Origin of the sequence: Gilliamella sp. B14448G11, from assembly GCF_016101765.1 — a bacterium.
Classification (GTDB): Bacteria; Pseudomonadota; Gammaproteobacteria; order Enterobacterales; family Orbaceae; genus Gilliamella; species Gilliamella apicola_N.
This window is the reverse complement of record NZ_JACFPX010000006.1, coordinates 1-57,671: the sequence shown is the minus strand read 5'-3', so window position 1 is coordinate 57,671 and position 57,671 is coordinate 1. Positions and strand designations below refer to the sequence as shown.

Below are 57,671 nucleotides of genomic sequence, written 5' to 3'. Positions count from 1 at the left end.
ATCAGCTATTACTGGTTTATTTAATTATGCTTGCAAACTGTACCGACAAGAAACCATTGAGCACTACATCACTATTTATCAAACTATTTTAGAACAGTTTGCTCAAATGTGTGAGTCAGAACAATCGTTAACTGAAATGCGTTTAGTCGATGCGGCTACTTTCAATAAACTGATCTTTGATAAAAATAAACCGTTTCAATCTTATGCAAGAGACAAGTCTATTGCAGAACTGTTTGAAGAAAAAGTCCAGCAAGTACCTGATCATATTGCAGTCATTTTCCAAAATACTGAACTAACTTATCAACAAATTAATGAGCAGGCCAATCAGTTAGCGCGTTACTTGAAAGAACACTTTGATATAAAACCTAACGATTTGATTGGTCTTTATCTTGATCGTTCACAATATATCTTGATCTGCTACTTAGCTATTTTGAAAGCTGGTGGAGCTTATGTTCCAATGGATCCTAATGCTCCAGATACACGTAACGAATTCATAATGCAAGATGCTCAAGTTAAAGCCGTTCTTACAACCGAAAATCATTGTGAGAAGGTAACTAATTTAGCCCCTAATGTATCCATACTCGCTGTTGATCAAGCTGATTTTGTCGATAATCTAAAACATTATGCGAAAGATAATCTTTTAATTAAAGTGAAACCACATGATTTAGTTTATGTTATCTATACGAGTGGAACAACGGGCAATCCAAAAGGAACGCTGATTGAACATCAAAATCTTAATAACTTTATTGTTAATGCTAATTATGTCAAAATCAACTCTAACGATCGTTTACTAAGCATCTCTGGTTATCAATTTGACGGTTCTGTTTACGATCTCTACACCCCTTTACTTAATGGTGTGACACTGGTTATTGTTGAAAAAGAGACATTTTTAGATTTAGAGCAGTTTAACAAGTTAATTGGTGATAAAAAAATCACTAATTTCTGTTGTACAACCACCTTCTTCAATGCATTAGTCGATAATGAAGTTGCTAATTTAAAATTATTAAATTACATATTCGTTGGTGGTGAAGCTTTATCCGCATATCATGTTAATAAGTGCCATCAACTTTATCCGCATGTCAATGTGGTTAATGCTTATGGCCCAACTGAAACCACTGTATTTACTGTTTCTTATTTAACTAACTTAGCACAAGAACCATTTACTTACAGTGTACCAATCGGTAAAGCATTGACAAATGTATCGCTGTATATTTTAGATGAACAACGTCGTCCTGTACCTGAGGGGGCAATTGGTGAACTTTATGTAGGTGGTGATGGTGTTGGTCGTGGTTATTTACATAAACCTGAACTGACAGATAAAGTATTTATCCAAAATCCATTCCAAACTGTTGTCGAAAAGGCGCAAAATTATAATGCGCGAATCTATAAAACTGGCGATTTAGTGCGTTATTTAGCGGATGGCAATATTGATTATATTGGTCGTAATGATTTCCAAGTTAAAATTCGAGGATTTAGAATTGAACTTGCAGAAATTGAAACTTGTTTAGTCAACCATCCTGATATTCAGCAAGCTGCAGTACTAGCTTTGAAAAATAGTGCTGGTGCTAAATATATTGCTGCTTATTATGTGGCTAAACAATCATTGAGCCAAGAACAACTCGTTGGTTATTTACAACAATCTCTTCCTGAATATATGATTCCGGCTGCCTTTGTTCATCTTGACGCTATGCCAATGAACATGAATGGTAAATTGGATCGTAAAGCGTTGCCAACACCACAACTTCTTGATGAGCAAAACTATGTCGGTCCAACAAATGAAACAGAGGCTATTTTCTGTCAAACCTTTGCAAATATACTTGGTTTACAAGCCAATGAAATCAGTATTCATGATGATTTCTTCAAACTCGGTGGGGACAGTATTAGCAGTATTCAACTTACCAACCGAATTAAACAGGCTCTTAATTATTATCTATCAATTAAAGATATTTTTAATTTAAGAACGGTAGAAGCTTTAAGCGATCATGTGATTAATAATCGTCATGAAGCAAAAATCAGTGTGGAAACCGAACAAGGTATTTTAACAGGAACTCTTGAAATTTCTCCTATTCAACAGTGGTTCTTTAAAGAAGTTGCAGTTGACCGATTCCCAGACTATCACCATTGGAATCAAGCATTCTTGCTTAAAGTTCCAATGCTTGACGTTGATTTACTCAAACTAAGTGTACAAAAATTGCTTGAATATCATGATATGTTACGAGTTAATTATCATGATTCAGTGGCAACTTATCAATCACTGCCTGAGAGATTGCCATTTTCTACTCAAAATATCTCTGGTTGGTCACAAGATAAGATTCACCAATTATTGACCAATTGGCAAAGTCATTTTACCTTTAATCAAGGGGCATTATGTCATTTTGGTTATTTAACTGGTTTTGATGATAATTTTGCTCGTATCCATGTTGCTGCGCATCATTTAAATATTGATGCAGTAAGTTGGCGTATCATTAAAGATGATCTAGAAGCGATTTATCAGTATTTAAGCCAACAATCATCTGTTGATGCCAATATCAATGTGAAAGATATTCTAGGTGAAAAAGGTAGTAGTTATCGTCAATGGGTCAATAAACAACAGCAATATCCAACGCTCATTGCTAATGAGCAAGAACCTGCTTATTGGCAAACTATATTGGCTGATATTAATCAGTATCATAATCATCTTGATCAACATCGTGTTGATACGCTATATCAAGCCAAAATGCAGCTGTCTAAGACGCAAACATCTCGTTTACTTAGTCAGGTTAATAAGGTATATGGAACTGAAATTAACGATATTTTATTAACAGCACTCGCACAAGCGTTAAAATTGGTATTCAGTGGTAATGATCATTATATTTTATTAGAAGGTCATGGACGAGAAGATCTTTACACTGAAATGGATATTAATAACACGGTTGGTTGGTTTACCAGTATGTATCCAGTTAAACTAATGGTGAATAACCATAATGTTATTAATAATGTTGCCATGATTAAAGATACCTTAAGACAAATACCTAACCATGGTGTAGGTTATGGCTATTTGGTAGGTTATATTACACAAGCTTTACCAGCGATTAGCTTCAACTATTTAGGTCAATTTGATAGTACTGAAAAAGCTAATAAATGGCGATTTAGTGATGAAGATAGCGGTTTAGCAATGTCTTCTAATAATCGCATGACTGACTTTTTATCCGTTAATGGTGGTATTTTGGATGATCAATTACAATTTGCTATTACAGGATACGTCAATAATGTACACGGTGAAGCTTTAGTTACGTCCTTTACTCAACAGCTTAATGAGCTCATTGATCAATTAGTACTGATTGAACGTAGTTATTTGACACAATCTGATATTAATAACGTGATCTCTCCAATACTGCTTAATTCATTACAGAGTGATAAAGAAATAGAAGCAATTTATCCTGCAAATAGTTTACAGCAAGGGTTTATATATCATGCTGTTTCGCAGGGAGATTCAGATAATGCTTATCGAATTCAGATGATTTGGGATTATCACAATTCACTGAATATTGATTTGCTTGAACAAGCATGGCATCTTACACAGCAAAAATTCCCATCATTACGATTACGTTTCTCATGGGAGGAAGAACTGGTACAGATTATTGATAAACAATCTGATTTTGCTTGGCAATTTGTTGATCTTAGCAATCAAACTCAAGATCAACAACAAGTCAGTATGAATAAATTGATTAAACAAGATGAACAAATCGGTTATGATTTAATGAAAGGCCAACTATTTAGAGTGACCTTAATTAAATGTTCTGATGAGAATTACCGATGTTTATTTAATAATCATCATGCTATTTTAGATGGTTGGAGTTTACCTGTCTTACTAAATGATGTGCATCAAAATTATTTAGCTCTATTACATCAAAAAGAGATTACTATCCAAGAAGATAGCAGTTATTTAGCTGCACAATCTTACTTACAAAGTAAAACCAATGAGACAGCATCATTCTGGAAACAATACCTTAATGTTGAACTTGAACCTGAAAATCTAGAGAGCTTACTTAAAGCGGATTTAAGACATATTAACTTAGCTGACCAAAAATACGTTGAAGATCCACAAGAAATTTCGATAGAGATTGGTTCCCAACAATGTGAACAATTAAAATCATTATGTAAAAACAATGAGTTTACATTGAATGCTTTGGTTCAATATTGTTGGCATCAACAATTAAGCATTTTTGGTAATAGCAAAACTACCGTTGTTGGTATGACGGTATCGGGTCGTAATTTACCAATTGACGGTATAGAAAATTCTATCGGGCTTTATATTAACACATTACCTGTAATTTTAGAGCATAGTGATGGTAGCGTCATTGAAACCATCAAAATGTTACAATCACACATTAATAATGTGAATAATAACAGTAATATTAATCTGATTGAATTACAAAAATCGGGTACACGTCTATTTAATTCATTATTTGTATTTGAAAATTACCCATTATCAGAAAGCGAAGAAGATGAATTAAAAATTGTGTTCCAAGGCGGTCATGAAAAACTTGACTATCCTCTCGGAATTGTGGTCTTCGAGGCTGCTGGTAAGCTATCGATTAAAATCAAATATGCTGGAGAACTCTTTAATGACTTAGCTATTAAACGTGTATTGAAAGGAATAGAATTAACCTTAACACATTTAGCTAAAAATCCAGCTATAGAGGCATCTAAGCTTAACTTATTAACTGAGCAAGAGTATGACCAATTAATTGTTAACCAACAAAAGAACATTGTTTCATTTGAACATCATAAACTCGCGAGCCAATTGTTTGAAGAGCAAGTTCAGAAAACACCTGACTCTATTGCAGTTGTTTATGAGGGAATAAATTTAACTTATCAAAGTTTGAATGAACAAGCGAATCAACTGGCAAATTATTTACGATCACAATTATCAATTCAACCTGATGATTTAATTGCGTTATATTTAGATAAATCGCAATATATGATAGTAAGTATTTTAGCTGTGCTCAAAGCTGGGGCTGCTTATGTGCCAATTAGTCCAAGCACACCAGCAGAACGAGTAGAGTTAATTCTTAATGATACTAAAGCGAAAGGTGTGATAACTCATGCTCATTATGCTAAAGAATTAACTCAATTAAAAACTCAATTGCAACCAGAAGTTATTGCTGTTGATGATCCATCAATGGGTAACAAACTTTCACAGTTTGATAAACACAATGTGGTTACTTCAACACAAGCCCATCATTTGGCGTATGTTATTTATACGAGTGGTACCACTGGACTACCAAAAGGTGTGATGATTGAACACCATGGAATAGCTAATTTAGCAACAGTTCAGCAAGACGTTCTAGATCTACAACCATGTCATCATGAACAAGATCAGAAAAAAGTTCTGTGGTATTCAAATTATATTTTTGATGCGCATGCTTTCGAAATATATAACGCCTTACTTAATGGTCATCAGTTGCACATTCTGTCAGAAGATAAACGATTAGACTTTATAGCATTATCAAAATATACCCAAGATCAACACATTGATTTTGCCTTTATCCCACCAGCTTTACTTGATCAAGATGAGCTGCTTTCAGTCCCTGTTTTAACAGTGGGTGGGGAAGCTGTTAATGCTAAATTAGTGAATCGTTATTGTCAGCAGGGTATCAAGTTAATTAATGTTTATGGACCAAGTGAAACGACTGTCTGGGCTATGGCTCATCGTTATAGTAAAGATGACCTAAATACAGATTTGGGACAAGCCATTAAAAACGTTACTTTGTATGTTCTTGATGAATATTTGCGTCCTGTGCCTCCAGGTGTTATTGGTGAATTATATATCGGTGGTGCGGGTGTCGGTCGTGGTTATCTAAATAACCCTGAATTGACAAATCAGTCATTTATCGCAAATCCATTCCAAACCAGTGAAGAAAAAGCGCAAAATTATAATGCTCGAATTTATAAAACGGGCGATCTGGTTCGTTATTTACCAAACGGTCATATTGAATATATTGGTCGTAATGATTTTCAGGTTAAAATACGCGGTTTCAGAATTGAATTAGGTGAGATTGAAACAAGATTAATCAGTCATCCTCAAATTAAGCAGGTACTTGTTGTGGCGCTGACTAATAATCAAGGTAATAAATATCTTGCTGCTTATTATGTATCTGATACAGCCATTGATCAGAATGAATTAACCGGCTATTTAGAACAAACATTACCTGAGTATATGGTTCCAGCAGCCTTTGTTCATCTAATGGTTATGCCTGTTAATGTGAATGGCAAAATTGATCGTAAAGCATTGCCAATGCCTAATTTTGTTATGCAAGAAAGTTATGTTGCTCCTAGTACAGAGACTGAACAACAGTTAGTTGCAGATATTGCTGAACTATTAGGGATGGATATCGACTCAATTAGTGTGGCCGATGACTTCTTTAGATTAGGTGGTAACAGTATTTTAGCTATTAAATTGTCAAGTAAAATAGCTAAAACTTTCGAACGTGATGTGCGTGTGGGTGATATTTTTACCTATCGTACCATTCAGGATATTGCGAAATTTATTGACAGTAATCACCAAAAACGTCAATCAATTACCAAACAACAGGTGGCTAATGAACAAGAACAGAGATTATCCTTTGCGCAGGAACGTTTATGGTTTATTGATTGTTATGAAGGAGGTAGCAACGCCTACAATATACCATTAGTATTTAAACTTCTGCCAGAGACTAATATCTCGTTTGTTGAGCAAGCGTTACAAGAAATTGTTCAGCGCCATGAAGTATTGCGTTCATTAATTAAAAATACCACAGATGGTGTTGCCTACCAACAAGTGATAAGTTTGCAACAACAACCGTTAGCAATCGAAAATCATTATTGTGATAGCCAAGCTGAATTAGATAAAGCGATTCATAATCATGTATACAAAGTATTCATGTTATCTCATGAGTTACCGATCTCGATTTGTCGCTATCAATTAGCTCAAGAGAATTATATGAGTATTGTGATCCACCATATTGCATTTGATGGTTGGTCAATTGATCTGTTCATTAATGAGTTCAGACAGTTATATCAATACTATGAAGCTTTATCTTTAGGTGATAGTAATCAAGCGGTTGCACTTAACTTACCACCTGTTGAAGTGCAATATAAAGACTTTGCTTTATGGCAACGGCAGTATTTGCAAGGTGATATTTTGAATCAGCAATTGCGGTTCTGGCAAGATCAACTAGCTGATTTTGAACCGCTTAATTTGCCTACTGACTATGTTCGTCCGCAGCAAATTGATTATACGGGTCAAAATGTCATGTTTGAACTTGATTATGATGTCAGCCAACAAATACGTTCATTAGCAAAAGAACTCAATGTTAGTGTTTATTCAGTGCTACTCAGTGGTTTCTATTTACTACTTAGTTCATTTAGCAATCAAAAAGATATTGTCATTGGTTCACCAATTGCTGGAAGACATTATCAGGGTACAGAAAATACCATTGGCTTCTTTGTTAATACATTAGCATTAAGAAAATGTATTGAACCAAGTGACAGCCTAAAAATGTTCATTTTGCAGACCAGTGAATTAATTACGCAAGCTCAACAATATCAAGATCTACCATTTGAGCGCTTAGTTGATGCGTTATCGATTGAAAAAGATACCTCAAGGCATCCTATTTTCCAAGTAATGTTTGGCGTACAGTCATTTGGTGAAGATGGGAAAGAGGATAATTTATTGCAACGTTATTATAATGACAATGCAAGTTATCAAGCGGCTAAGTTTGATATGACTGTGATGCTTGATGATTCTAAACCAGCGATAACGGGCTTGTTCAATTATGCTACTAAACTCTATAAGTCGCAGACGATTGAACACTATATCACTATTTATGAATCAATCTTGCAGCAATTTACTAAGATGTATCAACAGCAACAAACTCTGACAGACTTACGTTTGATTGATAACTTAACTTATCAAAAAGTGATCTTTGATTGGAATAAGACGCGTTGCGATTATCCAACCGATGTGACAATGCATCAATTGTTTGAAAGACAAGTATTAAAAACACCAAATAATCTAGCTTTAGTTTATGAAAATGATCGCTTGACCTATCAAGAGCTTAATGAACAAGCTAATCAGCTAGCATATTATTTGCGTGAAAACTTTAATATTCAGCCTGATGATTTGGTAGCGATCTGTCTTGAACGTTGTAAATATATGTTGGTAAGTATCTTAGCTATCTTGAAGGCAGGAGGGGCCTATGTACCAATGGATCCTAACATGCCTGAAGATCGTCTCAGTTATATGATAGAAGATACCAAAGCTAAGGTTGTATTAACGACTAACTTAAGTTACGAAAAGATCAATTCTTTAGTTTCTAAGGATCAAGTTGCATTGAACTTGCAATCTTCACAAACGATTGATTGCTTGAGTAAATATCCAACAACTAATCCAACGCCATTAGCACAACCTAAAAACTTAGCTTACGTGATTTATACCAGTGGTACGACCGGTAAGCCAAAAGGTGTAATGTTAGAGCACCAAGGTGCGGTAAACCGTATTATTTGGATGAATAACGAATATCCGATTACTGAAAAGGATCATATTTTACAAAAAACAAACTATACCTTTGATGTGTCGGTGTGGGAGCTATTTTGGGCGAATTGGTATGGTGCTTGTATTGTGTTTGCTCATTCAGAACTTTATAAAGATAATGTCTATCTTGCAGAGTTGATTGAAGCTGAACAAATCACTGTATTACATTTTGTACCATCTATGTTAGTTGCATTTGTGGAAACATTAGAAGCGCAACCTAATTTGGTTCCAAAAGTTCAGGGATTAAAATATCTGTTCTGTAGTGGTGAAGCACTTAATCTTTATGAAGTGAAAAAATGCCAAGTGTTGATGCCAAACTGTGAGGTACATAATCTTTATGGACCAACAGAAGCAACCATTGATGTACTTTATTATGATTGTAATAATCCGAATATTTCACAAGTATTAATCGGTAAACCTATTGCTAATACTTCTGCTTATGTTCTTAATGAATTATTACAGCCAGTGCCTATTGGCGGAATAGGTGAGTTGTATGTCGGTGGTGATAATGTCGCTAGAGGTTATCTAAATAACATTCCATTATCAAATGAACGTTTTATTGCTAACCCGTTCCAAACGGAAGCAGAAAAAGCACAAGATTACAACGGTCGAATTTATAAAACTGGCGATCTTGTTCGTTCTTTAGCTGATGGTAATATTGAGTATTTAGGTCGTAATGACTTCCAAGTTAAAATTCGCGGATTCAGAATTGAACTTGGTGAAATTGAAGCTCGGTTAACCCAGTATAATGGAATCAAACATAGCATTGTTATCGCTTATGAACAGGCTTCGGGCAGTAAGTATTTGGTTGCTTATTATCTTGCTAATGAGGAGATTGATAGCCAATTATTACAAGCTCATTTAAATGAAACTTTACCGGGATATATGATTCCGTCAGCATTTATATATTTAACTGAATTACCAATTACTTCAAATGGTAAGTTAAATCGTCGAGCTCTACCAAAACCAGAGCTTACCGATAAGGTTGAATATGTCGCGCCAGAAAATGATGCTGAAAGAACATTATGTGAAGTCCTTGCTAATATCCTTAAAATTCCTGCTGAAGAAATTAGTATGCAAGATAGTTTCTTCCGATTAGGTGGTAATAGTATCTTGGCTATGATGCTTAATAACCGAATTAATGATGCGTTTAAAGTTAAAATGCGTTTAGTTGATATTTTAGGTGTCAACACAATTCGGGAATTAGCGAAAAAAATCTCAACGGCTAAACAGCAGTTTAATCCTATTGTGGAATTAAGAGTTGATCATGAAAAACCACAAATTTTTATGATTCACCCTGGATTAGGCGGTTGTGATGTTTATCAATCATTAGCGAATAAGTTATCCTCAAAATACAGCTGTTTTGGTGTAGATTCTTATAATTTATATCATGACAAACCTATTGAGGATCTCAATGTATTAGCGCAATATTATCTGGATCATATCAGTAAAGTTGCAACAAAAGATCAGCCAATCAAATTACTTGGTTGGTCTTTAGGTGGCAACATTGCGTTACAAATCGCAGTACTACTTGAGCAGCAAGGAATCGAAAAGATTGAAGTTTATCTATTGGACACTTGGCTATTAAAAGAGCAGGATTTAGAACAATATAATCATCCAGTAAACATTACTCATGCTATGGATCGATTAAATCTACCTGCCCATGTACGCGATCAGATTGAGGTTTATGCAAAAATTGATAACAAGCTCGTTATACAGCCAATATCTGCTCAATTGAAACAGACTCAAGTTGTGTTGTTTAAAGCTGAACAGATTGAACAAGGTGGAGATTTAGCTGAAAAATATGTATTAAATAATATTGATACTTATTTGCAGGATAATTCTCAATTAAAATTAGTTAAGTTAGATTGTGATCACTACACAATTTTATCTCATGAACAAGAGATCTTAGCTCAAATTTTATAACCTTAATATAAACTATCCCCTTAAAATAAAGTTTATTTTAAGGGGATGCTTTTTAGGTAAAGATAATGAACTTCATTTATTTAGCGAATATCAATAACCTATCGTGGTCTGTTTTACAAGATCAAAAAAAAATACTTAGCCACTCCGCGCAGTTAGATATCGAGAAATTCAGATTTGAGCAAGATAAATGCCGCAGTTTAGTTGGCAAAATGCTGTTGCTCTATTCTTTACAATGTCATGAACAATTTCAACAATCCCACTTACCCATCATGGATTATGGTCTTTATCGAAAGCCATTTATTCGTTCAATAAAAGGGCATTTCAATATTTCACATTCTCATGATTGGGTTGCTTGTGTATACAGTAGTAACGGTGAAGTTGGCATTGATATTGAACATGTTAAACCCATCAATATTATTGATTATCAGGATGTTATGACAGAAAATGAGTACCAAAGAGCACTTAATCATCCAAATTTTGACTTCTTTCAATTATGGACATTAAAAGAAGCAATTATGAAAGCTCAAGGGCAGGGATTCTATCTCTCACCATCTTCGTTTGAGTTACCTTTCCCCTTTTATAATGATGAGATTGTGGAAATTAACCACACACGATGGTTTGTTTATAGTCAAAGCTTTGCCAATGAATATAAGTTGTCTTTGGCTTCTTTATATCCAATCGTTGAAAATGTGCAAGTGATTCCATTGCAACTCGATCAATTTTGGCAGTAATTAATTATTGAAGTGACACTTAAATATAAAATAGATAAAATAACAAAAATTATACATTTATAAAATAACAATTAGAGTAAATCGGAATGGCAAAGCAAATTAAAGTAATAAAATGTCCAAATTGCGGCAGTATAGAAAAAACGGAAATAAAACCTGAACATTATCGTTGTGAAAATTGTAATACCGAATATTTTTTAGATAGTGATGATATAAATGTAAATGTTAAATATCATAATCAGAATAGTACACAAACAAATTATCTTGATGAAGCTAACATTAAATCAATTATTATTATTGTTGCATGTATCGTTGTTGCTATCGTTTTCGGTAGTTTGATTTCAATATTCTTCAAATCAAAATCCTATTCGAATAATTCATATTCAAATCCTCCTGTAACTCAAACAACAAAATCAACAAATAGTGATACAACCTTACCTGCTGAGACAAAAAATAGTGTCAAAGAAGTTAATTATCATTATTGTTCATTAACGGCAGTTGAGAACAAACCTTTCATTATTAGCATTGCTCAACGCAAATACAGCCAATCAAGCCAAAGTAAATACTTTTTTGTTGTTCATGATTTGCTTGCTAATAAAATTATTCAAGAAAGTGAAATTGCAGATTTAAAATTGGATAATTTTGGGAACGTAAAATGGGATTCCTATGATTTTACTCAAGATAAAACTTATCTAACAGCAGGAAAACGATCCGCTTTCCTACTTGATAAAAAGAAACTTACTTTGACGGAAGTAACCTCATCATTATTAGAAAATTACCCTCAATACAATACGGGTATCGCATCGATTAATATTACCACTGCTCAAAGTACAAGAGGTGCTCGTGTTTTCCATATACTTACTGATGATGGGCAAAAAATTTATTATTTTCCAATTCAGGACAAAGCTTATGTCGATAATAACGATTTTTACATGGCACTTAAGAACTTTGATCAAGTAAATGATAGCAGTGAACATACGGCTTTTAGCTTTGCTCAACGATATGATAAAGATTTTAAATTAATTAAATTCACCTATGTCAGCCCTGATGGCAAAAGTTATTATACCTTTACTTCAGCTGATGTAGGCGATGAAAGAACAGATGGTTCTGGTAAATTCACTGATGAGGCAAGTGCTTATAACATTGATAATACTTTTTATCGAAATTCTAAATATCGATTAGTTTCTCATCAAAATTTAACGCCGAACAGATTATATTTTAGCCCTGAAATTGTTTATTTTGACGATACTTCATTAATCATAAAAACTAAAGCGAGTGCGAGCCCTGATTCACATTACAATTACCAAAGACTTGATACAAACACAGGCAAAGTATTGTGGACACTATCGGAAGATAAGATTAGGATTAAAGAGGTCACTCATTTAAATGATAATTTTATTGCTAAACAAAACTGTGATAAATATGCAATTATTAGTTCCGATGGAACGATTTCAAAAGAAATAACATTAACTCAAGAAAAATAAAATATAAGGTAATCTAAATGGCTTTAGGCAATTTTTTTAAAAGACAATTAAAAACAGTCATAGAATGGACAAACCAAGAGCCGGATGTCTTATTCTATGAGTTTCCAACCCCAACAAGCGAAATAAAAAATGCCAGTAAACTCATTATTAATCCTGGGCAAGGTTGTATTTTAGTTTACAAAGGCGAAGTAATTGATGTAATTATCAAATCGGGGATTTACGAACTTTCAACATCAAACCATCCATTTATTACGAACTTGGTGAAAATATTACAGAGTTTTGAAAGTGAAAATAAACTGCATGTTTACTTTTTCCGATTAGCTAGCTTAGTTGATCAGAAATGGGGAACGGCAACACCAATTAAGTATGTTGATAGTGTATATCAATTTCCAATTGAGCTTGGTGCTTATGGTACCTATTCGATCAAAATTGAGCATGCTGGGCTGTTTTTCAAAGAAATTGTTGGAACCAACTCAATTTATACAGCAAAAGATCTTAATAAGTTGATGATGTCACGTATTATACCTACCATCTCATCACAGTTAGCGACTGAAAGTTATTCATATCAGAATATAGATTCTCAGTTAATTATGTTATCTCAACAAATTAAAGATAATCTCCAAGTTCCTTTTACTAAATTAGGTCTTGTTTTGGATGATTTTCAAGTTGAAGCAACATCGTTTAATCAAGAAACATTGGATCGAATCAATAGAATTGCCGATTCAAGAACTGACGCACTAGCGGCTAAAGAAGTTGGCTTGAATTATGTTGAACATGAAAAACTTAAAGCTCTACGTGATGCTGCACAAAATGAAGGTGGACTTGCTGGAGCTGGTTTACAAATCGGTGCGGGTGTGGAGTTAGCTAAATCGTTTGATCTAAACAATACTAATACGGCTTCGACAGCGAATAATACAGCAAATAGTAATGAAGAAATCATCAAGCAATTAAAACAATTGAAAGAGCTAGCGGATGCTAGGATTTTAACGCAAGAGGAGTTTAATGCGAAAAAAGCTCAATTGCTTGAAAAGATTTAAAAAATGATGTAACAGTAAATTTATAAGTTTGTTGATAATTGTTTATTTTACCGAAACAGATATAAGTTAAAATTAAGAATAGTTGTGATTATTCATTTAAACTTAATCAATATCAAGAAATTGCTCAATTCATCAATATGTTATTGAGCAATTTTTTTCTAGCCAATTAGTTATCTATTATATCGAAATATTCGAATTCACACTTGCCGTTGGTTGGTTGTTTTGCTTGAGTTGAGGCAAAAATACCAACTTTGGCACCCACCCATTTCCCTTTACCTGCGGCAAAATTACGCGTTATTTTTATCCATTGATTATCTTGTTTGGCATAATAAAATTGGCAAATCCCATTGAGTCCAACATCAACCTTAAATTGGCAAACAGATGAACTGAGTTGAGTAATTTCTTCCAGATATTCATCAACGATACCTGAATCTTTCATCCACCCGTAACGATAGCACAAAATATATTTGTCATGGTTAAAGTTAATGGTCAGTGCCGCATAACGTTCACCATAGATAATTAAATCTTCCCCAATTTTAAACCGCATTATTTACGAAAGTTTCTATCCTAATTATGATTTTCAATACTTTTTTGTCTAACTAGTAAATCTTTTGGGATTTTTTCCATCATTTTGTCATTTCATTTATAAAAATTAACCACCGAAGTAACAAGTAAGAAAAATTATCATCAAAAATAGTAATAAATAGAAAATAATAGATTTGTGGAACAAGAGAAGTGGGCAAAGTAGATCTATTAGCTAATTAGATTACTATCATTTGATACTAATTATTCTTAGCTAATCGAGTATTTATGTAATGATTAAATAAATAATATCTAATCATTACAGTAAATTTATCACTATTGACTATAATAAATAGGATATGCCGACAAAATAAATATCGTCATTTCTGAAATATTTGAATTATTCAATAAATTATTTTTTACCAATATGTTATGCATTGAGCTAAATTGCATTTAATTTATCATTTATACAATGATTGCTTTTACTTTGTTTAGATTATTCAACTAAATTCTTTGCTTATGACGCCATAGCCATTTGCCACTGATTAATCGTTGATAGAAGAATAAACTTCTAATAATCCAATCTAAAAACATACCAAACCAAACACCAAAAACACCAAAGCCGAGGTATACACCAAAAATATAGCCCACTACAATTCGGCACATCCACATACTGCCAATGGCTACCCACATGGTGTAGCTGGCATCTTTTGCACCTTTAAAACCATAAGGCAAGACAAAAGAAGATGCCCAAAATGGGGTGAATAAAGCATTTAACCAAAGTAAATGTTTAGATATTTGAATAACCTCTTGATTATCGGTATACATTGAGCTTAATAGACCCGCAAATGGGACGGATAGAAACGCCAAAAAACACAATAATATATTGGTCAAATGGAAGATAAATTTCAGTTGTCTGGTCGGTTGATAGGTTTGTCCCATTCCAAGTCGTTTACCGACTATAATGGTCGATGTCGATCCCAGTGTTCCTCCTGGTAAATTCAGTAATCCAGCAATCGAAAAGGCAATGAAATTAGCTGCTATGGTTGAGGTTCCCATACCGGCTACAAAAGTTTGAGTCAATAATTTGCCAATATTAAACATCACGGATTCAACACTTGCTGGGATACCAATGCTCAGAATATCAATAAGAATTTTCGCATTGAACGAGTGAAAATAGCTTCTAAATGGTATAAATAGTGCTCGACTCGGTTTGATCGTTAATACGATTAATATAAATATCATACCGCAGTAACGTGATGCCGTTAAACCAATGCCTGCACCAATAAAACCTAAACCCTCCCAATTAAATACACCATAAATCAATACGTAACTTATTGATAAATTCAATATATTCATAATGATGTTTAAATACATTGGTAGTTTAGTATTACCTGCACCTCTTAATGCACCACAACCCACTAAGATAAAAGCTAATGCAGGATAACCTAATACAGTTAATTTAAGAAAGGTTAAAGTAAGTTCTTTGACTTTTGGTTCAGCTTTTCCAGCGATGATTTCAACAATCCAATAGCCTGAAAATTCTACAAAAACAAAAAGTAAAAGTGAGATTATTATCAGTAAAGTGATGGATTGTCGTGCCGCTGAAACTGCTTTTTTTCGATTGTGACGCCCTAAACTGAAAGCAACTACAACGGACGTTCCTAGTGCGACAGCCATAAAAAAGGACATAATAATCATATTAAAGCTTTCCGCCATACCGACGGCAGCCATTTCAGCATTACCAATCCAACTTACAAGAAAAGTACTGAAAATTCCCATCAATATGACCGATAGGTTTTCAATAAAAATTGGCATGGCTAAGGGGAAAATCTCACGCCAAAGCAAAACATTGTTTGAATGTCTTTTTTGGTATAATTGTGATTTTTTTAAGCGATCAACTAATTGAACATTCAATTTAAAGCCTAAATTTGTCCATAAAATTTTGCAGATATTATAACTCTTTTATTTCATAAAAATGAACTTATGTTTCAAAAATAAACTTTATTAATATAATACTGTTAACTAAAAAATTGATCATCTAAAGTCATCGCGAAATTTGATGTATCATTAAAAAATGGACAATAAAAAGGCTATTGATAAAATAAATTGATTCAGCCCTGAAACAATAGTCAGTATTATCTTATCGTGGTTAAATTTTAGTATTAATTAAACCATATAAAAAAATTTGTCAAAAAGTTTGAGGAGAAGCATATGTTTCAGTATAAAAATTCACATACTTTTCTTGAATGGTGATTTATATAACTATATTATAGCGAGCTTTAAAGACTTTGATCACCAAAATAATAAATGAGTCCTTATGTTAATTAATGCTAAAGATATTCTCGAAAAATTAAACCCACATAATAAAATCAATTATGACTCGGTACTTAAAGAAGTCATTGCCGATTGGCAATCTGGAACTATTCGCCCTAAATTATTAATTCATAGCTGCTGTGCCCCTTGTAGCACATATGTTTTGGAGTATTTGGCACAGTATGCAGATATTACTATCTATTTTGCTAATTCAAATATTCATCCTCGTGTTGAGTATGAATACCGGAGTGTCGTACAGCAAAAATTTATTGCTGATTTTAATGAAAAGACGGGCAACAATGTTCAGTTTTTAGAAGCACCTTATCAACCCGCTGAATTTATTAAACAAGTTGAACATCTGCGTGATGCTCCGGAAGGCGGTGAACGTTGCCATCTCTGTTATAAAATGCGTTTGGATTTAGCTGCAATCAAAGCTCAAGAATTGGGATTTGATTATTTTGCCAGTGCGTTAACACTCAGTCCTAAAAAGAACAGTCAAAAAATTAATCAACTTGGTTTTGAAATTCAAGAAATTTTTTCAGTTAATTATCTACCTTCTGATTTTAAAAAAAATAATGGTTATAAGCGTTCAATAGAACTTTGCAAAGAGTATGATGTATACAGGCAGTGCTATTGTGGTTGTATTTTTGCAGCTAAAGCCCAAGGTGTCGATTTAAAAAATGTGATAGCTATTGCTAAACAAGGATTAGAAAAACAAGCTTAATTTTTCAATAACTGATATAACTATACTGAAACGTAGCCTTAACCTGAAACTTTTTGACAAAACTGACATTTTTACAGAATAAAAATACTAAACAAGCATAGTAAATAGTTAAAGTATTTAGCTATAATATTGTTACTATAAATAAAATTTATAGTGAAGCGCGGCTGTTTGATTTTACAATATGTGAGTTTATTATGACAAAAAAGTATAGATTAGGATTGGATGTTGGTTCTACAACTGCAAAATGTGTTGTGCTTGATGAGCATGATAATTTTGTTTACACCAATTATGTACGTCATAATACCCATATTGTAACAACAGTGCTTGAATTACTGAATGAAATCAAACAAAAGCTGGGTAATGATATTCATTTATCGGTAAAAGTAACGGGTTCTGCTGGAATGGGTATTTCAGAGAAAGCCGATATTGCTTTTATACAAGAGGTTGTAGCCGCTTCTGAAGTGGTGCAGCGCAAATATCCGGAAGTGCGAACTTTAATCGATATTGGCGGTGAAGATAGCAAAATGATTTTCTTCTTTCCTGATCGTTCACCTGATATTCGCATGAATGGCAGTTGTGCAGGGGGTACAGGGGCATTTATTGATCAGATGGCAACTTTGCTTAATATTCCAATTCAACAATTTGATCAACTTGCTCAAAATCATACCCAAATTTTTCCTATTGCTTCCCGCTGTGGCGTATTTGCCAAAACCGATGTTCAAAATCTAATCAGCCGCAATGTTTCCAAAGAAAATATTGCCTATTCTGTTTTACATGCTGTTTGTATTCAGCTCGTTAATACTTTAGCGCGCGGCTATGATATTGTGCCGAAAGTTATGTTAATTGGTGGGCCGTTTTCCTTTATTCCAACCTTAGGCAAGGCGACTTTAGAGACATTAAAATTAGCAGAAGATCAAATCGTTAAAACTGACCATCCGACATTATTATCCGCATGGGGAGCTGCAATTCATCTTATTGAGCGAACCGAGCTTTCACTTGATGATTTTATTAATCGATTAAATTCCTCAACTAAAATCATAGCTAATCAATCTTTTCGATTAAAACCATTATTTAATGAATCATTATCTTTTAATGATTGGAAAAAACAGCGTAAATATATTCAAATTCCACGTTTAAATTTAGCCGATTACCAAAAAGAATACGCTTTTTTAGGCATTGATAGTGGTTCAACAACGACTAAAATTACACTCATCAGTGAAGATAACGAGCTTCTTTTTACTCATTATGCTCCTAATAATGGTCACTCTATTAGTGCTTTAATTAAAGGGTTAACCCTATTAAAAGATGAAATTGTTGCATCAGGTAAACAAATTGTCATTGCTCGCACTGGCGTAACAGGATATGGCGAAGAACTTTTAAAAGCTGCTTTTGCATTTGATGATGGATTGGTTGAAACCATGGCGCATTTCGCTGCCGCTAAACATATTGATCCAAACGTAAGTTTTGTTATGGATATTGGCGGACAGGATATGAAAGCGATCTTTATCGCTAATGGAGTTGTCAATCATATTGAGCTTAATGAAGCATGTTCATCAGGTTGTGGATCTTTTATTGAAACTTTTGCTAAATCACTTAATTCCAATACGATCGATTTTGCTGACGCGGCTTGCAATTCGTCCAATCCCTGTGATTTAGGGACACGTTGCACCGTTTTTATGAACTCTAAAGTAAAACAAGCTTTGCGTGAAAATGCGACCATGGGGGACATTTCAGCCGGACTGGCCTTTTCGGTCATTAAAAATGCCATTCATAAAGTGCTTAAACTCCATGATATGCGTAAGTTAGGTAATAATATCGTGGTACAAGGTGGGACTTTTAAAAACCCAGCGGTATTTAGAGCATTAGAACAATTAACAGGAGCACAAATTACCAGTTCTAATATTCCTGAATTAATGGGCGCCTATGGAAGTGCATTAGTTGCAAAAAATCATTACCAACAAAAGCCCGTTTTATCCCAGTTCATAGGGTTAGACCAGCTTCATAAAGCTGAAGATAACAAAGCCAAACCTTCACGTTGTAAAGGGTGTGAAAATAAATGCGATATTATGATTTATCGTTTTGCAAATGGGCAACGTTATTATTCAGGAAATAAATGTGAAAGATTCTTAAGTAATAATCAATACAAAGACAACAGTTCATTTAATATGCTCGATTACAAAAACGAACTGTTATTTGAACGTGCTAACACCCCTAATCCGAATGCTGAAATCAATATTGGTATTCCACGAGTATTAGGTCAGTATGAGAATTTTCCTTTTTGGCACACATTATTAACGCAAAGTGGCATTAATGTCATACTTTCGCCTTATTCCACTCAGGCTATTTACGAAAAGGGTGCGGGTACGGTAATGTCTGATAGTATCTGCTTCCCTGCCAAATTAGTGCATGGGCATATTATGGAACTTATTGAGCAGAAAGTAGATCGTATCTTTATGCCAATGGTTATGTTTGAGTCTGCTCAATTTGATAATTCGGTTAATAATTACAATTGCCCTATTGTAAGTAGTTATGCTGAAGTTGTGCACAGTGCGATTAATCCCGAAAATAAATATAATGTGCCCCTTGATTATCCGGTTATCAACTTTACTGATATCCAATTACTGAAAAAAGGTTGTATTAATTATTTAACATCCCTAGGAATCACGAAAAAAGTGGCGGAAAATGCCTTTTCCCATGCGTTGATCGCTCAGTCAGAATATAAAAAATCGCTCTATAATAAAGCGATTGAAATAGTGAACAATGCTAAGCAAACAGGTCGTTATGTGTTTATTTTAGGGGGACGACCTTATCATAGTGACAGTTTAATTAACCATAAAACTCCTGAAATTTTAAACGCACTAGGTTGTGATGTAATTACTGAAGATTCGGTATTAGGTGCCATTAATCAATTATCTCCAGAATTGCAAATTTGTTCACAGTGGAGTTATCCAAATCGTTTATATGCTGCAGCTTCTTTTGTTGCTGAGCAACCTAATAATGTGCAATTTGTTCAACTTAACTCATTCGGGTGTGGTCCTGATGCAATTGTTACTGACGAATGTAAAGCAATATTAGAATCTAAAGGCAAAACTTGCACGGTAATTCGTGTTGATGAAATCACTGCGACAGGATCGGTCAGATTACGATTACGCTCTATTATTGAATCGATGCGCATGAATCAACAGCAACCATTAATAAAAGTGGAGCGTAAAAAAACGGCTATTTTTAGTAAACAAGATAAGAAACGTCGAACAATTTTAGCGCCGTTCATTTCTGATTTTTATTCACCTTTATTACCGCCTATTTTTGCTTTATCGGGTTATAAACTCGAAACTTTGCCTAAACCAGATAAAAGTTCAGTTGAGTGGGGACTAAAATATTGTAATAACGAAATTTGTTATCCTGCGACCATTATTGTGGGTGATATTGTTAAGGCATTACGTTCTGGAAAATACAATCGTGAAGAGGTCGCAGTAGGCATTACGCAAACAGGTGGGCAGTGCAGGGCAAGTAGCTATTTATCATTAATTAAAAAAGCGATGATCAGTAATGGTTTTGATGATATTCCAATTATTTCACTTAGTACGGGTAATATGAGTCAAGATGAACAACCTGGATTTAAAATTAATTGGCTCAAAACATTACCTATTAGCTTTTTTTCTATATTGTTTGCTGATTCACTATCCAAAATGTACTATGCCATAGCGCCAAGGGCAAAAGTAAAACAACAAGCGAATCAACTTAAAGAACTCTATACTCGAAAATTACAACAACTGATTAATCAAAAGAAAGGGGCGCGCTCAATATTTGCGCTATTAGCCGATGCAGTTAAACATTTTAATCAAATTGAAGTTATAAATAATAAAGATTGTCCTCAAATCGGTATTGTTGGAGAAATCTACGTCAAGTATAACAACTTTGGTAATCAACATAGTGTTGAATGGTTAATAGATCAGGGTATCGAGCCAGTTATTCCACCTATGATTGAATTTTTTGCACAATGTTTTGTCAACCATGATAGTAATGTGGATAATCATTTAGTATCAAAAACCTATCATTCTTATTTAATGTATTTTTTTGAAAAAATAGCACAACGTTATATCGATAAAACTAATAAAATTTTATCGACTTTCAAATATTATCAACCGTTCCATAATATTCGCGATATTTCTAAGAAAGCTAAGCAGATCCTTAATTTATCCAATCAATTTGGTGAGGGATGGTTGATACCAGCTGGCATCATGACTTTTGCTGAATATGGAATTAACAATGTTATTAGCTTGCAACCATTTGGTTGTATTGCTAATCATGTGGTATCAAAAGGTGTTGAAAAGCGTATGCGTGATCTTAATCCTAAACTCAATTTATTGTATTTAGATTTTGACGATGGCGCAGGTGAAGTAAATGTGCTTAACCGTTTGCACTTTATGGTAAGTTCATTAAAGTATTCACAGCTACAACGAATTGTGTAATAAAAACTATAGGGTTAGTTTATTTTACTTTATTAAATTAACTAAACTGTAGGTTAATTTTTTAGGATCGATTGTGATATCAATTTACCAATTAAAACCCAAATTCCAATCACTACTGCGCCCGTATGTGAATAGGCTCTACAATGCCAATATAACGGCTAATCAAGTGACAGTTTCAGCTTGCTTGGGATCAATTTTTGTATCTTTTATTGTCGGTTTGCTTTCATCTTATCAATGGATTTTTTGCGTCATTCCCATTTGGATGTTGATTCGTATGGCTCTTAATGCCATTGATGGTATGTTGGCACGTGAATTTAATCAAAAAACGCATTTAGGAGCTTATTTAAATGAAATTGGAGATGTTATTTCCGATAGTGCGTTATTATTGGTTTTTACACAACTCGATAATGTTAGTAACTATTTAGTTATATTGGTTATTTTGCTCTCTTTTTTAACGGAATATACGGGTGTTTTAGGTGTGATGATTGGCGCGTCAAGGCGCTATGATGGCCCTATGGGCAAAAGTGATCGTGCTTTTGTCTTTGGGATAATTAGTTTAGGCATTGGAATTTATCAATTACCGTTAGATTGGATTGATCCATTGTTATGGATCGTTAATTTTTTACTAATATACACTGTGATTAATCGGATTCGAAAAGGTCTGCAAGAAACACAAAAATGAAAAAAGGAAATAATATGCGTGATCAACAACAAAAAACTTTTATAAGTCACGATGGCTGTCAATTATTTTATCGTTATTGGCCAGCAGTTGATAGCAGTGATGGACTTTCTTCAAAAGCGATTGTGCTTTTTCATCGCGGTCATGAACATTCAGGTCGTGTTGCTCATCTTGCTGATGAATTGAATCTACCCGATTATCAGATCTTTGCTTGGGATGCGAGAGGTAATGGTCAATCAGAAGGTGAGCGAGGTGATGCGCCTAATTTTGCAACGTTAATTAAAGATGCTAACTGCTTTATTGAACATATTTTGCAAGAATACCATTTAAAACATCAAGATATTGCCGTTATTGCCCAAAGTGTTGGGGCAGTGATTGCTTCTGCATGGGTACACGACTATGTGCCTAATATTCGTGCGTTGGTGTTGGGGTCTCCTGCATTTAATGTCAAGCTTTATGTACCATTCGCTGTACCTGGATTGAAATTACTATACAACTTAAAAGGTAATTTTTTTGTTAATAGTTACGTTAAATCTAATTTATTAACTCATGATGCTGAGCGAGCGAATTCATTTACCCAAGATCCGTTAATTACTAGACCAATATCAGTTAGATTACTTTTAGATCTTTATACCGTATCTGACCGAATTGTTAAAGATGCTAATGCCATTACCGTTCCGACCCAATTACTTGTTTCGGGATCAGATTATGTGGTAAAACGTAAACCACAAAAAAGATTCTATGAAAATTTGGGTACCCAGCAAAAAGAATTTCATATTTTACCAAAATTTTATCATGATACTTTTGGTGAAAAAGATCGCCAAATCGCTATCGACAGGGCAAGACGATTTATTATTGGCTGTTTTGAAAACACTCCTAGTGTGCCATCACTCGTTAATGCTGATCTTGTTGGTTATACAAGGCAAGAGAAAGACACTTTAGTAATGCCGCCAACAGGCTTGATTAAACCTTTATATTGGCGGTTTGTTAAAGCCATTTTAAAATATGCAAGTAGAGTTTCAAATGGTATTAAACTCGGTTTCGATACTGGTTTTGATTCAGGGAGTACCTTAGATTATATCTATCGTAATGAACCGACAGGAAATTCTAAGCTCGGGCAGTTTTTGGATTATATTTATTTACAATCCATTGGTTGGCGGGGCATTCGTCAACGCAAAATCCATCTTGAAGCGATCTTAAAACAAGCGGTTAACCAACTACAACAACAAAATAAAGCTGTTAACATCGTTGATATTGCGGCGGGACATGGTCGTTATATTCTTGAAACCGTTAATCAAATAGCTCATAAACCTGATTCGGTACTATTGCGAGATTATAGTGATATTAATATTCGTGATGGGCAAAAATTAATTGATGAACTTGGTTTAACAAACTTTGTTCGTTTTGAAAAAGGAGATGCATTTAATCGGCAACAATTAGCTGAATTAACACCTCAACCAACATTAGCAGTAGTTTCAGGGTTATATGAATTATTCGATGATAATGCTTTATTACGTGAATCTCTATCTGGTTTAGCGGATGTTATACCTGAAGGGGGATATTTAATCTATACCAATCAACCTTGGCATCCTCAATTAGAGTTTATAGCCCGTGCTTTGACCTCGCATCGTGATGGGCAACCGTGGGTTATGCGCAGACGCACTCAATTGGAAATGGATCAATTGGTTGCTGCTGCTGGATTCAAAAAAATAGATATGTGTATCGATCAATGGGGTATTTTTACAGTATCACTGGCGCAAAGAATTAAATAGTCGTTGGTCCATATGCAAAAACTAAAATTTGGAGCGTTAATCTATTATAAATTTGCTTTATTAGCTGGATTATCAATATTCTTTTTTACCAGTTATAACTTAACTAACTGGTTTACTGCAAACCGTTCCGATGTGGGGAGTTTGGTATTCAGTTGGGAATCCTCAACTCCATTATGGGCTTGGACAATTGTGCCTTATTGGTCCATTGATTTCATGTATGGTTTAGCCATTTTATTGGCCAGTTCGAAGCAATCACTTAAAATTTTATGTTTAAGGCTTTTTTCGGCGCAAATTATTTGTATTACTTGTTTTTTGATTTTCCCTCTAAAATTTAGTTTCGAACGCCCCCATCTTGATGGTTTTTTAGGTTTATGGTTTGATGTTTTAATGGGTTTTGACAAACCCTTCAATCAGGCTCCTTCCTTACACATTACTTTACTGGTGATCTTGTGGCAGTTTTATAAGAGTTATTTAAAATCAAAATTTACTCAATTGCTTCTACATGGTTGGTGTTTATTAATTGCCTTATCTGTTTTAACAACGTGGCAACATCATTTTTTTGATGTTCCAACAGGATTATGGGCAGGTTGTTTTTGTATTTGGTTATGGCCAGAAAATGGAATAGCTCCTTTAAAAAGTAAATCATACCCTAAGCAATATACTTGGAGCGGCATTTACTTCCTACTATTTTTATTATCATTAAGTTTAGCTATATATATTGGTGGGGTTGGACTTTGGCTATTGTGGGTCGCGGGGGCTTTTGGATTAGTATCAGCCAATTACTTGGTATTTGGAGCAACAGGTTTTCAAAAACAAGCTAATGGACATTTTACGCTCGCGGTAGCAATTTTATATTTACCTTATTTTGCAATTATGTGGCTTAATTCCCGTTTATGGACTTTAAAAAACAAACCAGCAGATTTTATTATGGACAATGTCTATTTAGGGCGGATTGCTTCGCAAAACACTTTGCAAATTAAACCTATTAATTCAGTTGTTGATCTCTGTGCAGAATTACCAATTGGACAATTTAATGGTTATTACAGTTTGATTCCAGTACTTGATATGACACCTTTGTCCATTGAGCAGTGTCAACGAGTAGCCGAAAAAATCGATCAATTTCAAAAGCAAGGTTCTGTCTTGGTCTGTTGTGCATTAGGTTATTCGCGTAGTGCAACAGCCGTAATCGCATGGTTATTATTGACCAAAAGAGCGACTAATGTCGAAGAAGCAATAACCAAAGTGAAAACGGGTCGTAGTTCGGTCGTTATTTCCTCCAAGCAACAAGCCGTGTTAATCAATTGGTTTAATAGGATTCAAAAAGGAAGCCGCAGTGGTAAATTCGAATAAAGCTAAAATAACTGAAAATATCAATCAAACAGTTTTAGTAACATTTAATCATTTTCTTATTATAAGTCATCAATTAGAGGTTTTTTCGCGATTACTGACATTGATAGCCTTGTTTTTTGGGTTAATGGCTAGTTGGGTCTTAAATTCTGTTTTATTGACAAGTTACAGTTTAGTCAGCTTTTTGGTTGGATTAATCAGTCAATATTATGCACTACGTATAGCCTTTGATAAAAAACTATTTGATTATCTAGCCACCAAATACGATCAGTTTCCTGATGTTTTAGATGAATTAGATAATGCCTTATTGCAATTGAATTTAAAAAAATCGAAACAACAACCATTGCGCTCAATCGAAGATCGTCAAAAAGGGACATTGAAATTATTCAAAAAACAGATTTTCCTAATTAGTATGCAGCTAATTTTAGCAATAGTGACAGTTATTTTGGGTATTTCGAATTAACTTTCTGATTAAATTAAAAATTATCACACATATAATAACAAACAATATGGAGGAAAACATGTCTAGTTATCAACGCGATGGTTTATTATTGTTTGTTGGTATAGGTGTATTGTTGATTGTAGCGTCTACGATTGGTTGGTTGTTGAAACGACGTATGAAAAGCCCAAATAGTGTTATTGATAATTTAAACAAACGCATTAATGCTTGGTGGGTGATGGTTGCTATTTTTGCCATCGCAATTTTTTTGGGAAAATTTACCGTAATTATTCTCTTTTTTATTGCATCAGGTATAGCTCTGCGTGAGTTTCTAACATTAACGCCCATAACCCGTTATGATTATTGGCCTTTACTTTTTGCTTATTTCATTGTGTTACCATTGCAATATATCTTAGTTGCCGTGTCGTGGTATGAGTTATTTTGTATCTTTATTCCTATTTATGGGTTTCTATTTTTAGCTATTTTGGCGGCAATTACTGGATCGGCTCATAATTTCTTAGCAAGAATAGCTGAAGTGCAATGGGGATTGATGATTACCGTCTACAGCATATCTTTCATACCTGCATTGATTATTTTACCCATCGATCACTATCAAGACCGCAATTTATTGTTGATTGCTTTTCTTGTATTTGTTGTTGAACTATCAGATGTCTTACAGTATGTATTTGGTAAGCTATTTGGTAAACATTCGATTAGCCCTAATTTATCACCATCCAAGACTGTTGAGGGCTTTATTGGCGGTATTTTTTCGGCTAGTTTGATAGGTGCATGTTTATGGTGGGTAACGCCTTTTAGCTTTATTCAAGCTGGTTTAATTTCACTCATGATTACCTTGCTTGGATTTTTAGGTGGATTGGTTATGTCGGCAATTAAACGCGATAGAGGTGTAAAGGATTGGGGGAAGCTTATTAGCGGTCATGGTGGTGTGCTGGATCGTTTAGATTCTATCTGTTTTGCGGCACCTATATTTTTTCATGTTGTGCGATATTATTGGGTATGATTATAAATCCGATTAAGAAAAGCAGAAAGATAATATAAATTGCAAAAAAATTTGCATATAAAAAAGAGCAAAAAAATTCAATTTATGATATAAATACTGAAATGTATTAACTTAAGATATATAGAAGGACAATAATATGTTAAAAGAACAAATGGTAGTAAAAAATTCAACTGGATTACACGCCCGCCCAGTAACAACACTTGTAAAACTAGCAGGTCGTTATAAATCAACAATCGAACTCGTTTACAATGACAAAGCGATTAAAATGAAAAGTATGATGGGTTTATTAGGCGCTGGCGTTAAAGGTGGCTCTACTGTTGAAATCATTTGTGATGGTGAAGACGAACAAGCTGCAATGGATGAAATCCGTGAATTATTTGCTACAGGTTTTGGTGAGTAATTAATTGATAAATTAATTCAATTAACATCAAAAAATTATTATTCCGTCGACGTAAGTCGACGGAATTGTTTTAAAAGGGCAGTAACTAAATACTTTCAAGTAGACCTATTTTAAAAGATTACTTTAATCTTTAATGATTGAATTCAATTCATGATGATCAATCGATGGCAATAACTTAGTAAAACCTTTGGTCAAATAGACTAAATAACAAAATCCAATCGCTAACCAAACTAAGCCAACAATCATCGCAGTCTCATCAAGGCTGGTCCATAGCCATAACGAAAGTAAAACACCAATTGCTGGTAATACACCATATTTAAATAACACTTTTGCTGTTTTCGTTTTGATATCCCATAGATAACTTTTAATGACACATAAATTAACAAATGTGAAAGCAACTAAAGCACCAAAGCTAATCATTGAAACAACCAAACTAAGATCTAATACCAATGATAACAATGAAAAACAAGCCACAAATAATATTGATAAATAAGGTGTTCTAAAACGAGGGTGGATTTTAAAGAAAATCTGTTTAGGCAATACACCCTCGCGACCCATCGCATAAAATATTCTTGATACACTGGTTTGTGCTGTCATTGCTGATGCAAAAACACCGGTTAGGTAAGCAGATTGGAAAAAGTTATACATAAAATCATTTCCATACTTACCAAGTATCTCTTTTAAATTACTTATAGAATCTACTTTACGCATTACATCCAAGCTAGCGATATCTTTATTAGAAGCAAAATCTGTCCAGTTAGGATAGGCTAAATGAGCACTATACGAAACAACTAAAAATATACTTCCCGCAATAAGAACCGTCCATATAATGGCTCTTGGTAATGATTTTTGTGCATCATTTGATTCTTCTGCCAGTGTCGCGATAGCATCAAAACCCAAAAAGGCAAGACATAATATTGCTGCGCCAGACATTAATCCGCTAAAATCACCTGCATTAACAGCCAAAGGTTTTATCATTGCTTCTGGTGTTAAACTTACATTGGTTAAAGTTAAGAAAATAAATAATCCAATAAAAAACATTTGAATAATAATCAAAGTAAAGTTCACTGAATTAATTAATTTAATCCCTAAGTAATTTAACAAGCTGACACTACATAATGAACCAAGCACAAATACATAAGCAGGTATGCTTGGGAAAGCTTCATTAAGATAGATGCCCAAAACCAAATAATTTAATATTGGTAAAAATAGATAATCAAGAATTTGCGCCCATCCCACTAAAAAACCAATTCTTCCACCAAATGTATGTTGTACATACGAATAGGCAGAACCAGCAATAGGTAGTTTATTTGCCATACGACAATAACTTAATGCTGTAAAAAAGATCATTGCTAGAGTGATAACATAGGCTATAGGTAAGTGTCCATTACTGGCAACGGTAACTTCCCCATAAGTGGTAAAGATCCCTAAAGGAACCATATAAGCTAAACCAAATGCAATTAATGCAGGTGTGGTTAAAACTCGTTTCATTTTTATTGCGGACATGACTAATTTTGCTCCTCTGTCCCAAAAAACAATAAAAAACTACTAAGTATAGTTTTGCCTTTTTTACCCGCTGAAAGCGGCAGGGAATTCTCCCACATTATTATAATTATGCAAGCTAATTTTTAGCTTATTAACATACAAGTGTGTAATTTTTGAGCTTGCTATTTTATAGGGAATTATTTTTCGTCATATCAACAAAAATCACACTTTGATAAAGTCAATTTAAGAGATACAGATTTTGTGATCTATATCTAATTATTTCTTTGTTTCAGGAGATGTCAGTATAAGGAAAACACGTTATATTTATTATAAATTGCAGATAATTTAATCTGTAAATACTTATCAATAGAAGGATATATTTATGACCTCAATTCCCGTTGTACCTGTTGAATTAACTAATGATGTAATAAAACAAAAATCATCAATCATTCAATTAATGGCTCAAAAAAGTCAAAATTATTTAACTGATGTTGAAAAATTTGTTGAGGATGTTATGGCACATGAACAAGAAATGGAAACGGATGTGTTACCCGATATTGCATTACCTCATGCTAAAAGTGGTGGCGTAAGTACCCCATTTATTGCAGTTGGCAAATATAGTGATGGTATTGTTTGGAACAATAATAATAAAGTTAAATTAATTGTAATGATTGGAGCTCAAGAACATGCCAATAAAGAACATTTAGCCATTATCGCTAAATTAGCAGCTAGCCTTGCTGATGATGATTTTATTGCTGAATTGTTAAATAGTGATATTCAAACCATTGCTCATAGGGTGAGAGGTATTTATGAATAATAAGAAAATTGTAGCCATTTGCGCCTGTACCGCAGGTATGGCGCATACCTATATTGCAAGACAAAAAATAACAAATGAAGCTAAAAAACGCGGTTGGGATTGCAAGGTTGAAACACAAGGTGCAGCAGGTGTTGAAAATGTTTTAACTGAACATGATCTTAAAAGTGCTGATGTCATTATATTGGCAACGGATATATCAATCGAAAATGCCGAGCGACTTGAGCCTTTTAAAAATATTATCAAAGTCAGTACGGGTGAAGCCGTTAAAAATACTGCCAACATTTTCAATAATGCAGAGCAAATGTCGACAAAAATTGTCAAAGATAATATTGGTACAGAAATTTTTAGAGCTTTAAATACGGGAATTAGCAAATTTTTACCAGTCATTATTGCATCAGGGATTCTCTTTTCAATTGTGTTAATGACGGGTGATGTTACTAACAATACCATTTTACCAAGCAATCAATTCTTTGCTGACCTTCAACAAGTTGCATTCTATGGATTTGCAATGATGGTACCGGTTTTAGCTGCATATATGGCCTATTCAATTGGTGGTAACGCGGCTCTTGCTCCAGCATTCATTATGGGGTATGTCGTTAATAATCCAATTGGTGTCAATAATGTTAGTACTGGATTTATCGGAGCCATGATTTTTGGGATTTTAATTGGTTATTTTGTTAAATGGTTTAAAACAATCAAAGTGCATCCCGTTATTGCGTCAGTAATGCCTGTTATGATTATTCCAACGGTAACACTATTGGTAATGGCGCCAATCTATATTTATGGCTTATCTTACCCACTGGATTGGTTTGTAAAAGCCATGGTTGCAACCTTAAAAGGGATGTCACAAGTCAATGCGGCATTTTTAGGGATTGGTATTGGGATATTGGCTGCTTTAGATATGGGGGGGCCATGCAGTAAAGCTGCAACAGCGTTTACTTTAGCCGCAATGGCTGAGGGTGTTTATGGGCCTAATGGGGTTTTCCGTATGTGCTGTGCGATCCCACCTTTAGGACTGGCTATTTCTTCATTAATTGTTTCACGATCCAAATACAGTAAAGAAGAAAAAGAGTTTGGTATTACGGCATTTTTCTTATCATTAGCCGGTATTACTGAAGGTGCCATTCCATTTGCAGCCAAAGATCCAAAACGGGTAATCATTGCTATAGTTGTGGGTACTGCTATTGCAGGGATGTTGGGGATGATCAGTGGTATAGACTCATTAGTTGCTTTTGGAGGACTTGTTGCTTTAGGTGGGGTAACAAAAGGCGCAATGTGGTATGTTATTGATATGTTTATTGGCGCATTGATTATCGCTGCGATCTTGCACTTCACTAAGAAAGCTCCAGTAGAAACGGAGCAAGTCATTGAGAGTGAATCATAAAATAAGTTACACCGTCAATTATGGCGGTGTAACAGTTTATCAATCCATTTATAATGATTTATCTTGTTGATAGACTACTTTACCACCGACAATCGTTGTCAAAACTTTTACATTTTGCATATCCGTTGCGGCAATGGTAAACGGATTGCGATCTAAAATGATAAGATCTGCAAATTTACCTTTTTCAATCGAACCAATATATTCATCTTGTTTCAATATATAAGCCGCACCAATGGTGGCACAACGTAATACCTCTTTAGCGGTTAAATTACGGTCGCTATTTAATCGTGGATGATCGGCATCGATTTGTCTGGTCATAGCAATTTGAAAATCATACCATTCATTTAATGGATCAATCGGCCAATCACTACCAAAAGCACAATGAACGCCTGCATCGATATACTGTCCATGAGCTTCTAAACCATGATAGCGATCTTCACCAAAAAGAGTTTGATATTGTTCAACCATGGCTGAGCTGCATCCTGCCCATTGGAATGAAAAGACCACACCAGCATTTAACTCTTTGTATCTAGCAAATTGATGTGCAGCGCTTAACTCATTGTGCGCTGTACTTGGACGAATATCGGCATCGGGTAATACTTTTCGCATCTTCTCAATTGCATTAAGCACGACTTCAATTGCGCCTTCCCCAACAGTATGCATATGAGGGTGGAACCCCGCTTTGGACGATTCTAAAATCAAAGCATCTAACATTTCGATGGAATAATAGAGATCGCCGTAACGATCTTTTTCATCGGTTAAATTATAAGGTTTAAGTAAACGAGCGGTCATCAAAGGCTGTTGCATCACCCCATCAACGAATAACTTAACATGTGATACTTTGATACCTGGTTTTGGTTGCCAATTTTTATCATCATAACGGGCAGCAAATTGCTTCACTTTATTGATTACGTTAGGGATATCTTCAATTGATGAAACATCATCAGGTGGAAGTTCTCGAGCACCAAATAAGCGAATAGTTAATTGGTCTTGTTTTTGTAATTGTAAAAAAGCATCGGCTTGCGTTTCAGTGATACGGGCATCCATAACCGCAGTAACGCCTTGTTTGTTTAATTCGGTTTGTGATAATTTAGCAACATTAACAGCTTGCTCATCCGTTAATTTAGATATACTATCAAAGGCACGCATGGCAGGGGCATCTTCTAAGATGCCATTTAATTCGCCATCAACTGTACGGCCGATTTTGCCATCGGTAGGTTCTGGTGTATTCCTATCTAAGCCAAATTTTTCTAATGCAATGCTATTGGCAACTAAGGTATGGCAATCATTTGAAAAAAGAATTACTGGGCGAGAAGTGTTAAGACGATCAAGATCAAAACGAGTAATATCTGTACCTACTGGAAGAACTTCTTGTCTTAACCACCCGCGAACTTGCAGCCAATGGTTGTTGTGATTTGTAGAATCTTTATCTAAGTATTGTTGAATAATTGCTAAAGTATCATCAATGGTTAAACTTTGATAATTTAAATTACATGAGGATAGTTGCATTCCTCCCCAAAAAGTATGTAAATGTGAATCGATAATCCCAGGCATCATGGTTTTGCCTTTTAGATCATAAATGGTTGTTTGGTTATCAACATAGTTCTGGTTATTTATTTCTTGTGTACTACCGGTTGCAATAATATAGCCATTTTTAATGGCGATAGCTTCACAAACAGTGTCTTGTTTGTCAGCAGTGTAAATATAGCCATTAACATAAATAACATCAGCTTTAGCCATTATAAGTGATTCCTCAAAATAAAGATCGAAATGAAAGCTGAACGATAGCAGATTTATAAAAAATTTGTCAAATGCAATAATTTTCTTTATTGTGTGAGAAGATTATGCTAAAACTACCCATTTAGTTACAGCGTCACAAGGTGAGCCAATGAAATATCAACAGTTAGAAAACCTTGAATGTGGTTGGAAATGGCACTATCTTGTAAAAAGGCATTTAGAGGGTGAGTTAATTACTCGTCACATCGAAAAAAGTGCTGCACAACATGCCGTAAATGAATTATTACTATTAGAACATAATCCAAAAGGAGTTGTTAATTGGATCAACGAGCATTTGAATCCCGATTTAGATAATCGAATGAAGCAAACTATTCGGGCTAGACGAAAACGTCACTTCAATGCTGAACAACAAAATACAAGAAAAAAATCCATAGATTTGGAATTTTTAGTTTGGCAACGGCTTGCTAATTTAGCAAAACGTCGAGGCTGTACTTTGTCGCAAACCATTACACAACTTATTGAAGACGCTGAGCAAAAAGAGCAATATGCAACAAAAGTATCGACTATTAAGGATGATTTACAGTCACTTCTTGATGCGAAGCTTGATAATAACTAACTCAACTACAGGATAAATAGGCTTAATTATGGGAAAATCCCTTGTTATTGTGGAATCACCAGCCAAAGCAAAAACGATTAATAAATATCTTGGCAAAGATTTCGTGGTTAAATCAAGTGTGGGACATATTCGTGACCTTCCAGTAAGTGGTAGTAGTCAACGTGCTGAAAAAACCACAAAAGACAAAGCTGAGAAAAAAGTTAAACGTTCAGAGAAACAGGTTTTAGTCGACCGAATGAGTGTCGATCCTTATAATGGCTGGAAAGCACATTATGAAATTTTACCTGGTAAAGAACGGGTTGTTGCTGAACTAAAAAAACTTGCTAAAGATGCTGACATGATCTATCTCGCAACCGACTTGGATAGAGAGGGGGAAGCAATTGCGTGGCATCTAAAAGATGTAATAGGCGGTGAAGATAGTAAATATCGTCGTGTGGTATTTAACGAAATCACCAAGACCGCGATTAAAAACGCATTCAATGAACCCGCTATGTTAGATATGGATCGCGTCAATGCTCAGCAAGCCCGTCGATTTATGGATCGGGTTGTGGGCTTTATGCTATCACCTTTACTTTGGAAAAAAGTGGCGAGAGGATTATCAGCGGGGCGTGTACAATCCGTTGCTGTTCGATTAGTGGTTGAGCGTGAACGTGAAATTCATGCCTTTATTCCAGAAGAGTACTGGGATCTGTTTGCTGATTTGCATACAGCCAATAGTGATCTGTTAACGATGCAAGTTGTGCAGTATAAAGATGAAGCCTTTGAGCCAAAAGATAAAGTCGCTATTGATATTGCCTTAGCTGAGTTAAACAAAAATCAATATCAAGTTATCAATATTGAAGAAAAACCAACGAAAAGTAATCCAACTGCACCGTTTATTACTTCAACTTTGCAACAAGCTGCTAGCACGCGTTTAGGCTTTGGGGTTAAAAAAACCATGATGCTTGCCCAGCGTCTGTATGAAGCAGGTTACATTACTTATATGCGTACTGACTCAACCAATTTAAGTCAAGATGCATTAACAATGGTGCGTGATTACATTGGTCAGAATTTTGGTGACAAGTATTTACCTAAATCAGCAAATGTTTACAGCAGTAAAAAGAATTCCCAAGAGGCGCACGAAGCCATTCGTCCGTCTGATGTGAACGTTATTGCCGATAATATTAGTGATGTTGAAGCGGATGCATGTAAATTATATCAATTAATTTGGCGACAATTTGTTGCCTGCCAAATGACGTCGGCTGAATACAACTCCACAACGCTCACTGTAAAATCAGGCGATTTTACCTTAAAAGCTAAAGGACGTACGTTGCGTTTTGATGGTTGGACTAAAGTGCAACCTCAACTCTCGAAAAACAATGAGGATAAAATATTACCTAAAGTTGCTGTTAACGACGAATTATCGTTAATCAGCTTAAATCCAAATCAACACTTTACCAAACCACCTGCACGGTATAACGAAGCGTCATTGGTTAAAGAGCTTGAAAAACGAGAAATTGGTCGTCCATCAACCTATGCAACTATCATTTCAACTATTCAAGATCGCGGTTATGTGCGTTTGGATAATCGCCGCTTTTATGCTGAAAAAATTGGTGAAATTGTAACAGATAGATTAAACGAAAACTTCAATGATTTAATGAGTTACGATTTTACTGCACGTATGGAACATGCTTTAGATGAAATCGCCCATAAAAAACAAGAGTGGCGAGAAGTTCTTGACCAATTCTTTAGCGATTTTAGTGCTCATCTTGAAGTGGCGGAACAAGCACCAGATAAAGGCGGTATGCAACTTAATCCACTGGTATTAACACCTGAAATTAAATGTCCAAATTGTGGACGTGAAATGGGCATTAAAACTGCTGGAACAGGGGTGTTTTTAGCTTGTTCGGGTTATGCATTACCACCTAAAGAACGCTGTAAGCAAACCATTAATCTCATTCCAGAACACGAAACATTAAATATTTTGGAAGAGGCCGAAACAGCAGAGACGGATGCTTTAAGAGCGCTTAAACGTTGTCCAAAATGTCATACCGCAATGGACAGTTATTTACTCGATAACGAACGCAAATTACATATTTGCGGTAACAATCCAATTTGTGATGGTTCTATCGTTGAAAAAGGTAACTTTAAGGTTAAAAGCTACGAAGGCCCAATTATTGAATGTGAAAAATGTGGATCAGAAATGCACTTAAAATCAGGGCGTTTTGGTTTATATATGGGATGTACTAATCAAGATTGTAAAAATACACGTAAAATCTTAAAAAATGGTGATGTTGCACCACCAAAAGAAGATCCTGTTGATTTACCAGAATTACCGTGTAGTAAATCTGATGCTCATTTTGTTTTACGTGATGGTGCTTCAGGTATCTTCTTGGCTGCGCATAACTTTCCAAAATCAAGAGAAACACGTGCACCATTGATTGAAGAGCTACAACGCTTTAAAGATCGTTTGCCAGAGAAATTTATTTATTTAACTCAAGCACCGAATAAAGATCCAGATGGAAATCCATCCATTGTACGTTTTAGTCGTAAAAGCAAACAACAGTATGTCACTTCCGAAGTTAATGGAAAATCGACTGGCTGGGTAATGCAATACATAGACGGCAAATGGGTAAATAGTAAAAAGTAGGTAAGAACACCTGAAACTTTGTCAAAAAGTTTCAGGTTATGTATACGTTTTAGTATAAAATTTGTTTTTGTTTGTGCTAGAGTGTGAAAGGAATTACCTTACGTTTTCTCGCTTTTGAGTAAAGCTAAAAGCGAGAAGAGTATATAGTTAAAGGAGCCTTGTCATGAAATTGCAACAATTACGTTACATTGTTGAAGTGGTCAACAATGACCTTAATGTGTCGTTAACCTCCGAAAAACTTTATACTTCGCAACCTGGTATCAGTAAACAAATAAAATTGTTAGAAGACGAACTTGGCATTCAAATTTTTACAAGAGTCGGTAAACATCTTTCTGAAGTTACTCCTGTCGGGGAAAAAGTTATTTCCCTCGCTCGTGAAATCCTCAACAAATCAAATGATATAAAAATTATAGCTAAAGAGTTTAGTCAGCCAAATCAAGGCTCATTAACGATTACGACAACTTATACTCAAGCACGTTATAGTTTGCCAATAGTCATCCAACAATTTATGAAGCAATACCCAAATATTATTTTGCATATGGAACAGGGCTCATCACCGCAATGTATTATACAGGCACAAGCAGGGCAAGCGGACTTTGCCATTGTTACTGACCTTTCACAACTTAATGATGAAATGATTGCATTGCCATGTTATCACTGGAACCAAGCCGTGATAGTTAAAAAAGATCATCCGTTGGCTAAAAGTAGTTTAATTTCTATTGCAGAGTTATCCCAATATCCCTTAGTCAGTTATGACTTTTCTAATGATGGTTCTGACCTCAATCAAGCTTTTATTCGCGCTGGGCAATCGCCAAATATTGTGTTTAGCACAACCGATGCAGAGTTAATTAAAACTTATGTTAAATTAGGTATTGGCGTCGGAATTGTTGCTAAAATGGCAGTAAGTGATGCAATTGCTGATGATGATTTTGTTGTGCTTAATGCTGGGCATATTTTTCCTTACAGTACTACTTATATTACTTTTGCGCGTTCTTTATTTTTACGTAGTTATATGTATGATTTTATCAGTCAATTTTCACCACATTTAAATCGTCAAACTATCGACAAACTGATGTTATGTGATAATAATACTGAAGTGTTAGCAATGTTCAATGGGGTAAAATTGCCAGTTCGCTAGCTTGAAATTTTATTTTTGAATAATAAAGCTGAATAAAGTGCGAAATTATCGCACTTTTTTATTAGCACTATTTATGTCTGGCTTTCAAAATACCAATGACATCTTGCAATGACAGATTTTGGTCATGCAGTAAAACGAGTAGATGGTAAATTAAATCAGCCGATTCATTTTTCAGCTCTTCAGTATCACGTACCGTTGCTGCTAAAGCCGTTTCAACGCCTTCCTCACCCACTTTCTGAGCAATACGTTTAGTTCCATCATGATAGAGTTTAGCGGTGTAAGAAGATTTTGGATCGGCATTTTTGCGGCCAGCAATTAACTGCTCTAACTCAAATAAGAAACCCCATTGAGTTTTCGCAGAAGCGAAACAACTGTTGGTACCTGTGTGACAGGTTGGTCCAATTGGATCAACTAAAACTAATAAAGTATCATTGTCACAATCTGAAGTAATACTTACTACATTTAGAAAATTGCCAGAACTTTCGCCTTTGGTCCATAGACGTTGTTTAGTGCGTGAATAAAATGTAACTTTACCACTGGCTTGAGTTTGAGATAGGGCTTCTTGATTCATATAACCCAGCATTAATACATCGCCTGAGACATAATGTTGAATAATGACAGGCATCAAATTATCGACTTTTTGCCAATCAAGTTGCTTTGTATCGAATTGCAATGGATCGAATTTTGTGTTGGAATTTTCTGTTAGCATAATCGGATATTTACTCCATGTTGCACTAAATATTGTTTAAGTTCACCAATGTTAATGATTTGTTTATGAAATACTGACGCGGCCAATGCACCGTCGACATCTGGTTCATTAAAGGCTTGTAAAAAGTGTTCCATTGTACCCGCGCCACCTGATGCAATTAATGGTACATGGCAAACCTCACGCACGGCTTTTAATTGAGCTAAATCGTAACCATTACGTACACCGTCTTGATTCATCATATTTAAAACAATCTCACCCGCACCCCGTTTTTGTACTTCTTTTACCCAATCAAGGGTATTCCACTTGGTTGCCACTGTACGCTTTTCATCTCCGGTAAATTGATAGACATGATAATTATTTGATTCTTGGTCATACCAAGTATCAATTCCAACTACAACACACTGCACACCATAACGATCAGCCAATTGAGTAATCAAATCAGGATTAGCCAATGCGGGTGAGTTAATTGAAATTTTATCGGCACCAAAAGTTAAAATCTGTCCTGCGTCTTCGACTGTTTTAATACCACCAGCAACACAAAAGGGAATATCAATCACCTCGGCAACTTTTGCAACCCAACTTTTATCAACGACACGACCATCGGAAGATGCAGTGATATCATAAAAAACCAGTTCATCAGCCCCTTCTTGGGCATAACGTTTAGCCAAAGGTACGATATCGCCAATAATTTCGTGATTACGAAATTGCACGCCTTTCACTACTTGTCCATTACGTACATCCAAACAAGGAATTATCCTTTTTGCCAACATGAAATTGCCTCCTCAACCGTAAATTTGCCTTCAAGTAGTGCTCGTCCCACGATCACTCCCGCCACGCCACTATCCTTGAGAGCTTTAACATCATCGAGTTGACCGATTCCACCCGATGACTGAAAGGCGATCTGCGGGTATTTTTGGCTAATTTCACGATATAATCTCACATTTGAGCCGCTCAGCGTTCCATCTTTAGAAATATCTGTACAAAGCACATGTTTTAAGCCATGAGGTAAATAATCATCGATGACTTGTTCAAGTGTTTGGTTAGAATCTTCTTGCCAACCATGAATTGCAACATATTTATTACCATCAGTAGCGATGCGGACATCCAGAGCTAAAACTAACGCTTCAGGCCCATATTTGCTAAACCACTGTTTAACTAATTCTGGCTGTTTTATTGCTGTTGAACCTATCACAACTCGTGCTGCGCCAGCTGCAAGAAGCGCTTCTACATCGTCTTGGGTGCGGATACCACCACCAATTTGTACTGGTACTTGGACACCTTTAATTAACGTTTGAATTAAAGTAATTTGCCGAGCTTTAGGATCTTTTGCACCGGTTAAATCCACAAGATGTAGAAGTTTTGCGCCTTGTCGTTGATACTCTTGTAAGCGTAATAGAGGGTCACTTCCATAGTCACGTTTTTGGTCATAATCGCCCTGATGTAATCGAACGACACTACCATCAATTAAATCAAGGGCTGGAATAATAATTTGATAAACTGCCATAGTTACATCTCCAAAAAGTTTTTTAGCAATTGTGCACCGGCTGACCCAGAACGTTCGGGATGAAACTGTACACCGTAAAAGTTGTCTTTTTGCACGGCAGCGGTAAAGCTTTCGCCGTAATTGGTTTCTGCAATAGTTGCTGAGCATAGTGGCATCGCGTATCCATGAACAAAATAAAAATAAGCACCATCTGCAATATCTCTGAATAGATGATGACCTGCTTTGGGGTAAACTTGATTCCAACCCATATGAGGTAAAGGTAAACCAACATCTGGAATTTTATCGACTTTTTCATCAATGATTCCTAATGTATGTACATGCCCCTCACTACTGTATTCGGCTAGTAGTTGCATACCTAGGCAAATGCCTAAAACAGGTTGAGTACAAGCTTTTATAAGTTCAATTAGATTACGTTCCTTTAACTTTTTTATTGCCGCCGAAGCTGATCCCACACCGGGTAGAAACAGCTTATCACACTCAAGTACGACTTCGGGCTCAAGACTAATTATCGGTTTATAACCCAATCTTTCTATGGCATATTTTACCGAAGAAAGGTTTGCACAACCCGTATCTAGAATGACAACATTCATCTACAGTACTCCTTTTGAGCTCGGTAAGCTGTTACCGTCTATCTTAATTGCTTGCTTCAACGTTCGAGCAAAGGCTTTAAATAAACTTTCAATTTTATGGTGATCATTATCGCCTTGTGTCTCAATATGCAAGGTAATTGCCATTGCATAGCTGAGAGAATAGAAGAAATGTTCAACCATTTGCGTGCTCATATCGCCTACTTTTTGATGAGTAAATTGAGCATTAAATATTAAATAAGGCCGACCCGAAATATCCATTGCACATTTTGCTAAACACTCATCCATAGGAATGACTGATGCATAACGAGTAATTCCTCGTTTATCTCCTAAAGCGATTTTTAACGCTTCGCCTAATGCTAATCCAGTATCTTCAATGGTGTGATGATCATCAACATGCAAATCTCCGTCAACCTTAATATTAAGTTTAATGCCACCATGGGTTGCAATTTGATCCAACATATGATCAAAAAAACCAATACCGGTACTGATTTGACTACCACCTTGACGATCAAGCCAAACTTCAACTAAGATCTTTGTCTCTTTAGTATTACGTTCAACTTTTGCGTAGCGGTCTGCTGTGGTTAACCGTTGTGCTATTTCAGCCCAATTTAAAGTTTCTGGATGATAACGTAATCCTTTGATTTGCATATTTTCGGCGAGTTGAACATCAGTAACCCTGTCACCAATAACATAACTGTTTTCTTTATCTAAGTTACCATTGCTAAGATAAGGTAGAACTAATTGAATTTTTGGTTTACGACATTGACAATTATCTTCTGGAAAATGAGGGCAAATTAGCACCTCTTCGAAGTTAACACCCTGTGATTGAAAGATTTGCATCATCAAGTTGTGAGGACCATCAAAATCAGATTGTGGATAACTGCTAGTACCGAGACCATCTTGATTTGTTACCATCACCAGTTTAAAACCAGCAGATTGCAACTTAAGTAGAGCAGGGATGACATTAGGTTCAAACGCCAACTTCTCAAAGCTATCGACCTGAAAATCAATTGGCGGTTCAGTAATTAATGTTCCATCTCGGTCAATAAATAAGTATTTCTGTAACATCATTGCTCCTATATTATCGCTTTGAGTGCCAAAATCACTGCATCACATTCGGCTGCTGTGCCAATGCTAATGCGAATTATACTATCTTGCCCGATTGATTTGCTTTGATCGCGCAAAATAATGCCTTTATTCCATAATGTTTTAAACACATCTTTACCCGCTTGAAATTTAACGCATAAATAGTTAGATGAGCTAGGATAAACTTTTTCGACAATGGGTAAAGCAGACAAATCGCTTGCAAATCTCTCTTTTTGTCTGTTGATCTGTTGCACTTGTTGTCGCATTTTTTCAATACCCGTTTTACTTAGTGCTTGCGTCGCAATATCAGCAACCGGGGTTGCCAACGGATAAGGAGCAATTACTTTTTGTAATGCATCAATCACTGGTTTATTGGCGATAGTAAATCCACATCGTAAACCAGCTAAAGCAAAAGCTTTCGATAAAGTTCTTAAAATAACTAAATGCGGATAATTGGCTAACCAACTAACTACCGAAGATTCAGGTGAAAATTCAATATAAGCTTCATCTATTACCACAAGGGCACGGTTTTTAGCGATATCCAACAGTGTTTTAATATCATCAGGATTAATTAAATTGCCAGTTGGATTGTTTGGCGAGCAAACATAAATTAATTTAACATTATCAAGATGTTGCTCAATGGCTGTTAAATCCAATTGCCAATCCGATTTCGTTGGTACGGTTTTTATATCGATACCTAATGTTTCAGCACTAACCTGATACATACCATAGGTAGGGGGACAATATAAAATGCTATCTTGCTGTGGCTCACAAAATGCTCGCATTAACAGCTCAATCGCTTCATCAGCGCCACGACTAACAATTAATTGTTCTGGTTTGACACCTGCATAATGAGCATAACTATTGATAACTTGTTCCGGTTGCGGTTCTGGATAACGGTTTAATGTCTGTTCGGTTAACTCAAATTGTGGGGCAACAGGGTATTCATTGGCATTTAACCATACATCGCCATTTCCACCAATACGACGAGCAGATTGATAAGGAGTTAATTTCTGTACGTTCTTTCTGACTAATTGATTAATATCCATATTGTTCACCTATTTTTTAGCGTTTAATGCAGCTAGACGAAGCGTTACGGCTTGTTTATGGGCAGTAAGTTGTTCTGCTTGTGCCATTAATTCAACCGCATTACCAATGGCTTGTAAGCCCTCTGGTGATAATTTTTGGACGGTCATACGTTTTTGAAAATCTGCCAATCCAAGACTTGAATAAGTCGCGGTATAACCATAAGTTGGTAAAACGTGATTAGTTCCTGAAGCATAGTCACCTGCCGATTCGGGTGACCAGTCCCCCAAAAATATTGAACCGGCACTGGTGATTTGTTCTACAAGATCATCGGCATTTTGTGTTTGAATAATTAAATGTTCAGGACCATAACGATTACTGATAGTAATGCATTGAGCTAAGTCTTTAGTCACAATCAGACGACTTTCTTGTAAAGCTTTTTCGGCAATACCTTGTCGAGATAATTGGGTTAACTGTTTATCAACTTCAATTGAAACCGCTTTCGCAATATCCTCATCTGGAGTAACTAAAACTACTTGTGAATCGGGACCATGCTCCGCTTGTGATAATAAATCGGCAGCAATAAAAGCGGGATTAGCTGAACTGTCGGCGATAACTAACACTTCAGAAGGACCTGCTGGCATATCAATAGCTGCGCCGTCAAGGCGTTGGCTAACTTGGCGTTTAGCTTCAGTAACAAAAGCATTACCCGGACCAAAAATTTTATCGACCTTAGGTACCGATTCACTCCCAAATGCCATTGCAGCAATGGCTTGTGCGCCGCCTAGTTGGTATATTTCGGTCACACCGCACAGTTCAGCTGCATACAAGATTTCATCAGCAATAGGTGGAGGAGAACATAAAATGACTTTACGACAACCGGCAATTTTTGCTGGGGTTGCAAGCATTAAAACCGTTGATAATAAAGGTGCAGAACCACCTGGAATATAGAGACCTACTGAATCAATCGGACGAGTGACAAGCTGACATTTCACCCCCGGCATTGTTTCAACCGTAATCGCTGATTTAACTTGGGCTTGGTGAAATTTTTCAATATTACTGACGGCTAATTGCATTGCCTGTTTTAATTCAGGTTTAACCCTTGCCGTTGCTGCTTTGATGGCATCTTGCGTTAATTTTATTTGTTGGATTTGTACTTTATCAAACTTATTACTTAATGCGATTAAAGCTTGATCACCATTTTGTTTCACTTGACTTAAAATATCTGCTACCGCTTGGCTAATTGAATCTGAAGCAGTAATAGCAGGGCGAGTTAAAAGTGCTGCACGCTGTGCATCTGAACATTGTTGCCAATAAGAGAGTTTCATAGCATTACTCCATCATTTTTTCAATTGGTAAGACAAGAATTGAACTAGCGCCTAAGGCCTTAAGTTTTTCCATGGTTTCCCAAAATAGCGATTCGGAACTAACCATATGTAACGCCACTCGATTTTGTTCACCAGTAAGTGGTAGTATGGTTGGATTTTCAGCTCCGGGTAATAAAGCTACGATCTGATCTAACACTGCAGTTGGTGCATGTAACATAATATATTTGGATTCACGAGCTTGGATAACACCTTGAATTCGCGTCATCAACTTATCAATCAACGCTTGTTTGTCAGCTGACATTTCGCCTTGGCGTTGAATTAAACAAGCTTTAGATTTATAAATAACTTCGATCTCTTTAAGTCCATTCGCTTCAAGTGTTGCACCACTTGAAACTAGGTCACAAATAACATCAGCAAGACCTGCTCGCGGTGCTACTTCAACTGAACCATTAAGCAAACAGGTTTTAAAAGTTACATTGTACTGAGAAAGATAACGACGGAGTAGGTGAGGATAGGTGGTAGCAATACGTAAATCATTTAAACATTCAGGGCCGGTATAATCAAAATCACGAGGCGCTGCAATGGATAACCGACAACCGCCAAAATCCAAACGGCGCAATGTTTTATATTGAGGATTGAAACCCTCAGCTTGTCGATCTAACACTTCTTCTTCTAAAACATTTTCGCCAACAATTCCCAAATCGACTACGCCATCAATGACTAATCCTGGGATATCGTCATCACGAACGCGTAAAATATCAATCGGCATATTTTCAGCGAAGGCAATTAAACGTTGTTCTTGAAGATTAATTTTAATGCCACATTGTGCAAGTAGCTTTTTTGACTCATCACTCAAGCGACCTGATTTCTGCATTGCTATACGTAAACGCGAATTATCCAACATATTATTCTCCAAATTATCCTAAAAAATTTTTTAACCACAAACAAAAAACCCTCGAAAGTTTGATCTTCCGAGGGTTTTCTATTTGCTTTCGCGATATCACCGGAAGACCAACTGTCTTCCAGCACCAATCGCCCGAAGACTAATCAGGTATGATGGTGATGATGATGTTTAGTAACAAAAACGCAAAAACAATTCATAAAAATAAAAACCAATAATTTAATTAATTATCAAAATTGATATATAAAATATAATAGAAATGAATAACTATCAACTCATTTTTTATGATTGATAAAGAAATATTGCAAATATCAGACTTTTTGCTTTTCAAAAGTTACGGATATTAATTGCTAATGAGTCAAGTTAAACTAACTTAATTATAAAATTTGTTTTAATCGATGACTGACTTTATAACGACCAAAATCGGTAATTTTAATTAAAAAGAGATTCAATGCGTCGCTGTCGAAATGGCTGATAATCATATAACATCCGTCGCCTGTAATCTTATAAAATTCTATTACTTCATTAAAAGACTTTACTAAGTTTTCAAAAGAAGTAAATTGATTCGTGTTCATATAAATAGTAATGAACTGTAAGTTTTGTTTTTGTTCTTTAATGGTGAATTTTTCTATAATATGATTATTTAGCAAATCTTGAACGCGTTGACCAACGGCTTGGCTAGATAAGAAAACCTTATCGCCAATTTCGCGCCAAGATTGACGGCTATTATTTCTTAATTCACTTAAAATCGCTCTATCTTTTTTATCCATTGTTTCAATTTGAAAGCTAACTGATATTTATCATTTCAATTCGCTATGTTCTTTAAAAATTGATTATTAGAAAATAATAACACGAAACCTTATAAAGGAGAGCAAAATGACTCAAGCATTAATGATTATTGATGTGCAAAATGATTATTTTCCTGACGGAAAATATCCGTTAAATAATACTGAACAAGCATTACAAAATACTTTAAAACTGCAAAATTATTTTCGGCAAAAACTACTGCCTATTATTTATATACAACATATTAACCCAGATCCTAATGCTGTTTTTTTTGTGAATAATAGTTTTGGTAGTCAATTACATGCAAAATTACTTCCTATCAAACCGAATGAAATGATCATTCAAAAAGCCTATCCAAATAGCTTTTACCAAACACAATTGCAAGAGAAGTTAGAGCGATTAGGAATAACACAGTTAGTGATCTGTGGCATGATGAGCCACATGTGCGTAGATTCAACTACTCGCTGTGCATTTGAGCTTAATTATCAACCGATTTTAATTCATGATGCTTGTACTACTCGTGATCTTGACTTCAATGGCAACATCATTTCCTCACAAGACGTTCACAATAGTTTTATGTCTGCATTAATGCGATTTTCTAAGATAATGAGCTGTGAAGCATTTATTCAAACAACATAACATAATAACAGTGAAAGAGGTTTTTATATTTATAATTAGCATTTCATTGATAGGCATTTAGATGGTACAAAAAAGCCATCTAATTGTTGAAAGTTTATAGAATAATTTACCGTTAAATAAATTATAATCATGTTATTTTAATTCGATTAATATAATAAATAGGAACAATACTTGAACTCAGCATTATGTTATAGACAGTTTGGTATCCCTGAAGATGTATTGAAGCTTGAACTTTCAAATAAAGACTTATTAAAAGAAGATTATATTAGAGTACAAATGTTATATGCGCCAATTAATGCCTCAGACCTTATTCCAATTACAGGTGCTTATCAGCATCGTATCATTCTGCCACAAATTGCTGGTTATGAGGGAGTAGGTGAGGTAATTGAGGCACCTTTAACTTATCGTCATCTGATTGGAAAACGTGTATTACCTTTAAGAGGAGATGGAACTTGGCAGCATTTCGTAGATTCACCTGCAAAATATGCTATTGAAGTTCCAGATTCAATTGATGATACTATCGCTGCTCGAGCTTATATTAATCCTGTCGCAGCTTGGTTAATGCTTAAACATTATTCTCCACAAGGAAAGCATATTTTAGTTACTGCGGGGGGAACTGATTGTGCAAAATTGTTATGCAAATGGGCAGTAAATTTGCAAGCATTATTTGTAACTGTCATTTGTCGCTCAGATAATCATGTTCAATTTTATAATAAATATGGTGTTAAAAAAATAAATCAAAACGATACTGAAGCTATAGAATATTTTGCTGCACATGCTGATATTGTTTTTGATGCGGTTGGTGGCGAGCTTGCTGAAACAATTTTGAATCATATGTCTGATTCAAGTGAATTTGTCTCGTATGGTTTGCTTTCAGGTACTTTTTTTCAACCTAAAAAGCGATTACCTAAAGTTCATTGGTTTCATATCCGGCATTATTTAAATCTAATAAGTCAAAATCAATGGCTAAAGATGTTTGATGATATATGGCCCATATTAGATGCAAATGATTTAAATATAGCAAGTTTATTTAAATTTTATGATTGGCAAGAAGCGATAAAAATCTATAGACAACCACATAGAAACAATAAGCCTTTATTAACATTTGTTTAAATCATAGACATTATAATATGTTATTAATTATTAAGATTTAGGAAAGATACTTGTTTATTTTACCTTTCCTAAAAATTAGTAATATTAATATTTAATTGTTTCTAGTTTTTTATTCTTGTTAAATTTGTTGCTGTTGTTGGATGTAATAGTTTTATCAAGGCTGTCATAAAATTGAATATGTCTAAGCAAACTGTATCTTGTCATATTTAAGCGTTAGAAGATCGTTTACAAGTACGATTATTACACTGGACAATTTAATATTTGTTATGCAATAAATTTAGATGCTCATATTTATTGTAACAATGGCGACACTTGCCGACAAATCATGTTACATCATGGAGGAATATCCAAACAACCTGATTTTATTATTGGTCATGACATCAAAGAAGGGCGCCTTTCTACTATACTCAGTAATTATGAAATTGAGGATTTAAACATCTATGCCATTTACCCAAGTCGTAAATTGTTGCCACTTAGAACTCGATGTTTGATTGATTTTTTAATTATTGAATTAAAAAATTTACAATGGTAAAAATGATAAATAAAATATTTAGTTAATATAATCATTTATATATTATTGCAGGTTAAGTTTTATAGTATCAATTACTGTAAAATGCACTAAATTAGATTTAATTTAAAATAGTTATAATAAGGAATATAAAATGGGTATATTTTCTCGTTTTTTTGAGAAAAAATCAGAATCAAAACAGATGGGTAATTCGATTGTTCCAAATCCTGAAATTGATAGTTCAGTTGGCTTAAGTATTGTGTTTAAAGGTGCACTTGATATTAATAACGATAAATTATTAACAAAACTTAAATCTGTTGATCCAACCATAAAGGATATTCGATATGAAGTGCCGTTCGGACAATTTGAAGAGGGCATGTGGATTTTAGTGAGTTGGGGAAAACATATTATTAGAATATTGGGTCTCAATGCGCCTTATCCTCAAAATGAATTAGAATTATGTGTTACTCCAGCTAGTTATAGTCAAGAAATAAAACAACAAATTTATGAAAGTGATAGTCATTTATTATTATATTATGTCGGCTATGAGCAAGATGTATTAGAGCAGTATCTAGCTTTAATACGTTTAGCGGTATGCTTTGAACAATTTAATGCGTTAGCAGTAATTAATTAGGATGCTCATACTTCATTGCCAATTAACTTTATTAATGAATTAGCTTCGGAAAAAGATGGTTTAACCACTTTAGGAGAATGTTTACCTTTATTGTTTTGTGGTTTTGTTAAATATGAAATAGAAAATATTAAAGGGATTTGGATGCGCACTTATGGTGCTAATATATTTGGCTTACCTAATTTTGCTGTATTAGCCAATAGTTATGAGGAAAGTGACTATTATTTTGATATGTTTAGTAATATTTTAAATTATTTGCGACAAAGTAAAGCAACAATGAATCCAGGCGATACTATGGAAATGGGTGAAAATCGTATGATGTCATTACGAGCGCCTAAAGATGATGAATATTTCTTAAAAGATCAGGGTGATCTTTTAAGAATTGAAATTAATGAGTAATTTTATAGTATAAAAGTTTTAGGAAAGGTAATAGTTACTGAGTTTTCCCTTTCCTAAAAACTGAGTATATTATGATTAAATGGTTTGTGTATATTTTTTACCTGATAAAACACTAAACCGACCAGTACCTAATAAAGCAAGACTAAAAGCCGCTAAAGACATAAATGCTGGATACTCCCAACCTCCTCCCGGATTAGTAAAAGACCAACCATTAGTCCAATGTACAATGGTAATTATCGCAAGTTGAAAAAATGCAATTAATGCGACAGCGCGGGTTAAAATACCTAATAATAACAAAGCACCACCACCTATTTCAAAAGCGATAACAATATAAGAAAAAAATCCTGGAAATCCAAGGGTATGGAAATACTCAGCTGTACCTTCTGGAGTGAGAACAAGTAATTTAGTAAAACCATGGGCTAAAAACATCATACCTAAAGCAATTCGTAATACAAATGCTGCTACATCAGTTTGATATTCTTTCATTTTGGGGTTCCTATATTAAGTTAGCAAAATAATAATTAAAATCATTGTGATCTATTACAAAAGCTATTACTTATTTACAAAATAGGATACTACACTTAAGATTGTCTCACAGATAACAATCATTAGTAAAGTTACTTACTAAAATTGAACGATGTTAATGAGATTATGTTTACGCTATTTGGAAGTTTAATTATTTATTTGTAGATAAAAATAACGGCATAACTTAAAAGTTACACCGTTATGTCTTACTTATTGTTGGTGTCAAATAGATTAACTTGTTCTGTTGTTTTTTACGTAATTTTATTGGTTTCCCTTGCATTGTACTTACACTCAAATCCGTTAAAGTCTGGATAATTGTGTAAAATATATTCATCCTTTTTTGTTATAAATTTAGTTTTTCCATTGCTTTATCAAAATATTTACCTAAACCAAAAATCACTCTATATCTTTTTGAACCAACTTTAATAATTCGCCATGGCGAACATAGCTATTTTTCTATTAGAACAAAAAATAGCTTCTTTTCCATTTATATGGTAATTTGCTATAAGTTCAGCAGTTAAATCGAAAAAATGATTCTGATGATGAGGTTGAGTTGAATTATCAACGACGTTAACTGTAAGTCTTTTGGGGTTAAGTAGCTTTTTTATATAATCTACTCTTTCTTCCAACTTAATTTTTAGCGTCGTGACTAAGTAAATCATGTTTGGTGATGCCATTTAAAGCTCCTTAAGGGATAAAAAATAGAACTCCATACTTTTACTAAATAACTCATATAATCATACAGTATATAACAGAAATGAGACTAATGTCTCATGTAATTAACTATATCAATTTTAATTATAATAAGCAATAAATTATAAAAAATAATATGGATAAGCAAAGTATCGTAACACCACAAACATATACAGGCGTTAGAAAACGTACGTTCGAACATTTATTACATACAGCAGTGAGTATTTTAGATGAAGGTCACGAATTAACCATTACCGAGTTAGCTGATAAATCTGGAATTTCAAGAGCCACTGCTTATCGCTATTTTCCAACGCAAAGTGATTTGATATCGGCAGTTGTTGATCATTCACTTCAACCAATTTTACATTGGCAATCGGATGAACAGGATGTAGGCCAAAAAATGAATGACTTCTTATCATTTGCTTTTGCTCAAATGATAAAACATGAAGGAGCAATAAGAGCTGCTATGCGATTATCCTTACAACAATGGGTGACTGATCGTTCAGCTTCATCATCTAATTCAGAAAAATTTGTACGTGGGAATCACAAAGAAGTACTCTCTAATTTACTACAACCATTACAATCACAGTTAAATGAAGAACTAAATAATAAGTTAATTTATACTTTGTCGATTATTTTTGGTTCTCAAATCACAGTATTAAAAGATGTATGGAATTTAGATGATTCTTATATCGTTTCTCTTTCTCAATGGATTATTAAAGCTGTAATTAACCAAGCAAAACAAGATATATCTGAGCTTTAATTATTTTGTCATCTTTAGATTAATCTAATTTTTAGATTGATAAGTAGTGTTTATAGATTCTTACCTTCTAAAAGAAAAAGATTAATTATGATATTTTGGGATTATTAATATTCCTGATCTTTATTCCTGTTATGATGATAGCCAGCTTTATTGGTTCAAGTTAAGGACAAATTTTTAGTAGACTAATTATTTAATGTATTAAATTAAGATGATGGCCTGACGCAAAATCCTTAACATAATGATTTATCAATTGTTAATTTGATTCTGTCGTCCTCATGATTCACAATTGAAATCTGATACTTTAATTAAACAGTTTAACTTTTTAAACATTTTATGTACTTAAACTTAACATGCACCGTTTAACACTGAGGTTAAAACATAAAAATTTCATATAATTGTATATAATTTAAAGAGACAAAAATTTATATCACTATTCTTTTTATTATAAATAATTGGACTCAGTGATATAAAAAAAGACACTATCAGGCCTGGCAGTGTCTATTCATAAACTGAAATTAAAATTAATTGAATAATTAGATTTTATGTAAAACAATATTATCGATTAAAAATTAATGATATTGAACTGTCTGTTGATTCGGCTCATCATGAACTAATAATAAACATGTATCACTGTTTGATACTGCTTGCTTAATACGTAGTTTATCATGCTCATTAAGATCATTAATACAAGCGACGATATAGCTACAGGTTTTGCTTTTTAACGCTTTTTCAATAGTTGATACTAAATTTTCATTTTTAAGATTACTCAAATGCACAATTTTTTGTTTATCAAGTCCTGCAATATTTACCCATGAACGTTTTAACATTGGTCGAGCAGATAACCAGAGTTGCCATTTTTTAGCTTTATTAAGAGACTTCAGCAAAGAGCGTTGTTGTTGTAAAACCTGCTGAAAAGGAGATTCAAAATTAATCACCATAAGTTGTGATGAAGAGTGTTCAATAAGCATAATATCCCCAATACTGTATTAATATACAGTGAATATTAATACAGTATTTTGCGTTTGTAAACTCTTTAAATGATCATTTTTTGTATTATTTTTTCCTGTAATAGAATCAGGAACGCAATAATTGATAGGATAAAATTCCTAAAAAAGTCATTAAAACAGAGCCAATAACATGAATAGCAATAGTCGTTAATCCCCATAAAATACGACCTTCTTGTAAAAAGTTCACGATTTCTGCCGAAAAAGTTGAAAAAGTCGATAATCCACCACAAAATCCGGTGATCACTAATAAACGCCACTCAGTAGATAAGTTTGAATGATTAAAAAAAGCAATTGCAAAGCCAATAATATAACCAGCAATCAGATTAGATAGTAACGTTCCTAATGGAATCGCAAACGCGATAATATTTAATTTAAGTGACAAAAACCACCGCAATAATCCACCAGCAACTGAACCAACCGATATGGCTAAAATAAGTTTAAACATGTTAAATCCTTAAAAATTAGGCGCATTCTTATTAAATTTATTTTTCATGGTTAATGGCAAGGATGATAACTATAACCGAGATAATAATAAAATGCATATCTTTCGTTGCAGCATCATTTTTAGGTTTAAAAAAGCGATAGCTTTTATTCAATTTTATTATTAACTTTCAAACAGATAAATAAATTAAAGAAATTAGGAATACGTTAAATAAAAAAGTTATAGCTTAACTTTTATGCAAAGATATTTTGTAAGTATGGGTATTTTTTATTTACTACTTTTTATTACATGATTTATTACGATTAATAAGGTAACTTATACAGTTGATGAAATAATTGACAAGTTTTGAACCACAATTAAAACATGAAGTTAAAACTAAAATAAGATCACTTAATTAAAGTTAGTTTGATTATATAACTCAATAAATTGAATAAGAAAACAATAACAGGATGAATCATAATTATGTTACAAAAAGCTGATATATCTTTTGAGGCGCAATATCTGCAAACGGCGTTAGGACCAATGACTATTTTAAAATCACCTGCAGGTATTAGTATCAAGGAAGCCATCAATTATCAAAATAAACCAATCATTGCCTGCAATTGTTACTATTCTGAAAGTGATCGGTATAGTTATCAAGTTATCTATGTTGTGCTTGAACCTGATTTACAAAATCCTACATACTACCTAGAATCTGATGGTACCTCGCCAGAATTCTTTATCAATCCTGAGGGCAAGCTTTACACTGCTATCGAGGTTTATCATCCAGATAAAGATGGTTTAATTATTATGGTTCCTTGCTTTGACCGCGATAATATTACCTATCCTAAACCTAAAAAAATGACACTTGGTGATTATATTGGTATTTACCATGATTTTGCTATATTTAAGAATGTCGATATTTTTTCAGACAAACAATTAGATAAACTGATTGCGGTTGAATTTAAACATGGTGAGCTTAAAAAAAGTTATACCGCAAAAATTCCTTTCCCAAAATATAATCAATTTTTTATAAATAATGACAATAAACAAATTCATATTATTGCCAAAAGTGAAGAAAATTGTTGGCTACATCGTCAAATTGACGAAAAAGGTGCAGTATTACAATCAAGAAGAATTGATATAGCCTGTAATGATTATCCGACTTGTGTTTTAAATTTGAGTTTTTGCGAATCATCATATGTAGTAACTCATGGCGAAGGTGGAATTTTTTATCTAATCACTCTTACCCCACAAGGTGAGGCGACACGGAATAAGTTATTTGATGTAGGTTCTCCTCTATTTTGGGTCTGGGATCCAGTAAAAATTGCCACTGAAACATTTGTGATTCGTTTTACTATAGAAACAGGAAACGGCTGGATAACCTTGCGAAACAATAAAGTAATAGAGGCATTTTTACAACAGCAAGCTGGCAAATTTACTAATTTACTTACTAATGAAATTATTATATTAGCTAAAGAAAACTTAATTATTTCGGATTTGATCTCCTGCCTAAATAATAGTTATACATTGGTGTTTTATGATTATCAAGAAGATAGTACTAAACGGAATACAACATTGTTTGTTTTAAACAGAACGCTTAATTAAATCTGTTTTTATTGATGTCAGGATTAAGCGAATTTGCTTAATGATAGATAATTACGTGCTGATTAAGTACAATAGAGGCTAATATTCGTTTAATTCAAGGATAAAGTATGTATACAGGTATTGTGCAGGGGGTTGGTGAAATTATTGATATCATCGATCAGGATAAATTACGTACTTATAAGGTAAAATTACCAGCAAAATTAACACAACATATCGAAATCGGTGCATCCATTGCTAACGACGGATGTTGTTTAACCGTGACTGATTTTAAAGATGATTGGGTCACCTTTGACATAATGCAAGAAACGTTAGCGCTTACTACATTAGGTGATAAAAATATTAATGATCTGGTCAATATTGAACGCAGTGCTAAATACGGCGATGAAATTGGTGGTCATGTTATGTCTGGGCATATATCTTGTACGGCCACAATTGTTGATATTCAAAAAACTGCAACGAATTGCCAAATGACTTTAGAATTACCATATAAATTTATCAAGTATGTTCTCTATAAAGGTTTTATTGGTATTGACGGTGCTAGCTTAACAGTGGGTGATGTAATGGATAATCGTTTTAAAATTAATTTAATTCCTGAGACCCTTGCGATTACCACTTTAGATAGTAAAAAAGTAGGAGATAGAGTTAACATAGAAATTGATTCACAGACTCAGGCAATTGTTGATACTGTTGAAAGAGTTCTGGCGGAAAGAAAGTAATGTTTATTTTTTAGATTAAATAATTATTATTGTTAGTCTAAAAATTTTGCTTTGCTGACTTTCGAATATTTTAAACGTATTAATTGACTATTACTTATCTGATATTTAGGTTAAGGCTTTATTATTAAAGCCTTAACAGCTATCCAGGTATTACCTAATGTCTAACAGCCGATTACTTCCTATTTTTCTATTGTTAATTTTTATATAAATCATTTTCTTCATTAAGAATAGTTGATTATTTCTGTCAAAAAGTTTCAGGTTATACATACGTTTCAGTAAAAAACTAATTTTTAAAGATAATGATTGAATATCAATTTATACAAAATTCCTAAAGTGTAAATCTTACTCAACCTTTTTTGCTACTACTCAGAAATCAATTTTTAACTGGTATTGCGTTAATTTATTACTGTCATTACTAAGTTATCTATCTAATTTAAATCAAAAAATTTTTTTCAAAAAATGATTGCAAATTATACGAGATAAGGTATTTTTATAAACCATTTTAGATTACTTTTATCACAAATTAATTTAAAAGAGACATAATTTATTGACTATTTTAATTATATTTATGTTTAGTCAAAAAAAATAATACTAAAAATGGCATTTAAGGTATCAAAAAATAATAATCCTAGATTTAAAAATCTCTTTAGTGTCATATATTGTGTTTAAAAACAATTATTATAATATTTTGTAGGTTAAGGAATGAGCAATGTCATTATCAGCAGTAAAAGAATGGAAATTTCCAGTTATTATTAATAGTAAAAAGGATCTTACAGTCAATAATTATTACAGTGCCTTATTGAAAGCGTCAAAAGGATTTTATCCAATTAGTATTAATCAGCTTATACATGTGGGCATTCACTTTGATGAAACAGTACTTAAAGAATTAGGTGATGAAAACGAACGACAGGTTCATTGTATTGCCGATGGTGAAGTAGTTGCTTATCGAATTAATGATAACTATCAAAATATTAGCTACGGAGATACAGTTGCTTTCTACTCAACAGGTTTTGTTTTGGTACGTCATCTACTCGAAATGGAGCGAATTGAAGAAAAAACAGAATCAACAGAGCCTGATACCGAAAATAGTTCAACAAAAGAAAAACCTGCTGAAGATAATTCTCCCGCATCTTCTGCTTCTAAGACAAATGATACTGCAACTTCTACTAATTCAACGGCAGATAAAGCTGATACTGAATCAGAAAACAAACCAGCCGAAGCTGAAAAAGAAAAACTGCCGCCGCATCAACTCTATTTTTATAGCCTATATATGCATCTGGCCGATACTGCTTTTTATGATAAAAATTCTAAAATGCCAACACCTGCATTTTGGGAACAAGATATTTATCGTGTTCTACCTGATCATAAAGAATTAGATAACGTCGAAGGTTTATGTATTCGCGATAAGGCAGATAATTCAAAAAATGACAGTATATTAGCGGTTTTACAAGTCGGCACTAAAGTGAATTTAAATCTCAATTTACATGACGAAAATCATAACTGGTATGCTGTTACAAGCTTAGCGGAAGGTTATTCCTCTATTCCCGAATTAAAATCAATCAAACACACTCAAGGTGAAAGTCAAACAGACATTTTAGGTTGGATTTTTATTGGTAAAGAGATGACCTCGCAAGAATTTGAGATTTTAGAATTAAATGAGCACAAAAAACTTCTTTCGGGTAAATCTACAGAGCTTAGCATACTAACAAAAGAGTTTAAGACTAATTGGGCTAAATCTAAAGGGTTAAGAGTTCGAAATGATAAAAAAATCTTATCAATGCTACCTGGAGGAACCCAAGTTAAAATATCGGGAAATAAAAATGCAAAACGTTATGTTGAGTTAACTGAAGTGATTCGGGATGGTAAACCCACCATTCCTTTACCAAATGAAAAGAAAAAAATTTGGTTTGATTGCCTTGAAAGAATTTCCCGAGGAAAAAAATACAATGAAGTGGTTGTATTAGATACACCATTTCCAATAAAAGCAGGTGATTTGATTGGGCATATTGGGCATGACCATACCCCTAAGATATCACTTTCCCAGAACAGTACTGAAATTAAATGCGAAACCAACTTGCATGTTGAATGTTTTACTTGTGATGACCTGCCTAATTTTATTGCACTAACTCAAGCAGAAGCCAGTAAACTTCCTGAGGAAGAGAAGAGCTTATTAGGTATTTCTAAATAAGCAAAACTACTTAAATCACCGAAAGATGCAGACACAGACGTGGGGCAACATACTGAGATTAAAGTAATCAGTAAAGATATCAATGTCAAATGGTTACAAATCGAAATCACTGAATCCAAAACTAAGAAAAAAACGGCATGGATAGAAAATAGTGAAGAGATATCAAAAAACATAAACGCAAAGGGTAATATCACTTTAGCGACTGATAAAAAAGCCTGGAGTGAATATCCATTACAGGCAAGCGAATTATCGAATAACAGTTCGATTATTGATACTCCATTATTACTTGATATTAATAATGGGGTCTTTAAAAAGTTAAGTCATCGAGCTATTGATAAAGATGGCATATTATGGATTTTTATAGAGCATGCTCTTGATAAAGATAATGTCCCTATCCGTGGCTGGTTAGTTATAAATAAAGAAAATGTAAAAAAAGTGAGTTGTTGGGATTGGTTCGATTTTAAGCAGATAGAGGAAAAGGCGACTACAAAAGAGTTTTATTTAGATGTTAAAAAGTCTTTATCTCGAGACAATGCATCTCTTGAAGCCTATAAACCGACGCTAAAAGAGACGTTAACAATTTTAGATAGGCAATATCATTTAGACCAAAAAAAATATGCCAAAATAGATGCAAAAAGTTTCAACGGAATCAAAGATAAACCACAATTATCATCGGCACTTTCACGTTTACTGATTCAGAGCGAAAGTGAATGGTATAGTGAAATGGATGCACAAGGCAAAATGCCCAAATGGGATGCCTTAGACAGTGAATTTAACGAGAAAGCAAAAAAAGTCTTGAGCTATTTAGAAGAGGGTGATTCCGCAAAATGTGATGCTTATATAAGTACATTAGCAGAAAATGAACGAGAATCGGTAAAAAGAGGATTAGAATTAAAACGTCGAGAATTGCAGGCACAAGGAATCAATAATAATAAAAAAATTGAAGACTTTTGTTATACAGAATTAAAACTAAAAGTAGCACGTTGGGATAATGAAAAAGAAAAGATAAAAAAAATGTTATGGTGGGATGATGTTGCAAAAGGTTTAGCGAAACAAAACCAACAGAACAAATCAGAACAATCCAAAACGAACAATGAAAGTAATTCTTCAGATATCACGCTACCAGCTACTTTAAATCTTGATGGTCAGGCAAGTTTTATACATCCGATGATGTTAATTAACTATTTTAAAATTAAAACCAGCCCTTGGCATGAACCTGGATAGGCTACACTAATTAGTACCAATTTTATAAGGTCATTGTTATGATAAACCAACAATAAAAAAAGGTAACAATAATGAC

Annotated in this window: 44 protein-coding genes and 1 other annotated feature (1 of these 45 running past the window's edge); of the genes, 27 read left to right on the top strand and 17 right to left on the bottom strand. The window is 34.2% G+C overall.

Annotated elements, in window-relative coordinates; genetic code table 11:
• The 4 genes from H3S88_RS06085 to H3S88_RS06070 all read left to right on the top strand — a co-directional run.
• Positions 1-10,483, top strand: the 3' portion of a protein-coding gene (locus H3S88_RS06085) for a non-ribosomal peptide synthetase (RefSeq protein ID WP_198228237.1). The gene continues 4,400 nt to the left of window position 1, outside the view; only the last 10,483 of its 14,883 coding nucleotides appear in the window; its start codon lies off the left edge, out of view; the stop codon is at positions 10,481-10,483.
• A gap of 65 nt (positions 10,484-10,548) precedes the next feature.
• Positions 10,549-11,214 carry a 4'-phosphopantetheinyl transferase superfamily protein gene (locus H3S88_RS06080; RefSeq protein WP_086327012.1) on the top strand — a complete coding sequence of 222 codons (666 nt, stop codon included), beginning with the start codon at positions 10,549-10,551 and terminating at the stop codon, positions 11,212-11,214.
• 86 nt (positions 11,215-11,300) lie between these two features.
• Positions 11,301-12,695, top strand: a complete 1,395-nt coding sequence (locus H3S88_RS06075) for a hypothetical protein (RefSeq protein ID WP_198228239.1) — start codon at positions 11,301-11,303, stop codon at positions 12,693-12,695.
• Between the two features lie 17 nt (positions 12,696-12,712).
• Entirely contained in the window at positions 12,713-13,732 is a 1,020-nt protein-coding gene (locus H3S88_RS06070) for an SPFH domain-containing protein (protein ID WP_198228241.1), read from the top strand.
• A 166-nt stretch (positions 13,733-13,898) separates the two neighbouring features.
• On the opposite strand, the gene H3S88_RS06065 is transcribed toward H3S88_RS06070, so the two are convergent.
• Entirely contained in the window at positions 13,899-14,279 is a 381-nt protein-coding gene (locus tag H3S88_RS06065) for a hypothetical protein (RefSeq protein WP_198228243.1), read from the bottom strand.
• A gap of 479 nt (positions 14,280-14,758) precedes the next feature.
• Positions 14,759-16,171: an EmmdR/YeeO family multidrug/toxin efflux MATE transporter gene (locus H3S88_RS06060; RefSeq protein WP_198228245.1), complete on the bottom strand. Its 1,413-nt coding sequence runs from the start codon at positions 16,169-16,171 to the stop codon at positions 14,759-14,761.
• 403 nt (positions 16,172-16,574) lie between these two features.
• On the opposite strand from H3S88_RS06060, the gene H3S88_RS06055 reads away from it, so the two are divergent.
• The 8 genes from H3S88_RS06055 (at position 16,575) to H3S88_RS06020 (ending at position 27,424) form a co-directional block, all read left to right on the top strand.
• The gene (locus tag H3S88_RS06055) at positions 16,575-17,294 is read left to right on the top strand and encodes an epoxyqueuosine reductase QueH (protein ID WP_198228246.1); all 720 of its coding nucleotides are present in this window, start codon (positions 16,575-16,577) and stop codon (positions 17,292-17,294) included.
• A gap of 194 nt (positions 17,295-17,488) precedes the next feature.
• Positions 17,489-21,766, top strand: coding sequence for an acyl-CoA dehydratase activase-related protein (locus H3S88_RS06050; RefSeq protein ID WP_198228248.1), 4,278 nt, complete (start codon positions 17,489-17,491; stop codon positions 21,764-21,766).
• Positions 21,767-21,839: 73 nt separating this feature from the next.
• A complete protein-coding gene (locus tag H3S88_RS06045) occupies positions 21,840-22,448 on the top strand; it encodes a CDP-alcohol phosphatidyltransferase family protein (RefSeq protein ID WP_198228250.1) in 609 nt (202 codons plus the stop codon).
• Between the two features lie 14 nt (positions 22,449-22,462).
• Entirely contained in the window at positions 22,463-24,217 is a 1,755-nt protein-coding gene (locus tag H3S88_RS06040) for a bifunctional alpha/beta hydrolase/class I SAM-dependent methyltransferase (protein WP_198228251.1), read from the top strand.
• A 12-nt stretch (positions 24,218-24,229) separates the two neighbouring features.
• Positions 24,230-25,567, top strand: coding sequence for a phosphatase PAP2/dual specificity phosphatase family protein (locus tag H3S88_RS06035; RefSeq protein ID WP_081301772.1), 1,338 nt, complete (start codon positions 24,230-24,232; stop codon positions 25,565-25,567).
• Positions 25,551-26,027, top strand: coding sequence for a hypothetical protein (locus H3S88_RS06030; protein ID WP_198228252.1), 477 nt, complete (start codon positions 25,551-25,553; stop codon positions 26,025-26,027). Before H3S88_RS06035 ends, H3S88_RS06030 begins: the two co-directional genes overlap by 17 nt.
• 58 nt (positions 26,028-26,085) lie before the next feature.
• On the top strand, positions 26,086-27,024 hold the full coding sequence (locus H3S88_RS06025) for a phosphatidate cytidylyltransferase (protein WP_198228253.1): 939 nt from the start codon (positions 26,086-26,088) through the stop codon (positions 27,022-27,024).
• A 136-nt stretch (positions 27,025-27,160) separates the two neighbouring features.
• The gene (locus tag H3S88_RS06020) at positions 27,161-27,424 is read left to right on the top strand and encodes an HPr family phosphocarrier protein (RefSeq protein WP_039126254.1); all 264 of its coding nucleotides are present in this window, start codon (positions 27,161-27,163) and stop codon (positions 27,422-27,424) included.
• 123 nt (positions 27,425-27,547) lie between these two features.
• On the opposite strand, the gene H3S88_RS06015 is transcribed toward H3S88_RS06020, so the two are convergent.
• Complete coding sequence (locus H3S88_RS06015; protein WP_198228254.1) at positions 27,548-28,930, bottom strand: APC family permease; 1,383 nt, start codon at positions 28,928-28,930, stop codon at positions 27,548-27,550.
• Positions 28,931-29,291: 361 nt separating this feature from the next.
• Here H3S88_RS06015 and H3S88_RS06010 point away from each other — a divergent pair, with 361 nt between their 5' ends.
• Entirely contained in the window at positions 29,292-29,726 is a 435-nt protein-coding gene (locus H3S88_RS06010) for a PTS sugar transporter subunit IIA (protein WP_086326353.1), read from the top strand.
• Positions 29,719-31,110: a PTS fructose transporter subunit IIC gene (locus H3S88_RS06005; RefSeq protein WP_144091228.1), complete on the top strand. Its 1,392-nt coding sequence runs from the start codon at positions 29,719-29,721 to the stop codon at positions 31,108-31,110. Before H3S88_RS06010 ends, H3S88_RS06005 begins: the two co-directional genes overlap by 8 nt.
• 48 nt (positions 31,111-31,158) lie before the next feature.
• Here the strand turns inward: H3S88_RS06005 and H3S88_RS06000 are convergent, their stop codons facing one another.
• On the bottom strand, positions 31,159-32,850 hold the full coding sequence (locus H3S88_RS06000; protein ID WP_198228255.1) for an amidohydrolase: 1,692 nt from the start codon (positions 32,848-32,850) through the stop codon (positions 31,159-31,161).
• Between the two features lie 148 nt (positions 32,851-32,998).
• On the opposite strand from H3S88_RS06000, the gene matP reads away from it, so the two are divergent.
• The 3 genes from matP to cysB all read left to right on the top strand — a co-directional run bounded on the left by matP (position 32,999) and on the right by cysB (position 37,230).
• Positions 32,999-33,463: a macrodomain Ter protein MatP gene (gene matP / locus H3S88_RS05995; RefSeq protein ID WP_198228256.1), complete on the top strand. Its 465-nt coding sequence runs from the start codon at positions 32,999-33,001 to the stop codon at positions 33,461-33,463.
• A 28-nt stretch (positions 33,464-33,491) separates the two neighbouring features.
• Positions 33,492-36,092, top strand: a complete 2,601-nt coding sequence (topA, locus tag H3S88_RS05990) for a type I DNA topoisomerase (RefSeq protein ID WP_198228257.1) — start codon at positions 33,492-33,494, stop codon at positions 36,090-36,092.
• A 163-nt stretch (positions 36,093-36,255) separates the two neighbouring features.
• On the top strand, positions 36,256-37,230 hold the full coding sequence (gene cysB, locus H3S88_RS05985; protein WP_198228258.1) for an HTH-type transcriptional regulator CysB: 975 nt from the start codon (positions 36,256-36,258) through the stop codon (positions 37,228-37,230).
• Between the two features lie 67 nt (positions 37,231-37,297).
• On the opposite strand, the gene hisIE is transcribed toward cysB, so the two are convergent.
• From hisIE to H3S88_RS05940, 9 genes are all read right to left on the bottom strand, one after another.
• Complete coding sequence (gene hisIE / locus H3S88_RS05980) at positions 37,298-37,939, bottom strand: bifunctional phosphoribosyl-AMP cyclohydrolase/phosphoribosyl-ATP diphosphatase HisIE (protein ID WP_198228260.1); 642 nt, start codon at positions 37,937-37,939, stop codon at positions 37,298-37,300.
• Positions 37,933-38,709, bottom strand: coding sequence for an imidazole glycerol phosphate synthase subunit HisF (hisF, locus tag H3S88_RS05975; protein ID WP_198228262.1), 777 nt, complete (start codon positions 38,707-38,709; stop codon positions 37,933-37,935). Before hisF ends, hisIE begins: the two co-directional genes overlap by 7 nt.
• Complete coding sequence (gene hisA, locus H3S88_RS05970; RefSeq protein WP_198228307.1) at positions 38,691-39,428, bottom strand: 1-(5-phosphoribosyl)-5-[(5-phosphoribosylamino)methylideneamino]imidazole-4-carboxamide isomerase; 738 nt, start codon at positions 39,426-39,428, stop codon at positions 38,691-38,693. The genes hisF and hisA overlap by 19 nt, the downstream gene beginning before the upstream one ends.
• Positions 39,429-39,445: 17 nt before the next feature.
• Entirely contained in the window at positions 39,446-40,033 is a 588-nt protein-coding gene (hisH, locus tag H3S88_RS05965) for an imidazole glycerol phosphate synthase subunit HisH (RefSeq protein WP_198228264.1), read from the bottom strand.
• Positions 40,034-41,101: a bifunctional histidinol-phosphatase/imidazoleglycerol-phosphate dehydratase HisB gene (gene hisB / locus H3S88_RS05960; RefSeq protein ID WP_198228266.1), complete on the bottom strand. Its 1,068-nt coding sequence runs from the start codon at positions 41,099-41,101 to the stop codon at positions 40,034-40,036. It lies immediately after the preceding gene.
• 8 nt (positions 41,102-41,109) lie between these two features.
• The gene (gene hisC, locus H3S88_RS05955; protein WP_232352516.1) at positions 41,110-42,168 is read right to left on the bottom strand and encodes a histidinol-phosphate transaminase; all 1,059 of its coding nucleotides are present in this window, start codon (positions 42,166-42,168) and stop codon (positions 41,110-41,112) included.
• A 9-nt stretch (positions 42,169-42,177) separates the two neighbouring features.
• Complete coding sequence (gene hisD / locus H3S88_RS05950; RefSeq protein WP_065736927.1) at positions 42,178-43,473, bottom strand: histidinol dehydrogenase; 1,296 nt, start codon at positions 43,471-43,473, stop codon at positions 42,178-42,180.
• A gap of 4 nt (positions 43,474-43,477) precedes the next feature.
• The gene (gene hisG / locus H3S88_RS05945; protein ID WP_198228271.1) at positions 43,478-44,377 is read right to left on the bottom strand and encodes an ATP phosphoribosyltransferase; all 900 of its coding nucleotides are present in this window, start codon (positions 44,375-44,377) and stop codon (positions 43,478-43,480) included.
• A gap of 39 nt (positions 44,378-44,416) precedes the next feature.
• Positions 44,417-44,542: a sequence feature (His leader region), on the bottom strand.
• A 209-nt stretch (positions 44,543-44,751) separates the two neighbouring features.
• Positions 44,752-45,144: an Lrp/AsnC family transcriptional regulator gene (locus H3S88_RS05940; protein WP_198228273.1), complete on the bottom strand. Its 393-nt coding sequence runs from the start codon at positions 45,142-45,144 to the stop codon at positions 44,752-44,754.
• Between the two features lie 106 nt (positions 45,145-45,250).
• On the opposite strand from H3S88_RS05940, the gene H3S88_RS05935 reads away from it, so the two are divergent.
• The 5 genes from H3S88_RS05935 to H3S88_RS05915 all read left to right on the top strand — a co-directional run bounded on the left by H3S88_RS05935 (position 45,251) and on the right by H3S88_RS05915 (position 48,450).
• Positions 45,251-45,799: a cysteine hydrolase family protein gene (locus H3S88_RS05935; RefSeq protein WP_198228275.1), complete on the top strand. Its 549-nt coding sequence runs from the start codon at positions 45,251-45,253 to the stop codon at positions 45,797-45,799.
• Positions 45,800-45,970: 171 nt separating this feature from the next.
• Positions 45,971-46,912, top strand: a complete 942-nt coding sequence (locus H3S88_RS05930; RefSeq protein ID WP_198228277.1) for a zinc-dependent alcohol dehydrogenase family protein — start codon at positions 45,971-45,973, stop codon at positions 46,910-46,912.
• A 220-nt stretch (positions 46,913-47,132) separates the two neighbouring features.
• On the top strand, positions 47,133-47,444 hold the full coding sequence (locus H3S88_RS05925) for a LysR substrate-binding domain-containing protein (protein ID WP_198228309.1): 312 nt from the start codon (positions 47,133-47,135) through the stop codon (positions 47,442-47,444).
• 130 nt (positions 47,445-47,574) lie between these two features.
• Positions 47,575-48,054 (top strand): hypothetical protein, encoded by a 480-nt coding sequence (locus tag H3S88_RS05920; protein WP_198228279.1) that lies wholly within the window; start codon positions 47,575-47,577, stop codon positions 48,052-48,054.
• Between the two features lie 15 nt (positions 48,055-48,069).
• On the top strand, positions 48,070-48,450 hold the full coding sequence (locus tag H3S88_RS05915; protein ID WP_198228281.1) for a DUF4261 domain-containing protein: 381 nt from the start codon (positions 48,070-48,072) through the stop codon (positions 48,448-48,450).
• Positions 48,451-48,525: 75 nt separating this feature from the next.
• Here the strand turns inward: H3S88_RS05915 and H3S88_RS05910 are convergent, their stop codons facing one another.
• Positions 48,526-48,936: a DoxX family protein gene (locus H3S88_RS05910; protein ID WP_039126302.1), complete on the bottom strand. Its 411-nt coding sequence runs from the start codon at positions 48,934-48,936 to the stop codon at positions 48,526-48,528.
• A gap of 461 nt (positions 48,937-49,397) precedes the next feature.
• On the bottom strand, positions 49,398-49,652 hold the full coding sequence (locus tag H3S88_RS05905; protein WP_198228283.1) for a hypothetical protein: 255 nt from the start codon (positions 49,650-49,652) through the stop codon (positions 49,398-49,400).
• A 152-nt stretch (positions 49,653-49,804) separates the two neighbouring features.
• Here H3S88_RS05905 and H3S88_RS05900 point away from each other — a divergent pair, with 152 nt between their 5' ends.
• Positions 49,805-50,431: a TetR/AcrR family transcriptional regulator gene (locus H3S88_RS05900; protein ID WP_198228285.1), complete on the top strand. Its 627-nt coding sequence runs from the start codon at positions 49,805-49,807 to the stop codon at positions 50,429-50,431.
• Positions 50,432-51,000: 569 nt separating this feature from the next.
• Here H3S88_RS05900 and H3S88_RS05895 read toward each other — a convergent pair.
• Together H3S88_RS05895 and crcB are read right to left on the bottom strand one after the other, a co-directional pair.
• Positions 51,001-51,399, bottom strand: coding sequence for a cell division inhibitor SulA (locus H3S88_RS05895; RefSeq protein WP_198228287.1), 399 nt, complete (start codon positions 51,397-51,399; stop codon positions 51,001-51,003).
• A gap of 106 nt (positions 51,400-51,505) precedes the next feature.
• A complete protein-coding gene (crcB, locus tag H3S88_RS05890; RefSeq protein WP_198228289.1) occupies positions 51,506-51,883 on the bottom strand; it encodes a fluoride efflux transporter CrcB in 378 nt (125 codons plus the stop codon).
• A gap of 459 nt (positions 51,884-52,342) precedes the next feature.
• On the opposite strand from crcB, the gene H3S88_RS05885 reads away from it, so the two are divergent.
• The 4 genes from H3S88_RS05885 (at position 52,343) to H3S88_RS05870 (ending at position 57,595) form a co-directional block, all read left to right on the top strand.
• Positions 52,343-53,467 (top strand): hypothetical protein, encoded by a 1,125-nt coding sequence (locus H3S88_RS05885; protein ID WP_198228291.1) that lies wholly within the window; start codon positions 52,343-52,345, stop codon positions 53,465-53,467.
• Between the two features lie 107 nt (positions 53,468-53,574).
• Positions 53,575-54,183, top strand: a complete 609-nt coding sequence (locus tag H3S88_RS05880) for a riboflavin synthase subunit alpha (protein WP_198228293.1) — start codon at positions 53,575-53,577, stop codon at positions 54,181-54,183.
• Positions 54,184-54,892: 709 nt separating this feature from the next.
• Positions 54,893-56,371: a hypothetical protein gene (locus H3S88_RS05875; RefSeq protein WP_198228295.1), complete on the top strand. Its 1,479-nt coding sequence runs from the start codon at positions 54,893-54,895 to the stop codon at positions 56,369-56,371.
• A gap of 39 nt (positions 56,372-56,410) precedes the next feature.
• Positions 56,411-57,595, top strand: a complete 1,185-nt coding sequence (locus tag H3S88_RS05870; protein ID WP_198228297.1) for a hypothetical protein — start codon at positions 56,411-56,413, stop codon at positions 57,593-57,595.
• Positions 57,596-57,671: the final 76 nt, after the last annotated feature.

Bases quoted from the DNA above. Each gene is read 5' to 3' on its own strand.
- H3S88_RS06080 (WP_086327012.1), top strand. From the start codon at position 10,549: ATGAACTTCATTTATTTAGCGAATATCAATAACCTATCGTGGTCTGTT.
- H3S88_RS06075 (WP_198228239.1), top strand. From the start codon at position 11,301: ATGGCAAAGCAAATTAAAGTAATAAAATGTCCAAATTGCGGCAGTATA.
- H3S88_RS06070 (WP_198228241.1), top strand. From the start codon at position 12,713: ATGGCTTTAGGCAATTTTTTTAAAAGACAATTAAAAACAGTCATAGAA.
- H3S88_RS06065 (WP_198228243.1), bottom strand. From the start codon at position 14,279: ATGCGGTTTAAAATTGGGGAAGATTTAATTATCTATGGTGAACGTTAT.
- H3S88_RS06055 (WP_198228246.1), top strand. From the start codon at position 16,575: ATGTTAATTAATGCTAAAGATATTCTCGAAAAATTAAACCCACATAAT.
- H3S88_RS06050 (WP_198228248.1), top strand. From the start codon at position 17,489: ATGACAAAAAAGTATAGATTAGGATTGGATGTTGGTTCTACAACTGCA.
- H3S88_RS06040 (WP_198228251.1), top strand. From the start codon at position 22,463: ATGCGTGATCAACAACAAAAAACTTTTATAAGTCACGATGGCTGTCAA.
- H3S88_RS06035 (WP_081301772.1), top strand. From the start codon at position 24,230: ATGCAAAAACTAAAATTTGGAGCGTTAATCTATTATAAATTTGCTTTA.
- H3S88_RS06025 (WP_198228253.1), top strand. From the start codon at position 26,086: ATGTCTAGTTATCAACGCGATGGTTTATTATTGTTTGTTGGTATAGGT.
- H3S88_RS06020 (WP_039126254.1), top strand. From the start codon at position 27,161: ATGTTAAAAGAACAAATGGTAGTAAAAAATTCAACTGGATTACACGCC.
- H3S88_RS06015 (WP_198228254.1), bottom strand. From the start codon at position 28,930: ATGTCCGCAATAAAAATGAAACGAGTTTTAACCACACCTGCATTAATT.
- H3S88_RS06010 (WP_086326353.1), top strand. From the start codon at position 29,292: ATGACCTCAATTCCCGTTGTACCTGTTGAATTAACTAATGATGTAATA.
- H3S88_RS06005 (WP_144091228.1), top strand. From the start codon at position 29,719: ATGAATAATAAGAAAATTGTAGCCATTTGCGCCTGTACCGCAGGTATG.
- H3S88_RS06000 (WP_198228255.1), bottom strand. From the start codon at position 32,850: ATGGCTAAAGCTGATGTTATTTATGTTAATGGCTATATTTACACTGCT.
- matP (WP_198228256.1), top strand. From the start codon at position 32,999: ATGAAATATCAACAGTTAGAAAACCTTGAATGTGGTTGGAAATGGCAC.
- topA (WP_198228257.1), top strand. From the start codon at position 33,492: ATGGGAAAATCCCTTGTTATTGTGGAATCACCAGCCAAAGCAAAAACG.
- cysB (WP_198228258.1), top strand. From the start codon at position 36,256: ATGAAATTGCAACAATTACGTTACATTGTTGAAGTGGTCAACAATGAC.
- hisIE (WP_198228260.1), bottom strand. From the start codon at position 37,939: ATGCTAACAGAAAATTCCAACACAAAATTCGATCCATTGCAATTCGAT.
- hisF (WP_198228262.1), bottom strand. From the start codon at position 38,709: ATGTTGGCAAAAAGGATAATTCCTTGTTTGGATGTACGTAATGGACAA.
- hisH (WP_198228264.1), bottom strand. From the start codon at position 40,033: ATGAATGTTGTCATTCTAGATACGGGTTGTGCAAACCTTTCTTCGGTA.
- hisB (WP_198228266.1), bottom strand. From the start codon at position 41,101: ATGTTACAGAAATACTTATTTATTGACCGAGATGGAACATTAATTACT.
- hisC (WP_232352516.1), bottom strand. From the start codon at position 42,168: ATGGATATTAATCAATTAGTCAGAAAGAACGTACAGAAATTAACTCCT.
- hisD (WP_065736927.1), bottom strand. From the start codon at position 43,473: ATGAAACTCTCTTATTGGCAACAATGTTCAGATGCACAGCGTGCAGCA.
- hisG (WP_198228271.1), bottom strand. From the start codon at position 44,377: ATGTTGGATAATTCGCGTTTACGTATAGCAATGCAGAAATCAGGTCGC.
- H3S88_RS05940 (WP_198228273.1), bottom strand. From the start codon at position 45,144: ATGGATAAAAAAGATAGAGCGATTTTAAGTGAATTAAGAAATAATAGC.
- H3S88_RS05935 (WP_198228275.1), top strand. From the start codon at position 45,251: ATGACTCAAGCATTAATGATTATTGATGTGCAAAATGATTATTTTCCT.
- H3S88_RS05920 (WP_198228279.1), top strand. From the start codon at position 47,575: ATGGGTATATTTTCTCGTTTTTTTGAGAAAAAATCAGAATCAAAACAG.
- H3S88_RS05910 (WP_039126302.1), bottom strand. From the start codon at position 48,936: ATGAAAGAATATCAAACTGATGTAGCAGCATTTGTATTACGAATTGCT.
- H3S88_RS05905 (WP_198228283.1), bottom strand. From the start codon at position 49,652: ATGGCATCACCAAACATGATTTACTTAGTCACGACGCTAAAAATTAAG.
- H3S88_RS05900 (WP_198228285.1), top strand. From the start codon at position 49,805: ATGGATAAGCAAAGTATCGTAACACCACAAACATATACAGGCGTTAGA.
- H3S88_RS05895 (WP_198228287.1), bottom strand. From the start codon at position 51,399: ATGCTTATTGAACACTCTTCATCACAACTTATGGTGATTAATTTTGAA.
- crcB (WP_198228289.1), bottom strand. From the start codon at position 51,883: ATGTTTAAACTTATTTTAGCCATATCGGTTGGTTCAGTTGCTGGTGGA.
- H3S88_RS05885 (WP_198228291.1), top strand. From the start codon at position 52,343: ATGTTACAAAAAGCTGATATATCTTTTGAGGCGCAATATCTGCAAACG.
- H3S88_RS05880 (WP_198228293.1), top strand. From the start codon at position 53,575: ATGTATACAGGTATTGTGCAGGGGGTTGGTGAAATTATTGATATCATC.
- H3S88_RS05875 (WP_198228295.1), top strand. From the start codon at position 54,893: ATGTCATTATCAGCAGTAAAAGAATGGAAATTTCCAGTTATTATTAAT.